Annotated in this window: 51 protein-coding genes; 17 read left to right on the top strand and 34 right to left on the bottom strand. The window is 48.0% G+C overall.

What is annotated here, in order from left to right; all coding sequences use genetic code 11:
* Nucleotides 1–279: 279 nt before the first annotated feature.
* From yidA to dnaA, 5 genes are all read right to left on the bottom strand, one after another.
* Nucleotides 280–1,095 (bottom strand): sugar-phosphatase, encoded by an 816-nt coding sequence (gene yidA, locus HMPREF3091_RS08500; RefSeq protein WP_070715346.1) that lies wholly within the window; start codon nucleotides 1,093–1,095, stop codon nucleotides 280–282.
* Nucleotides 1,096–1,238: 143 nt separating this feature from the next.
* Nucleotides 1,239–3,653 (bottom strand): DNA topoisomerase (ATP-hydrolyzing) subunit B, encoded by a 2,415-nt coding sequence (gene gyrB, locus HMPREF3091_RS08495; protein WP_070715345.1) that lies wholly within the window; start codon nucleotides 3,651–3,653, stop codon nucleotides 1,239–1,241.
* 30 nt (nucleotides 3,654–3,683) lie between these two features.
* A complete protein-coding gene (gene recF / locus HMPREF3091_RS08490) occupies nucleotides 3,684–4,760 on the bottom strand; it encodes a DNA replication/repair protein RecF (protein WP_004093995.1) in 1,077 nt (358 codons plus the stop codon).
* Between the two features lie 124 nt (nucleotides 4,761–4,884).
* Entirely contained in the window at nucleotides 4,885–5,985 is a 1,101-nt protein-coding gene (gene dnaN / locus HMPREF3091_RS08485) for a DNA polymerase III subunit beta (protein ID WP_004093991.1), read from the bottom strand.
* Between the two features lie 24 nt (nucleotides 5,986–6,009).
* On the bottom strand, nucleotides 6,010–7,410 hold the full coding sequence (gene dnaA, locus HMPREF3091_RS08480) for a chromosomal replication initiator protein DnaA (protein WP_087944329.1): 1,401 nt from the start codon (nucleotides 7,408–7,410) through the stop codon (nucleotides 6,010–6,012).
* Between the two features lie 775 nt (nucleotides 7,411–8,185).
* Here dnaA and rpmH point away from each other — a divergent pair.
* From rpmH to mnmE, 5 genes are all read left to right on the top strand, one after another.
* Complete coding sequence (rpmH, locus tag HMPREF3091_RS08475) at nucleotides 8,186–8,326, top strand: 50S ribosomal protein L34 (protein ID WP_004093983.1); 141 nt, start codon at nucleotides 8,186–8,188, stop codon at nucleotides 8,324–8,326.
* 15 nt (nucleotides 8,327–8,341) lie between these two features.
* Entirely contained in the window at nucleotides 8,342–8,701 is a 360-nt protein-coding gene (rnpA, locus tag HMPREF3091_RS08470; RefSeq protein ID WP_004093963.1) for a ribonuclease P protein component, read from the top strand.
* Nucleotides 8,665–8,922, top strand: a complete 258-nt coding sequence (yidD, locus tag HMPREF3091_RS22150; RefSeq protein ID WP_008815724.1) for a membrane protein insertion efficiency factor YidD — start codon at nucleotides 8,665–8,667, stop codon at nucleotides 8,920–8,922. Before rnpA ends, yidD begins: the two co-directional genes overlap by 37 nt.
* A 1-nt stretch (nucleotide 8,923) precedes the next feature.
* Nucleotides 8,924–10,558, top strand: coding sequence for a membrane protein insertase YidC (gene yidC, locus HMPREF3091_RS08465; protein WP_008815723.1), 1,635 nt, complete (start codon nucleotides 8,924–8,926; stop codon nucleotides 10,556–10,558).
* 89 nt (nucleotides 10,559–10,647) lie between these two features.
* On the top strand, nucleotides 10,648–12,012 hold the full coding sequence (gene mnmE / locus HMPREF3091_RS08460; RefSeq protein ID WP_070715343.1) for a tRNA uridine-5-carboxymethylaminomethyl(34) synthesis GTPase MnmE: 1,365 nt from the start codon (nucleotides 10,648–10,650) through the stop codon (nucleotides 12,010–12,012).
* 37 nt (nucleotides 12,013–12,049) lie between these two features.
* Here the strand turns inward: mnmE and HMPREF3091_RS08455 are convergent, their stop codons facing one another.
* Nucleotides 12,050–12,556: a TVP38/TMEM64 family protein gene (locus HMPREF3091_RS08455; RefSeq protein ID WP_371328680.1), complete on the bottom strand. Its 507-nt coding sequence runs from the start codon at nucleotides 12,554–12,556 to the stop codon at nucleotides 12,050–12,052.
* 384 nt (nucleotides 12,557–12,940) lie between these two features.
* Between HMPREF3091_RS08455 and HMPREF3091_RS08450 the strand changes: the two genes are divergently transcribed.
* Nucleotides 12,941–13,672 (top strand): 4'-phosphopantetheinyl transferase family protein, encoded by a 732-nt coding sequence (locus HMPREF3091_RS08450; RefSeq protein ID WP_004093957.1) that lies wholly within the window; start codon nucleotides 12,941–12,943, stop codon nucleotides 13,670–13,672.
* Nucleotides 13,673–13,772: 100 nt separating this feature from the next.
* Nucleotides 13,773–14,339, top strand: coding sequence for an NADPH-dependent FMN reductase (locus HMPREF3091_RS08445; protein ID WP_070715339.1), 567 nt, complete (start codon nucleotides 13,773–13,775; stop codon nucleotides 14,337–14,339).
* 45 nt (nucleotides 14,340–14,384) lie between these two features.
* On the opposite strand, the gene HMPREF3091_RS08440 is transcribed toward HMPREF3091_RS08445, so the two are convergent.
* A complete protein-coding gene (locus HMPREF3091_RS08440; protein ID WP_070715337.1) occupies nucleotides 14,385–15,722 on the bottom strand; it encodes an NCS2 family permease in 1,338 nt (445 codons plus the stop codon).
* 219 nt (nucleotides 15,723–15,941) lie between these two features.
* Here HMPREF3091_RS08440 and adeD point away from each other — a divergent pair, with 219 nt between their 5' ends.
* Both adeD and yieH read left to right on the top strand, forming a co-directional pair.
* Nucleotides 15,942–17,717: an adenine deaminase gene (gene adeD, locus HMPREF3091_RS08435; protein WP_070715334.1), complete on the top strand. Its 1,776-nt coding sequence runs from the start codon at nucleotides 15,942–15,944 to the stop codon at nucleotides 17,715–17,717.
* A gap of 70 nt (nucleotides 17,718–17,787) precedes the next feature.
* Nucleotides 17,788–18,453, top strand: a complete 666-nt coding sequence (gene yieH / locus HMPREF3091_RS08430; protein ID WP_070715332.1) for a 6-phosphogluconate phosphatase — start codon at nucleotides 17,788–17,790, stop codon at nucleotides 18,451–18,453.
* Nucleotides 18,454–18,473: 20 nt separating this feature from the next.
* On the opposite strand, the gene HMPREF3091_RS08425 is transcribed toward yieH, so the two are convergent.
* From HMPREF3091_RS08425 to asnC, 23 genes are all read right to left on the bottom strand, one after another.
* Entirely contained in the window at nucleotides 18,474–19,208 is a 735-nt protein-coding gene (locus HMPREF3091_RS08425; RefSeq protein WP_070715330.1) for an amino acid ABC transporter permease, read from the bottom strand.
* A 1-nt stretch (nucleotide 19,209) separates the two neighbouring features.
* Nucleotides 19,210–19,950, bottom strand: coding sequence for an amino acid ABC transporter permease (locus HMPREF3091_RS08420; protein WP_070715328.1), 741 nt, complete (start codon nucleotides 19,948–19,950; stop codon nucleotides 19,210–19,212).
* Nucleotides 19,951–20,021: 71 nt separating this feature from the next.
* Nucleotides 20,022–20,855 (bottom strand): ABC transporter substrate-binding protein, encoded by an 834-nt coding sequence (locus HMPREF3091_RS08415; protein ID WP_070715326.1) that lies wholly within the window; start codon nucleotides 20,853–20,855, stop codon nucleotides 20,022–20,024.
* A gap of 421 nt (nucleotides 20,856–21,276) precedes the next feature.
* Entirely contained in the window at nucleotides 21,277–22,005 is a 729-nt protein-coding gene (gene phoU / locus HMPREF3091_RS08410) for a phosphate signaling complex protein PhoU (RefSeq protein ID WP_004093937.1), read from the bottom strand.
* A 14-nt stretch (nucleotides 22,006–22,019) separates the two neighbouring features.
* The gene (gene pstB / locus HMPREF3091_RS08405; protein WP_004093921.1) at nucleotides 22,020–22,796 is read right to left on the bottom strand and encodes a phosphate ABC transporter ATP-binding protein PstB; all 777 of its coding nucleotides are present in this window, start codon (nucleotides 22,794–22,796) and stop codon (nucleotides 22,020–22,022) included.
* Between the two features lie 73 nt (nucleotides 22,797–22,869).
* Nucleotides 22,870–23,757: a phosphate ABC transporter permease PstA gene (pstA, locus tag HMPREF3091_RS08400; RefSeq protein ID WP_070715325.1), complete on the bottom strand. Its 888-nt coding sequence runs from the start codon at nucleotides 23,755–23,757 to the stop codon at nucleotides 22,870–22,872.
* 1 nt (nucleotide 23,758) lies between these two features.
* Nucleotides 23,759–24,745, bottom strand: a complete 987-nt coding sequence (gene pstC, locus HMPREF3091_RS08395; protein ID WP_004093917.1) for a phosphate ABC transporter permease PstC — start codon at nucleotides 24,743–24,745, stop codon at nucleotides 23,759–23,761.
* A gap of 63 nt (nucleotides 24,746–24,808) precedes the next feature.
* On the bottom strand, nucleotides 24,809–25,846 hold the full coding sequence (gene pstS, locus HMPREF3091_RS08390; protein ID WP_008815710.1) for a phosphate ABC transporter substrate-binding protein PstS: 1,038 nt from the start codon (nucleotides 25,844–25,846) through the stop codon (nucleotides 24,809–24,811).
* Nucleotides 25,847–26,069: 223 nt separating this feature from the next.
* Nucleotides 26,070–27,902 carry a glutamine--fructose-6-phosphate transaminase (isomerizing) gene (gene glmS / locus HMPREF3091_RS08385; protein WP_070715323.1) on the bottom strand — a complete coding sequence of 611 codons (1,833 nt, stop codon included), beginning with the start codon at nucleotides 27,900–27,902 and terminating at the stop codon, nucleotides 26,070–26,072.
* 231 nt (nucleotides 27,903–28,133) lie between these two features.
* On the bottom strand, nucleotides 28,134–29,501 hold the full coding sequence (gene glmU, locus HMPREF3091_RS08380; protein WP_004093914.1) for a bifunctional UDP-N-acetylglucosamine diphosphorylase/glucosamine-1-phosphate N-acetyltransferase GlmU: 1,368 nt from the start codon (nucleotides 29,499–29,501) through the stop codon (nucleotides 28,134–28,136).
* Nucleotides 29,502–29,774: 273 nt separating this feature from the next.
* Nucleotides 29,775–30,194, bottom strand: coding sequence for a F0F1 ATP synthase subunit epsilon (locus tag HMPREF3091_RS08375; protein WP_004093913.1), 420 nt, complete (start codon nucleotides 30,192–30,194; stop codon nucleotides 29,775–29,777).
* A 20-nt stretch (nucleotides 30,195–30,214) separates the two neighbouring features.
* Entirely contained in the window at nucleotides 30,215–31,594 is a 1,380-nt protein-coding gene (gene atpD / locus HMPREF3091_RS08370; protein WP_004093912.1) for a F0F1 ATP synthase subunit beta, read from the bottom strand.
* A gap of 33 nt (nucleotides 31,595–31,627) precedes the next feature.
* Nucleotides 31,628–32,491, bottom strand: coding sequence for a F0F1 ATP synthase subunit gamma (gene atpG / locus HMPREF3091_RS08365; RefSeq protein WP_004093911.1), 864 nt, complete (start codon nucleotides 32,489–32,491; stop codon nucleotides 31,628–31,630).
* A 59-nt stretch (nucleotides 32,492–32,550) separates the two neighbouring features.
* Complete coding sequence (atpA, locus tag HMPREF3091_RS08360) at nucleotides 32,551–34,092, bottom strand: F0F1 ATP synthase subunit alpha (protein ID WP_004093908.1); 1,542 nt, start codon at nucleotides 34,090–34,092, stop codon at nucleotides 32,551–32,553.
* 12 nt (nucleotides 34,093–34,104) lie between these two features.
* Complete coding sequence (atpH, locus tag HMPREF3091_RS08355; RefSeq protein WP_004093906.1) at nucleotides 34,105–34,638, bottom strand: F0F1 ATP synthase subunit delta; 534 nt, start codon at nucleotides 34,636–34,638, stop codon at nucleotides 34,105–34,107.
* A 14-nt stretch (nucleotides 34,639–34,652) separates the two neighbouring features.
* On the bottom strand, nucleotides 34,653–35,123 hold the full coding sequence (gene atpF / locus HMPREF3091_RS08350) for a F0F1 ATP synthase subunit B (RefSeq protein ID WP_004093905.1): 471 nt from the start codon (nucleotides 35,121–35,123) through the stop codon (nucleotides 34,653–34,655).
* A 65-nt stretch (nucleotides 35,124–35,188) separates the two neighbouring features.
* Complete coding sequence (atpE, locus tag HMPREF3091_RS08345; RefSeq protein WP_004093904.1) at nucleotides 35,189–35,428, bottom strand: F0F1 ATP synthase subunit C; 240 nt, start codon at nucleotides 35,426–35,428, stop codon at nucleotides 35,189–35,191.
* 50 nt (nucleotides 35,429–35,478) lie between these two features.
* Nucleotides 35,479–36,258 (bottom strand): F0F1 ATP synthase subunit A, encoded by a 780-nt coding sequence (gene atpB, locus HMPREF3091_RS08340; RefSeq protein WP_004093894.1) that lies wholly within the window; start codon nucleotides 36,256–36,258, stop codon nucleotides 35,479–35,481.
* Nucleotides 36,259–36,323: 65 nt separating this feature from the next.
* A complete protein-coding gene (gene atpI / locus HMPREF3091_RS08335) occupies nucleotides 36,324–36,704 on the bottom strand; it encodes a F0F1 ATP synthase subunit I (protein ID WP_004093893.1) in 381 nt (126 codons plus the stop codon).
* 641 nt (nucleotides 36,705–37,345) lie between these two features.
* Entirely contained in the window at nucleotides 37,346–37,966 is a 621-nt protein-coding gene (gene rsmG / locus HMPREF3091_RS08330) for a 16S rRNA (guanine(527)-N(7))-methyltransferase RsmG (RefSeq protein WP_070715321.1), read from the bottom strand.
* A 130-nt stretch (nucleotides 37,967–38,096) separates the two neighbouring features.
* Nucleotides 38,097–39,986, bottom strand: a complete 1,890-nt coding sequence (gene mnmG / locus HMPREF3091_RS08325) for a tRNA uridine-5-carboxymethylaminomethyl(34) synthesis enzyme MnmG (protein WP_070715319.1) — start codon at nucleotides 39,984–39,986, stop codon at nucleotides 38,097–38,099.
* A 386-nt stretch (nucleotides 39,987–40,372) separates the two neighbouring features.
* The gene (gene mioC / locus HMPREF3091_RS08320) at nucleotides 40,373–40,816 is read right to left on the bottom strand and encodes an FMN-binding protein MioC (RefSeq protein ID WP_004093886.1); all 444 of its coding nucleotides are present in this window, start codon (nucleotides 40,814–40,816) and stop codon (nucleotides 40,373–40,375) included.
* Nucleotides 40,817–40,906: 90 nt separating this feature from the next.
* Nucleotides 40,907–41,368: a transcriptional regulator AsnC gene (gene asnC, locus HMPREF3091_RS08315; RefSeq protein WP_004093884.1), complete on the bottom strand. Its 462-nt coding sequence runs from the start codon at nucleotides 41,366–41,368 to the stop codon at nucleotides 40,907–40,909.
* A gap of 154 nt (nucleotides 41,369–41,522) precedes the next feature.
* Between asnC and asnA the strand changes: the two genes are divergently transcribed.
* Complete coding sequence (asnA, locus tag HMPREF3091_RS08310; RefSeq protein WP_004093882.1) at nucleotides 41,523–42,515, top strand: aspartate--ammonia ligase; 993 nt, start codon at nucleotides 41,523–41,525, stop codon at nucleotides 42,513–42,515.
* Between the two features lie 3 nt (nucleotides 42,516–42,518).
* Here asnA and viaA read toward each other — a convergent pair whose 3' ends face one another.
* Both viaA and ravA read right to left on the bottom strand, forming a co-directional pair.
* Nucleotides 42,519–43,973 carry an ATPase RavA stimulator ViaA gene (gene viaA, locus HMPREF3091_RS08305; protein ID WP_070715317.1) on the bottom strand — a complete coding sequence of 485 codons (1,455 nt, stop codon included), beginning with the start codon at nucleotides 43,971–43,973 and terminating at the stop codon, nucleotides 42,519–42,521.
* Between the two features lies 1 nt (nucleotide 43,974).
* Nucleotides 43,975–45,483, bottom strand: a complete 1,509-nt coding sequence (ravA, locus tag HMPREF3091_RS08300) for an ATPase RavA (RefSeq protein WP_070715314.1) — start codon at nucleotides 45,481–45,483, stop codon at nucleotides 43,975–43,977.
* Between the two features lie 261 nt (nucleotides 45,484–45,744).
* Here ravA and kup point away from each other — a divergent pair, with 261 nt between their 5' ends.
* The 7 genes from kup to rbsR all read left to right on the top strand — a co-directional run bounded on the left by kup (nucleotide 45,745) and on the right by rbsR (nucleotide 53,741).
* A complete protein-coding gene (kup, locus tag HMPREF3091_RS08295; RefSeq protein ID WP_035503629.1) occupies nucleotides 45,745–47,613 on the top strand; it encodes a low affinity potassium transporter Kup in 1,869 nt (622 codons plus the stop codon).
* 287 nt (nucleotides 47,614–47,900) lie between these two features.
* A complete protein-coding gene (rbsD, locus tag HMPREF3091_RS08290) occupies nucleotides 47,901–48,320 on the top strand; it encodes a D-ribose pyranase (protein WP_070715311.1) in 420 nt (139 codons plus the stop codon).
* A gap of 7 nt (nucleotides 48,321–48,327) precedes the next feature.
* On the top strand, nucleotides 48,328–49,833 hold the full coding sequence (gene rbsA, locus HMPREF3091_RS08285; protein WP_070715310.1) for a ribose ABC transporter ATP-binding protein RbsA: 1,506 nt from the start codon (nucleotides 48,328–48,330) through the stop codon (nucleotides 49,831–49,833).
* Between the two features lie 6 nt (nucleotides 49,834–49,839).
* Nucleotides 49,840–50,820, top strand: a complete 981-nt coding sequence (gene rbsC / locus HMPREF3091_RS08280; protein WP_004093868.1) for a ribose ABC transporter permease — start codon at nucleotides 49,840–49,842, stop codon at nucleotides 50,818–50,820.
* Nucleotides 50,821–50,844: 24 nt separating this feature from the next.
* Nucleotides 50,845–51,732: a ribose ABC transporter substrate-binding protein RbsB gene (gene rbsB / locus HMPREF3091_RS08275; protein ID WP_004093866.1), complete on the top strand. Its 888-nt coding sequence runs from the start codon at nucleotides 50,845–50,847 to the stop codon at nucleotides 51,730–51,732.
* Nucleotides 51,733–51,788: 56 nt separating this feature from the next.
* Nucleotides 51,789–52,712, top strand: coding sequence for a ribokinase (gene rbsK, locus HMPREF3091_RS08270; protein ID WP_070715309.1), 924 nt, complete (start codon nucleotides 51,789–51,791; stop codon nucleotides 52,710–52,712).
* A 27-nt stretch (nucleotides 52,713–52,739) separates the two neighbouring features.
* Nucleotides 52,740–53,741: a ribose operon transcriptional repressor RbsR gene (rbsR, locus tag HMPREF3091_RS08265; protein ID WP_035503627.1), complete on the top strand. Its 1,002-nt coding sequence runs from the start codon at nucleotides 52,740–52,742 to the stop codon at nucleotides 53,739–53,741.
* Here rbsR and mdtD read toward each other — a convergent pair.
* Nucleotides 53,716–55,155 carry a multidrug transporter subunit MdtD gene (gene mdtD, locus HMPREF3091_RS08260; RefSeq protein WP_004093859.1) on the bottom strand — a complete coding sequence of 480 codons (1,440 nt, stop codon included), beginning with the start codon at nucleotides 55,153–55,155 and terminating at the stop codon, nucleotides 53,716–53,718. The two genes, rbsR and mdtD, sit on opposite strands and share 26 nt — an antisense overlap.
* 11 nt (nucleotides 55,156–55,166) lie before the next feature.
* On the bottom strand, nucleotides 55,167–55,859 hold the full coding sequence (locus HMPREF3091_RS08255; protein WP_070715306.1) for a FadR/GntR family transcriptional regulator: 693 nt from the start codon (nucleotides 55,857–55,859) through the stop codon (nucleotides 55,167–55,169).
* Nucleotides 55,860–56,240 lie beyond the last annotated feature (381 nt).

Here is a 56,240-nt window from a genome sequence, read left to right as displayed (position 1 = left end):
AGGGATGTAGGCGAAAGAACGGAGGAGCCAGGATGGCAATTGCCGTTCGTTCCGTTAAGACCGAAATGATGAAACGAGGGCACCCGCGCAGCGGGCTGGTAGGGGGTGCCAAGCCGGGATGCAAGGCGGCGGCGATTGAGCCGCCTTGCTCGGACGCAGACACGATGCTAAGGAGATACTCGGTGTTATGGGCGTACGAAACCTTTCACAGAACTGACGGTAACTGAAAGGTCAAAACTAGCACCCTGTTGCGAAATTATAAAAAAACTCAATGACCTTCTACTTCTCAAATACAAATTTGTTGATTGCTACAGCCACGCCATCTTCCTGATTGGTCGTGGTAACAAACTGAGCGGCTTCTTTAATGGAGGGCTCGGCATTTCCCATCGCCACACCAACGCCAGCATATTTCACCATTGCCAAATCGTTGCCGTGATCGCCAATACACATCACATTTTCACGTGGAATATTTAGGTATTCCGCCATTTGAGCAACCCCTTTTCCTTTATCGGCATCTTTGTTTAAGATTTCGAGGAAGTTTGGGCTGCTTCTCACTATGGTATAGCGTTCATATGCTTCTGGAGGAATTCGTGCGATGGCTTTCTCCAACACCTCAGGATCATCGATCATCATCACTTTAGGGAAGCGCGTATTTTTATCCATTTCATCAACAGGACAGAAATAAAGAGGTATTCCAGTGATGAATGATTCCTGCACCGTGTGCTTACTAATGTCGCGGTTTGCGGTATACAGCTTGTGATGATCGAGTGCGTGAAAATGTGAGCCAATTTGGTACGACAACGATTCGAGGTATAAATAGTCGTTAAAATCGAGCAACGTTTCGAACAGCGGTTCCCCATTTTCGGCATGAACAATTAGACCGCCGTTATTGCAGAGGCAGTAGCATCCCGCTTTATCCAACCCCAACTCTCGTAAATATTGCTGTGCGCCGATAAACGGACGTCCTGTCGCCAGCAATACGTGCACACCCTGAGCTTTAGCCGCCAAAATAGCCTGTTTCACCGCAGGGGCAACCGCCCGATCGTTATTAAGTAAGGTTCCATCCAGATCTATAGCAATCAGTTTAATCGACATCACATTTTCCCTTCGGGTCAGAATAATAGTGTAACGGTAATCAATCTAGGCCAGGTTGTCATTGCTTATGCGAGGGAAAAATGAGGATCAAATACATAAAAAAAGGGACGATAAATCGTCCCTTCTCGCTAGCTTCTTTAGGATTAGAAATCTAGGTTTGCTGCACGCAGCGCATTCTCTTCAATAAACGCGCGACGAGGTTCAACCGCATCGCCCATCAATGTGGTGAATAGCTGGTCAGCGGCTACAGCATCTTTCACCGTAACGCGCAGCATACGACGGCTTTGCGGATCCATGGTGGTTTCCCACAGCTGCTCTGGGTTCATTTCACCCAGACCTTTGTAGCGCTGGATAGCCAGACCGCGGCGAGACTCTTTCACTAACCACTCCAATGCCTGCTCGAAGCTGGTAATCGGCTGGCGGCGTTCACCACGCATCACAAACGCGCCGTCTTCGATCATATCACGCAGCGTACCGCCCAAGTTGCAGATGCGACGGTATTCCGCGCCATGAATAAAATCGAAGTCCAGTGGGTAATCAGTGTCAACCCCATGAGTACGAATACGCAGCGACGGTTCAAACATCTGACGCTCACGGTTTTCGGTCACAATCGCAGAGTAGGTACTACCGTGAACTTCTTTCTCGTTCAGAGTATTCACTAGAGACTCAATCCACTGCTGAACTTTAGCCTGATCGCCAAGATCGGCTTCCACCAACGTTGGATGGTAGATCAACTGGTTCAACAGCGCCTTAGGATAACGACGCTCCATACGACCAATCAGTTTTTGAACCTGATAGTGCTCGGTCACCAACTTCTCTAAATGCTCGTTGGACATCGCTGGCGCATCCGCATTAATGTGCAACTCAGCGCCATCCAAGGCGATAGAAAGCTGGTACTGATCCATCGCATCGTCATCTTTAATGTACTGTTCTTGCTTGCCTTTTTTCACTTTATAAAGTGGAGGCTGAGCAATAAACACATGACCACGTTCGATGATTTCAGGCATCTGGCGATAGAAGAAGGTCAACAGCAGCGTACGAATGTGCGAACCGTCGACGTCGGCATCGGTCATGATGATGATGCTGTGATAACGCAGCTTGTCAGGGTTATATTCGTCTCGCCCGATACCACAGCCCAGTGCGGTAATCAGCGTGGCAACTTCCTGAGAAGAAAGCATTTTATCAAAACGCGCTTTCTCAACGTTCAGGATTTTACCTTTCAGCGGCAGGATCGCCTGATTCTTACGGTTACGCCCCTGTTTTGCAGAGCCGCCCGCAGAGTCCCCTTCCACTAAGTACAGTTCAGAGTGGGCTGGGTCGCGTTCCTGACAGTCTGCCAGTTTGCCCGGCAGACCGGCTAAATCCAACGCGCCTTTACGACGTGTCATTTCACGCGCTTTACGCGCCGCTTCACGAGCACGAGCCGCATCAATGATTTTACCTACGACGATTTTTGCATCGCCCGGATTTTCTTGCAGATATTCGGCCAGCAGTTCGTTCATCTGGGTTTCAACCGCAGTTTTCACCTCAGAAGAAACCAGCTTATCTTTAGTCTGAGAAGAGAACTTAGGATCTGGAACCTTAACAGAAACGACCGCAATCAAACCTTCACGCGCATCGTCACCGGTGGCGCTAACTTTGGCTTTTTTGCTGTAGCCTTCTTTTTCCATGTAGCTATTCAGGGTACGTGTCATCGCGGCACGGAAACCGGCCAAGTGAGTACCACCGTCGCGCTGTGGAATGTTGTTGGTAAAGCAGTAGATGTTTTCCTGGAAACCATCGTTCCACTGCAACGCAACTTCAACGCCGATATCATCTTTCACGGTAGAGAAATAGAACACGTTTGGATGGATCGGCGTTTTATTCTTGTTCAGATACTCTACGAACGCTTTGATACCGCCTTCATAGTGGAAATGATCTTCACGGTTGTCGCGTTTATCACGCAGACGGATAGACACGCCGGAGTTCAAGAAAGAGAGCTCACGCAAGCGCTTAGCCAAAATGTCATACTGGAATTCAGTATGATTGGAGAACGTCTCCATACTTGGCCAGAAACGCACGGTTGTACCGGTCGTTTCGGTGTCACCAACCACTTTCAGAGGGAATTGAGGTACGCCATGCGCGTAGGTCTGCTCGTGAACTTTACCTTCACGGCGGATAACCAATTCCAGTTTCTCAGACAAGGCGTTAACCACGGAAACACCCACGCCGTGCAAACCACCGGAAACTTTGTAGGAGTTATCATCAAACTTACCACCGGCATGCAGCACGGTCATGATAACTTCAGCGGCAGAAACACCTTCTTCTTCATGCAGGCCTGTAGGAATACCACGGCCATCATCCTGCACCGACACAGAGTTGTCGCTATGGATGGTAACGATAATGTCTTTACAGTAGCCAGCGAGCGCCTCGTCAATCGCGTTGTCCACCACCTCGAATACCATATGGTGCAGACCGGTTCCGTCATCGGTATCACCGATGTACATGCCCGGGCGTTTACGCACGGCGTCCAGCCCTTTTAATACCTTGATACTTGAGGAGTCATAAGTATTTGACATCAGCCTTTCTCGCTCATTAAAAAACTGTGATTAAACCGCTATTTTACCTTGTTCCACGCGGAACATCTTGCCCTTTTCATCAACCATATCGGAGACCTGTTCTGCACTCACTGCGCTCACAAAAACCTGCGCGCCAGTTGCCTTCAAACGGTCGGCCAATAAACGTCGGCGACCGGTATCCAGCTCAGAAGCAAAATCATCGATAAGGTACAGGCAACGGCGACCGCTGTGGCGGGTAAGATATTCACCCTGTGCCAAACGCAGCGCGCACATCAGTAACTTCAGTTGTCCACGGGAAAGTAAATCCTCAACCGGCGTACCTTCTGCCCGGATGCGGAAATCAGCCTTGTGTGGACCAACCGCGGTATAGGTCAGAGCTCTGTCGCGTTCAAATTGACGCTCCAGCAACTCTCCGTAGTCGCTTTCTTTATCCCAACCACGCTGGAATGAAAACGTTAGCGCAAATTCAGGCAGAAACTGCGCGCAGGTCGCGCTAATATCTTCCGCTATCGCTGCACTGTATTGCGCGCGTAATGCACTAATACGTTCAGCCAGTGGAATCAATTCCTGATCCCAAGGACGTAGTTGAGAGTAACGCGTAACCTGTCGAAGCGCCGCGTTACGCTGCTTGAGTAACCGCTTAAGATTGCTCCAAGCAACAAAAAAACCGGGGTCGCTATGAAAACATCCCCAGTCGAGAAAAGCGCGCCGAAACTTTGGCCCGCCATTCAATAAAGTAAAACCTTCCGGCGTGATAAGCTGCATCGGCAACATCTGCGCGAGCTCTGCCACCTTATGCCCGTCACTACCGTCAATACGCACTTTACTATCGCCCGCCCGGCTTTTGCTCAGTCCGACCGAAAGCTCACGCTCTGCTCCGGTATCAATGCGACCGTGCAGCACAAATTCATTCTGATCGTGACGAATTACTCGCCCTGCCTGCAAGCTACGAAAAGCCCGCCCGTGCCCCAGCGTATAAATAGCTTCGAGCACGCTGGTTTTTCCGCTGCCGTTAGCACCGACCAGAAAGTTGAATCCCTCTGCGGGAGCGAGATCCGCAGACTCAATATTGCGAAAATCGCGGATCGTCAGACGCGTTAAAGCCATCAAAAGCTATTCCGAGCAAAGCCAACATTCATATACCCTAAATAATTAGGGCTGCAAAAAGGTGGTGGCTGAGGGTGAACGAAAGCAGCCAACACACGTGCAGCTCAAAGTATGACGGGTATGGCTACAAGCGCATTGGCATGACGACATAGGCCGCCGACTGGCTGGCCGCGTCTTCAATCTGTACGCTGGATACTGAGTCAGTCAGCAACATATGCACGTCTTCACATTTGAGGGCGTTGAGCACATCCAAAACGTAGCTCACGTTAAAACCGATTTCTAAATCGGTTCCTTCGTAGTTGACGTCTAGAATTTCTTCCGCTTCTTCCTGCTCAGGGTTATTCGCCGTAATTTTCAGCTGGTTATGGCTGACATACAGACGCACACCACGGAATTTTTCATTGGATAAAATGGCAGCACGTGCAAATGCTTGCTTGAGTTCATCACAACCTGCTTTTAACGTTTTGTCCGGATTCTTCGGCAATACGCGGCGATAATCAGGGAAACGACCATCGACCAGCTTGGAAGTAAAGATGAAACCACCTACATGAGCACGAATATTGTTGCTACCAATTTGCAGGCGCAGCGGCGTTTCACCACCATCCAGCAAACGAGACAACTCCATAACACCTTTACGCGGCACAATGACGGAATGGCTCGGCACACTCTGACCAATAGGCATTGAACATACCGCAAGGCGGTGACCATCGGTCGCCACGGTGCGCAACTCTTCACCTTCGGTTTCAAACAGCATACCGTTCAGGTAATAGCGCACATCCTGATGAGCCATGGAAAACTGAGTTGCTTCAATCAGCTTTTTCAGCGTCGCCTGTGGCAGCGTGAATTCCACTTCGCTCTGCCAGTCATCCAAATTAGGGAAATCAGCAGCAGGCAGCGTAGACAGAGAAAAACGGCTACGCCCAGAACGAACCAGCATGCGATCGCCGTCTAAAACAACGGTGATTTCCGCACCGTCTGGCAGACCACGGCAGATATCGAAAAACTTACGCGCAGGTACCGTTGTTGCCCCAGTCTCATGCTCTTGAGCAAGAGGAACTCGGGCGATCATTTCCATTTCAAGGTCGGTGCCTGTCAGCAATAGATGGCCGTCTTCAACCTGCAACAGCAGATTACCAAGAATAGGCAACGTTGGTCGGCCACCCAGCGGGCTGCTCACCTGTTGCAACGGCTTTAGCAGATGTTCACGTTCAACAATAAATTTCATATCGCTACGATGACTGTTATTTGATTAGGATGACAACGTTCTGATTAAATTAGAAAAATCTTCTTTGATGTCGTGGCTTTCTTCACGCAGCTGTTCAATCTTACGACAGGCATGCAAGACCGTTGTATGGTCACGACCACCAAAAGCATCACCGATTTCTGGCAAGCTGTGGTTAGTCAGCTCCTTTGCTAACGCCATCGCCATTTGACGCGGACGGGCAACGGAGCGGGAACGGCGTTTAGACAGTAAGTCTGCCACCTTGATTTTATAATACTCAGCCACCGTCTTCTGGATATTATCGATGGTGACGAGTTTTTCCTGCAAGGCGAGCAGATCACGTAGCGCTTCACGCACAAAATCGATGGTAATGGCGCGGCCGGTAAAATTGGCATTCGCAATCACTCGGTTCAATGCGCCCTCAAGCTCACGTACATTAGAGCGTAGACGTTTAGCGATGAAAAAGGCGACTTCGCCCGGCAGGCGAATATCATTTTCATCAGCTTTTTTCATCAGAATCGCAACGCGCGTCTCTAACTCTGGTGGCTCAATGGCTACGGTCAGCCCCCAGCCAAAACGTGATTTCAGGCGATCTTCTACGCCATTAATCTCTTTTGGATAGCGGTCTGAGGTCAGAATAATTTGCTGATTACCTTCAAGCAAAGCGTTAAAGGTATGGAAGAACTCTTCCTGCGAACGCTCTTTGTTGGCAAAGAACTGAATATCATCGATAAGCAGAGCATCAACGGAACGATAGTAACGTTTGAACTCTTCGATCGCGTTATTTTGCAGGGCTTTAACCATATCCTGAACAAAACGCTCAGAGTGCATGTAAACCACTTTAGCATTGGCTTTGCGAGCCATAATGCCATTACCGACTGCATGCAGAAGGTGAGTTTTACCTAAGCCCGTACCACCATATAAAAACAGCGGGTTATAAGCACCACCAGGATTATCAGCCACCTGACGCGCCGCCGCGCGGGCCAGTTGGTTAGACTTACCCTCAACAAAGTTATCAAACGTATGCTTAGGATTCACATTTGAGCGGTAAGACAATTCAGGCTGCGCGGGTGAGTTATCCCAACTCGGGCGCATAGGCGCAACGTTGCGAGCCGCAGTCTGAATGACCGGCGCTGAAACACTGGCCATCACCGGACTTTGAGCGGGTATCGCAGCCGTCGCAGGTTTGGTACCAACTTCAAAACGAAGAACAGGTGCGTCGCTACCACAAAAATCATTCAACAATCCGTTGATGTTGTTGAGATATTTGTCACGAACCCAATCCAATACGAAACGGTTAGGAGCATACAGCGCCAGGGTATTGTCACTCAGTTCCGCCTGTAAAGGACGGATCCACATACTAAATTCTGTGGCAGGTAACTCATCCTGCAATCGGGCAAGACACTGCTGCCAAAGCGAAAGTGACACGGCGGACTCCACTCGAACAAGATCAAAAAGAAATGAATAGGATACTTAGACTGACTTTTTTTGACGCATATGATCGTTTGAACCTCATCAAGGCTCTGTTTCGCACAAAAGATGCTGGGATCTTAATAAATGGAAAGATCATAAACAGGTTACCCACAAGTAAACCATCACATACGAATCGCTTTTTAAACGCGATGTATAAAATTTCGTTATCTCCAATGCACCAAAGATCTGGATCGCAATCGGAATGGCGGATCATAGCGTAAATCACACAGAAGATCCTCCCCTTCTGCACAGATTAGATCGATTTTATCCACAGGCAAGATTCAAACGACGAGTTTATACTTTTATGTCGTTTGTCCAGCGTTAAACCGTCCACAGATCCCATATTTTCAGATTTCGCTGGTGAATAATGCATCACGGATCGCCACATTATCTAGAAGGATCTTGGTTAGATCCTTGCGCTTTGATAGGGAGTCCGTATAATTTCCCACCCACGCGTTGCGCCTGAGTTCTGTTTGGTGGTTTTTTTTCATCACTTTTACAGGCCTCAAACCTATGTATCTCTTAGGGACTATTTAGGGATGCGACGGTGATTGAGGCTCACGTTAGTGAAATTCGGTTGAGCTATCTTGCGATGAGAATTGACTCAGGACTGTACAATTATTACAATCCCGCCTCTTTATATATGCGATTGAGGCGTCGGTCGTTCTCACGCCGAGTAGCCAAACGCGTTTACTGATCAGTAATTATTTAAGTTTAGGTAGAAATCGCTATGAAACGCACTTTCCAACCGTCCGTATTGAAACGTAACCGTTCACACGGTTTCCGTGCTCGTATGGCAACCAAGAATGGTCGTCAGGTTCTGGCCCGCCGTCGTGCGAAAGGCCGTACTCGTCTGACCGTTTCTAAGTAATAAAGCTAACCCTCTGTGGTTAAGCTAGCATTTCCTAGGGAGTTACGTTTGTTAACTCCCAATCATTTCAATTTCGTCTTCCAGCAACCGCAACGAGCCGGCACTCCTCAAATTACCATACTCGGCCGTATGAACACGCTGGGGCATCCCCGCATCGGTCTTACAGTCGCTAAAAAATATGTCAAGCGTGCGCATGAGCGTAACCGGATTAAGCGCTTAACGCGCGAAAGCTTCCGTTTAAGCCAACATTCGCTGCCTGCCATGGATTTTGTGGTAATTGCTAAAAAAGGGGTTCAGGAGCTCGATAATCGGGCGCTGACAGAGATTTTGGAAAAGTTATGGCGTCGTCATTGTCGGCAAGCTCGCGTATCCTAATAAAGCTGATACGCGGGTATCAGCTTTTCATTAGTCCGCTGCTCGGACCACATTGTCGTTTCAGACCAACCTGCTCACAGTACGGAATTGAGGCATTGAGCAGGTTTGGAATGATAAAAGGCAGTTGGTTGACACTGAAACGCGTATTAAAATGCCACCCTTTGAACCCAGGTGGTGATGATCCCGTGCCGCCGAAAACTGACGATAACAGAGAACATTAAGATGGATTCGCAACGCAATCTACTCCTCATCGCTCTGCTGTTCGTGTCTTTCATGATCTGGCAAGCATGGCAAACGGATAACAATCCGCAGCCTACCGCTCAGACCGCAGGACAGACCGCGAACACCACGACAGCCGATGCATCTAGTCAGGCTGTGCCAGAAAGTGGCCAGGGTAAACTGATTACGGTTAAGACTGATGTTCTGTCTTTAACCATTAACACCCGTGGTGGTGATATCGAACAGGCTAACCTGTTAGCGTATCCAGCTACTTTAGGTTCTGATAAGCCATTTGAGCTGTTAGAAACCACCCCAGATTTCATCTATCAGGCTCAAAGCGGTCTGACAGGTAAAAATGGTCCAGATAATCCAGCTAACGGTGACCGTCCACTGTACACCGCTGATCAAACCAATTTTGAATTGGTTAACGGTCAGGACGAGCTGCGCATTCCTTTGACATACACGGCGAAAGACGGTGTGGTCTATACCAAGACCTTCGTTCTCAAACGCGGTGACTATGCTATCGGCGTGGACTATAAAGTTAAGAACAGCAGCGCACAGCCGCTGGATCTGACTCTGTTCGGTCAGTTGAAGCAATCTATTGATTTGCCTAAACACCGTGACACAGGCAGCAGCAACTTTGCACTGCACACCTTCCGTGGTGCGGCGTACTCTTCAAGCGATGATAAGTATCAGAAGTATGCGTTTGATAAAGACCCGCTGAATATCACGACGAAAGGTGGCTGGGTTGCGATGCTGCAACAGTACTTTGCTACTGCGTGGATCCCGCAAACCAACAGCACTAACCAGTTCTATACCGCTAATCTGGGTAATGGACTGTCAGCGATTGGCTTTAAAGGAGAGCCGGTTGTTGTTGCACCAGGCACTGAGAAAAACCTGAACGCAACGCTGTGGGTCGGTCCTGAAATCCAGAGTGATATGGCTGCCGTGGCGCCGCATTTGGATCTGACCGTAGACTACGGCTGGTTATGGTTCATCTCTCAGCCACTGTTTAAGCTGCTAAAATTCATTCACAGCTTTATCGGTAACTGGGGCTTCTCGATTATCGTTATTACCTTCATCGTTCGTGGCATCATGTACCCGCTGACTAAAGCGCAGTACACCTCCATGGCGAAAATGCGTATGTTGCAGCCAAAACTGGCGGCAATGCGTGAACGCATTGGTGATGACAAACAGCGCATGAGCCAAGAAATGATGGCGCTGTACAAGTCAGAGAAAGTTAACCCACTGGGTGGGTGTCTACCGCTCGTCATCCAGATGCCAATCTTCTTGGCACTGTATTACATGCTGATGGGCTCAGTAGAACTGCGTCAGGCTCCATTTGCGCTGTGGATCCATGACTTGGCTGCACAAGACCCGTACTACATCTTGCCAATTCTGATGGGTATCACGATGTTCTTCATTCAGAAGATGTCGCCAACCACAGTCACTGACCCGATGCAGCAGAAGATTATGACGTTTATGCCTGTCATCTTCACGGTGTTCTTCCTGTGGTTCCCATCAGGTCTGGTGCTGTACTATATCGTCAGCAACCTGGTGACCATCCTCCAGCAACAGCTGATCTACCGTGGTCTTGAGAAACGTGGCCTACACAGCCGCGACAAGAAAAAATCATAATCCACGCGATGATTTGAGTTGAGTAAGGCGGTCAATTGACCGCCTTTTTTTATGGTACGCATTTAATTTTGTAACAAGAGAGTATGACTATGAGCCAATCCGACACCATCGTTGCTCAGGCAACCCCCCCTGGACGCGGCGGCGTAGGCATTCTGCGTGTATCTGGACGTCAGGCGAAAGAAGTCGCTATGGCATTGCTCGGCAAGTTACCTAAGCCACGCTACGCAGATTACCTGCCGTTTAAAGACGCTGACGGCAGCGTATTGGATCAAGGAATTGCCTTGTATTTCCCTGGCCCAAACTCATTTACCGGTGAAGACGTGCTGGAGTTGCAAGGGCATGGCGGGCCTGTCATTCTCGATCTGCTACTGAAACGCATTCTTCTGATGCCAAATGTACGAATCGCTCGCCCCGGAGAGTTCTCTGAGCGCGCATTCCTCAACGACAAACTGGATTTAGCACAAGCCGAAGCGATTGCCGATCTGATCGATGCCAGCTCTGAGCAAGCAGCCCGCTCTGCGGTAAATTCGCTGCAAGGCGCCTTCTCTAATCGTGTTAATCAGCTGGTTGAAGCATTAACGCATCTGCGTATCTTCGTTGAAGCCGCTATCGACTTTCCTGATGAAGAAATCGATTTTCTCTCCGATGGAAAAATTGAAGCTCAGCTTAACGATGTTATGGGGGAGCTTCAGGCGGTACGCGCCGAAGCACGCCAAGGCAGTTTATTACGCGAAGGGATGAAGGTGGTGATTGCTGGTCGTCCTAACGCCGGTAAATCCAGTCTGTTGAACGCACTCGCAGGCCGCGAAGCGGCTATCGTGACCGATATTGCCGGAACGACCCGCGACGTCTTACGTGAACATATCCATATCGACGGCATGCCATTGCATATTATTGATACCGCAGGACTACGCGAAGCAAGCGACGAAGTTGAACGTATTGGTATCGAACGTGCTTGGAACGAGATCGAACAGGCTGATCGCGTATTGTTTATGGTGGATGGTACCACCACCGATGCGATTGAACCTGCGACTATCTGGCCAGAATTTATGGCTCGACTTCCTAAAACGCTGCCGATTACCGTCGTGCGCAACAAAGCAGATGTGACGGGAGAAACGCTGGGACTCAACGAAGTGAATGGTTACTCACTAATCAGATTATCCGCTCGTACCGGCGAAGGTATCGATGTATTACGCGATCATCTAAAACAAAGCATGGGATTCACCAGCAATATGGAGGGAGGGTTCTTGGCCCGCCGTCGTCACTTACAGGCACTGGAAACCGCTGCTCAGCACCTTGAACAAGGCAAGGAGCAGCTATTGAGCGCCTATGCAGGTGAATTACTGGCTGAAGAGCTACGGCTCGCCCAGCAGGCTCTGAGTGAGATTACCGGTGAATTCACGTCTGATGATTTGCTAGGAAGGATTTTCTCTAGCTTCTGTATTGGTAAGTGATCACTTCTGCTTAAAAACCCGCCATCGGCGGGTTTTACTATTTAGCGAATCGTTTGCTGAAAACCCTGCGCGTTATTTGTGTTAAAACAAACAGAACCACTCCGCAAAGAACCAACTTCATCGTTACTTCTAACGTCACGCCATTTTCAGCTAACTCGCTCGCCATCAAAGTAAAAATAAACGTTCCTGGCAGAATGGTCAGACACGAAATCATACAGTAACGCCAAAAAGGAATTCCCGTTAAACCGTAAGCATAGTTTTGAATATTGTATGGAAATAGCGGAATTAAGCGGGTAAAAATCAAGAAATCGACACCATAACGCTGAATACCTTGCTCTATCTGCTCAAATTTTTCATTTCCACTAAAACGCTGTAACAACCATGAGCGGCCAAGATATCTAGCCAGCAAAAAAGAGAGCGAAGAGGATAACGTTGCCGCAAACAATGAGATGATCGTTCCATAAAACGTACCAAAAACAATGCCCCCAGCGATCACTAACACACTACCGGGGAACAAAAACAGTGAGGCAATAACAAACAACAATACATAAGCGATAATTCCTATCCACCCATGTACACTTATCCATCGCTGTAATATCTCAAGATGTGAGAACCACTCACCTAGAGGGCTGTTGTGTAGAAGAATGGCGAGTACTAATAAAATTAGCCAAGCGACTCCCCGCTTAATCCTTCTTTTGCATCATAACTCCTCATTCCCATTTCATTTTCCGCTGACCAATATGCCATTGGGCTTACGTAGCGCTAACGATGAATTTGTTAGTTTAATCAGTGCGCTGCCGCACAGTTCACATAAAATCGAGTGACTAAATACTCTGCTTAGATAAATAATCCAGAGACCAGAAACGCTTACGCTATAGTTATTAGGTAGCATTCTTACACCAATTCATCCGTAAATCAGGGAGCGACTATGGAGAATCATTTTGCTTGGTGGTATCTATCCAACCGCCCCTTAGACGTTTATCGTCTTACCGAAGATCTGATTGCCACATCACTACACTATTCACCCAAACGTCGTGAACGATTTCTGCATGGCCGCGCGCTACTTGCAGAACTCATGTTTCAACTATACGGTTACGAAAAGCTACCGCGCTTAGCCATTGCCCCGAGCGGTAGACCCTGTTTTGTTGATCCTACGCTGCCAGATTTTAGCCTCGGGTATGCCGGTGGCGTCGTTGCAGTCATGCTAGGCTCCAATGGAAAAGTCGGCATGGACGTTGAAGTTATTCGCGCACGTCAGGGCGGATTTATTCACCTTCAACAGCAACATCTTACCAGCAGCGAAAAGATTTGGATCGATGGACAGGCCGATCGTTTAGAGGCCACAACGCAGCTTTGGGCCATTCGCGAATCAGTGCTTAAGATATCGGGGCTAGGAACCAGCGGCTTACAAACTCTACGTCTTCAGCCTAGCGCGGGAAAATTACGTTCAACAGCAACACCCCAGGTCGAGACCATTAGTGCGATACAGGGTGAAATTGCTTGGGCATGCAGTAAATCACCTACGCTTGGACAGCTTAGTTACTGGTTAATGGATAAAAATAATCAGCTAATAAATATCACAGCAGAGAAAAATACAGAGCTAAAAGAATCCACCACCTACTTACGCTTTACCAGTCATTCACCAATACAAACCCTGTGAATGATAAGTCTGATATCAACTTATCTACTCTATGATTGATTATTGATCTAAGATGACTTCAGTGAAGTTCGATTATATTACATCAAGAAATGGAGAACTTATGTCAGATAAGCCACTGAAAATTGTTACTTTATTGGGTAGCCTACGTAAAGGTTCCTATAATGCGATTGTCGCAAACGCGCTCCCCGGCCTTGCACCTAAAGACGTAACTATCGAAGCGCTGCCTTCCATTCGCGATATTCCTCTCTACGATGCTGATCTTCAGCAAGATGAAGGTTTCCCTGCTCAAATTGAAGCTATCGCCGAAGAAATCCGTCAGGCAGACGGCGTGATTATCGTGACGCCAGAATATAACTACTCCGTTCCTGGCGGACTTAAAAACGCGATCGATTGGATTTCTCGCTTACCCAATCAGCCACTAGCAGGTAAACCTGTCGCCATCCAGACCAGCTCTATGGGCCCCATTGGCGGTGCGCGGTGTCAGTATCACCTACGTCAGATTTTGGTGTTCTTGGACTGCCAAGTCATGAATAAACCAGAGTTTATGGGGGGAGTGATTCAGAATAAAGTGGATGAACAGAAGGGTACACTAACAGATACTTCAACCATCGAATTCTTAGGCAAACAGCTCTCAGCATTTGCAGATTATGTGCGTCGCGTGGGCTGATGCATTAAACCTCCCCTTATAGGGGAGGTTAAGGCTAGCGAGTCATTAATGCGCGTCAACAAAAACAATTTTCAGCACAAACAACAGCGCAACAATCACCACGCATGGGCTGATTTCACGCCAGCGGCCTGTGCCTAATTTCATAATGCAGTAAGAAATAAAGCCAAGCGCGATACCTTCGGTGATCGAGAAGCTAAACGGCATCATCACCGCAGTGATAAATGCAGGTACCGCTTCGGTCAGGTCATCCCACTTCACGCGAGCCAAGCTCGACGTCATCAATACGCCAACATAAATCAGCGCACCAGCAGCGGCATACGCAGGAACCATACCAGCCAGTGGCGAAAGGAATATCACCAGCAGGAATAGAATCCCCACAACTACGGCCGTTAAGCCAGTACGACCACCGACAGAAACACCAGAGGTGCTTTCGATATAGGCGGTAACGGATGAGGTTCCGAAGAAAGAGCCGACGACGGAGCTGATACTATCCACGTATAACGCTTGTTTCATGCGCGGAAACTTGCCGTTTTTATCCGTCAAACCAGCTTTATCGGTCACGCCAATCAATGTGCCCGATGAGTCAAACAGGTTTACCAGCATGAAGGAGAAAATCACCCCAGCTAGACCAACATTCAGCGCTCCCGCCAAATCGACCTGACCCACCACGCTAGTTACGTTCGGCGGCATCGAGAACAGCCCCGTATAATGCACATCGCCCAAAGCCCAGCCGATAAGCGTAGTGACGACAATGGATACTAATACTGCGGCGTGAAAGTTGCGGGATGACAGGATGGCGATAATAAAGAAGCCCAATGCACCAAGTAAAACACTGTGAGACGTTAAATTTCCAACGGCAACCAAAGTGTCAGTATTCGATACGATGATGCCAGCATTTTTCAGCCCCATCATGGCGATAAACAGGCCGATACCGCTGGTGATCCCTACACGCAGGCTCATTGGAATATTAGCAATCATCCAATAACGAATACGGAAAATCGTTAGCAACAATAAGCCCACGGCGCCCCAGAAAATAGCGCCCATACCCACTTGCCACGTCAATCCCATGGCACCGACGACGACAAAAGCAAAGAAGGCATTCAGCCCCATAGCAGGAGCCAAGGCCACCGGCAAATTAGCCAGTAACCCCATAAAAATACTACCGAAAGCGGCAATCAGACAGGTCGTAACAAACACGGCCTGAGTATCCATACCTGCAGCACCGAGAATCTGCGGGTTAACGAAAACGATATATACCATCGTCAAAAACGTCGTGATACCGGCGATCATTTCAGTTTTTGCAGTGGTACCATGCTCCTGCAACTTGAAGACACGCTCAAAAAGCCCCTGCCCTTGGGCAGAGTTTGAAGTTGAATTATTCATTCTATTAAATCCGGATGGATATTGGCTTTGGGAGAGTATCCTATACCAAAAGTGCCAAATAATGATCCCCATCACACATATTTCGAGATGTTTTTTTACTCACCAATTTAGTGAGCCATATCACGTAGACCTATTTACGGCGTCATATAATCAGTCACAATCAATAAAAACACTTTAATATCAAAATGATAAAACCATTTTCAATAAAGGTAAATTCGCATGGAAAGCATTAATAATAAACATACGCAATCGCTTTCGCGCGAAGAAATGATCCGCCTTCTGGCGGTTTCACGCGGTGATGAGGCTGCCGACTGCATTATTGACAATGTTCGCATCCTCGACCTGATAAATGGAGGGGAAATATCCGGCCCAATCGTCATTTGTAATAACAGCATTGCTGGTGTTGGCCCAGCCTACGCAAGTGCCGTTGCCCATAAGCGAATTGATGCAAACAATGCGGTTGCAGTTCCCGGTTTTATTGATTCCCACCTGCACATCGAATCCAGCATGATGACGCCGGTGACGTTTGAGAGCGCCACTCTACCTCTTGGAGTAACCAGCATCGTCTGCGATCCCCATGAAATTGTGAATGTCATGGGTGAACAAGGATTGGAATGGTTTTTACGCTGTGCGGAACAGGCGCAACAAAACCAGTTTGTTCAGATCAGTTCATGCGTACCGGCGCTGTCGGGTAGCGACATCAATGGTGCTGAGTTCCCATTAAGTGAGATGCTTAAATATCGCGATCATTCTCATGTGCTAGGTTTGGCAGAAATGATGAATTTTCCCGGCGTGATTGCCGGTGATGCCGACATTATGGATAAGCTCGACGCTTTCCGCCATTTGACGTTAGATGGGCATAGCCCAATGCTAAGCGGCAAAAATCTCAATGGCTATCTCGCTGCGGGTATCGAAAACTGCCATGAAACCTTGGCGTTACAAGAAGGTCGCGAAAAACTGTCACTCGGTATGGCGTTAATGATCCGTGAAGGTTCAGCGGCACGAAATCTGGATTCGCTAGCACCGTTAATTTCTGAATTCAGTAGCCCACAATGCATGCTGTGTACCGATGACCGTAACCCTTGGGAAATCGCCCATGAAGGACATATCAATGCACTGATTCATCGTCTGATTAATCAGCATAATATTCCTGCTCACGTGGCTTACCGCGTCGCAAGCTGGTCAGCGGCTCGTCATTTTGGTTTAAAACGTCTAGGCCTGATAGCACCAGGGAAAAGAGCCGATATCGTATTACTTTCCAATGTACAACAGGTTGCAATCCAGCAGGTCATTGTGGGTGGCAAGGTCGTGGACGCACAGCGATTGAAAGAAACCTGTGAACAGAAACACCAGCAAACCCAACCGCCAGTGCAAAATACGATTCGCCGAAACCCTGTTAACGCAGCGGAACTTGCACTACCGCTGGAGGTCGGCGCTAGCTACCGCGCGATTCAGATTATCCCGAACGAACTCATCACCTGCACACTGCCGGTTATCTGGCTCGGAGAAAAATTTGATCACGACGACGTATGTCATATCGCCGTAATGGAACGTTACGGTCATCAAAAAGCACCAGCGCTGGGACTGCTGCAAAACTTCGGATTACAACGCGGAGCTATGGCGGCAACGGTAAGCCACGACAGTCATAATATCGTGGTGATCGGTCATCATCCGCGTGATATGGCAGTGGCCGTAAATCAGCTAATCGCAAACGGCGGCGGACTCTGCGTAGCCGACGAGGGGGAAGTAAAAAGCCATCTGGCTTTGCCTATCGCAGGATTAATGAGCGATAAATCAGCCGCAGACATCGCCGATGATATTACCCATTTGAAAGCCGCCTGCCGCGCCTGCGGCGTCACGCTCAACGAACCCTTTATTCAGATGGCATTTTTATCGTTGCCTGTCATTCCATCACTGAAGCTAACAAGCTTAGGGTTATTTGACGTAGACCGCTTTGCATTTACAGAAACTCGCTTTTCTTCCCCAAGCGATTAAACTGGGCGCTGGTTTATCTCTGACGACGGCAACACAAGCTTGCCGTCTGCCATGAAAACAAGGAAGCCCAATGACACCCATCAGCTGTATTTTCTTCGACTGCGACGGCACGCTGGTAGATAGCGAATACCTGTGCAGCAAAGCCTACGTTCATATGTTCGCTCATTACGGTGTACATCTGTCATTGGATCGCGTTTTTAAAGAGTTTAAAGGCGTTAAGCTGTATGAGATCATCGAGCGAATCAAGCAGGAACATGAGTTCGAATCAGATCGTGACGAGATGGAACAGATTTACCGCGATGAAGTTGCGCGCCTGTTTAAAACCGAGCTAAAACCGATTCCCCATGCAGAATCGCTATTGGCGCAAATTACAGTACCCATGTGCACCACCTCCAACGGCCCCGTCAGCAAAATGCAGAACTCATTGGGCTCAACCGGCATGTTGGACTATTTTGGTGACCGATTGTATAGCGGCTACGATATTCAGAGTTGGAAACCAGACCCAGACCTTATGTTCCACGCGGCCAACGAAATGGGCGTAGATATTAAAGCGTGTATTCTGGTTGATGATTCCCCATCAGGCGTCCAATCAGGTATCGCAGCGGGTATTCCCGTGTTTTATTATTGTGGTGATGCTCATAACCCAGTCATTGAGCACCCGCTCGTTACCTCTTTTGACGATCTTCGCCAATTACCTGAGTTATGGCGCGCAAGAGGCTGGTCACTGACCAAGTAGCTAATGATGCATTAACGGCCTTAACTTGCAGGCAGCGCGGGTTTTAACTGCCACCAGCGGCGTTTTACCACCACGTTTTGTGACGTAAAACGCCGGCTCAAGTGATTAGCGGCGAGATCCAAAGCCAGACACATCACAAAGTAAACGCCAGCCACAAACATAAAGACTTCCATTGGGTATACCATGCTGCGGTTGTTTACCTGTGTCGCCAAAAATGTCAGCTCACCCACGCCAACGATATAGGCCAGAGAAGTATCTTTAATTAGTGAAATCCATTGATTAATAAACGACGGCACCATCATTCTCAGCGCCTGAGGTAACACGACATTACCTAAAACCTGCCAGCGATTGAGCCCCAGAGAAAGGCCAGCTTGCCACTGCCCGCGCCCCACAGCATGGATACCCGCCGCTACCGCATGAGCTAAATACGAAGAAGCAATCAGCGCCAGCGCACAGACAACGGTAGTGATTTCCGGAATATCGACACCAAATACGATTGGCAGCAAAAAATAAGTCCAAAATATCAACATGATGACTGGGATTGCGCGGAAAAAGCCCAGCACAGTAGCCAATACCGCACCTAGCCAACCACGCGACATCGCTAAGGACACCCCAAGCAAAGTGCCTAATATCGCAGAAGCTAGACCAGCAATAAGGCTCATCAACAGCGTTAATGCCGCGCCCCCTAAAGGGCCATCGGGAAATTGTCCCCACAGCAAATAGCTGAGGTTGTCATGAATAATGGTGAAATCCATTTTAATAACGCTCCTGCATCCGACGACGCTGCTGATGCCACATTCCCCAACCTTCCATCAGAGCAATAATCAGTACGTATAACAACGTTGCGACACCAAAGGCCTGAAACGTTTTTAGCGTTTCGGTTTCAACCTGCCTCGAAGCATATGAAAGCTCAGCCACACCAATAGCCATCGTAAGGGATGAGTTTTTGATAATATTCATGTACTGCCCTAGTAAGGGCGGTAGTGCAATTTTCACCGCCTGTGGCAGCACCACATATCGCATACTTTGCCAAAGGCTAAGCCCTAAAGCCTGAGACGCCTGTTTTTGTCCACTTGCCACACCGCGAATCCCTGCGCGGATCTCTTCAGAAATAAACGCTGCGGAATACAGCGTTAGGCCAACTAAACCGGCCAAAAACTCAAACGATGGCCACGCGAGCGTCCATCCATCAAACATCCACTCATGAGGCGTATTTAGCCACTGCATCACAACGGCAGGTAGGAGTTGACCTGCACCGAAGTACCAGAAAAAAAGCTGAACAAGCAGAGGAGTATTACGAAAAACAGAGCTGTAGGCGATGACAGGCAAACTAAGCCAGCGTGATGAGCTATCGCGCAGGGCCGCTAAAATCAGTCCTAAAATTGTAGATAGCACAATGGTACAGGCTGAAATAACCAACGTGATGAGAAAACCTGACCATAGCCAGTGTAGATATTGCGGCGCGAGAATAAAATCGTAAAAAGATTGCCCGTTCATAATACTCACCAACCAAAAATAGAAATGCGACCACGCCTAGACACAGCAGCGCAGCCGCACTTATTCTTTAATTATGATTTACTGGTTTCTACCGGGCCGATTTTAAAATCGCCACGCGGCTGAGCAGATTTAGTTTCTGGTCCAAACCAGCGATCGTAAATCTTCTCGGCTTGCCCATCTTTTTCCAAATCTTCCAGTGCAGTATTCACTTTATCCGTCAGACGATCTTCGCCCTTCGGCAAGCCAATACCTTGATATTCTTTGGTTATGCTAAATGGTGATATTTCAAAATCAGCTTTAGCCGCATCGGGAACATTTGCCAGCAGCCCAACTAATTTAGCGTCATCCTGAGTAATTGCCTGTACGTTACCGTTACGCAGGGCTGCGAAAGCCAGCGGGGTATCGTCGTATGAAATCACTTTTGCCGTAGGATATTTATCGCGCAGTGTAATTTCCTGCACGGTGCCTTTATCTGCGCCAATGCGCAGCTTAGCGATATCATCAGGCTGTTTCAGTACACCTTTGCGAGCAATAAATTTTTGCCCAGTACGGAAATAAGGCACGCTGAAATTCACTTCTTTGGCACGTTCTGGCGTGATAGTGAAGTTTGCAGCAATCAAATCGACTTTCTTGGACGCTAACAATGGAATTCGGTTGGCGGGATTCGTGGCGCGTAGTTCAACTTTCACCCCTAACGCTTTCCCAATAGCATCAGCAACATCGACGTCATAGCCCACCAGCTTCTTCGTTTGCGGGTCAACATAGCCAAACGGTGGATTGCTATCAAACACCGCGACACGAACCACACCTGCTTTTTGAATATCATCGAGTTTATCAGCATGAGCAAAACCAGAAACAGCGGAGAGGCTGGCCAGCAGGGAAAGTACGAGAACGCGTTGTTTCATGAAGAAGCTCCTAAAATATTTTGCCCAGAAGTATGTTTTTGCTGCTTTATTTTTTAGCGACAGGGTTAAATTACGCCCAATCAACATAGAACTGGAAATAATATTAGAGGATATGGATAGATGATTTTGTTGTAAGAGAATGAACTGTGTTGAGAAAGAACGGAGGAGCCAGGATGGAGATTGCCGTTCGTTCCGTTAAGACCAGAATGATGAAATGAGGGCACCCGCGCAGCGGGCTGTAGAGGTGGTGCCAAGCCGAGGCGTCGGAGGGCGGCAATTGAGCCCTCCGACACGGACGCGGTCATTACATAGAAAAACAATGCTTAAAAGTGGACGTAACCTGCCACGACAATTCGGCATAGACAGGCAAACGAAACCACACACAGGGGTTATATGTACGATTGGTACACTATCCCTTACATCAACTCGGCTTATTTCCATCCTTCGCCAACAGCTGATCCAATTCATCACCACCTAGGTGACGGAAATCCTGCCCTTTAACGAAGTAAAAAATGAACTCACAGATATTCTGGCAACGGTCACCAATACGCTCAATCGAACGGGCGCAGAACAGTGCGGTCAGCACGCTTGGGATGGTGCGCGTATCTTCCATCATGTACGTCATCAACTGGCGCACAATGCCTTCATATTCCTGATCGACTTTTTTATCTTCACGATAGATACGAACGGCTTCGTCCAAATCCATGCGCGCAAAGGCATCCAGCACATCATGAAGCATTTGTACGGTGTGCCGCCCTAATGACTCAAGGCTTACCAGCAGCGGTTGATGCTGGTGGGAAAATTTCTCCAACGCGGTACGACAGATTTTATCCGCAACGTCACCGATTCGTTCCAGCTCAGAGATAGTTTTGATGATAGCCATCACCAAGCGCAAATCACTGGCTGTGGGCTGGCGCTTCGCGATGATCTTCACACAGGCTTCGTCGATCGCCACTTCCATCATGTTAACTTTTTTATCACCTTCAATAACGCGCTTAGCTAGCTCACCATCTTGGTTATGCATCGCAGTAATCGCGTCTGAAAGCTGCTGTTCAACCATCCCTCCCATCGTCATAACCTGAGTACGGATGTGCTCGAGCTCGGCGTTAAACTGACCGGAGATATGTTTATTTAAGTTTAAATTATCCATGATAAGTCCCGTAATCAGCCGTAGCGGCCAGTAATATAATCTTCGGTCTGCTTTTGCGCCGGAGCGGTAAATAGGGTGTCAGTATCACTAAATTCCACCAGCTCGCCCAGATACATAAAAGCGGTATGATCCGAGCAGCGTGCTGCCTGCTGCATGTTGTGTGTCACGATCACCACGGTGTAGTCTTCTTTCAACTCAGTGATCAGTTCTTCAATTTTGCTGGTGGAGATTGGATCCAACGCCGAGCAGGGTTCATCGAGCAGCAAAACTTCTGGCCGAATGGCAATACCACGCGCGATACAGAGACGCTGTTGCTGCCCACCGGACAGGCTATAGCCGCTCTGGTGCAGTTTATCTTTTGACTCATTCCACAATGCCGCTTTTGTCAGCGCCCACTGCACTCGCTCATCCATTTCAGCGCGAGACAGCTTTTCAAACAAACGCACGCCAAAGGCAATGTTGTCGTAGATAGACATCGGGAACGGCGTAGGCTTCTGAAACACCATACCGACTTTGGCACGTAGCAGCGCAATATCCGAGTTATCGGTCAAAATATTTTGCCCATCCAGCAAGATTTCGCCTTCTGCGCGTTGCTCTGGATACAGCTGGAACATTTTGTTAAAGGTACGCAGCAGGGTAGATTTGCCACAGCCTGATGGACCGATAAACGCGGTTACCTTGTTCTTTTCGATATCCAGCGAGATATTTTTCAGCGCGTGGAACTTACCGTAGTAGAAGTTAAGATCGCGAACCTGAATTTTGCTGTTGGTCGTGTCTGTAACAATACTCATCTCTTATCTCTCTTTTTCACGGCGCCGCATTTCCCTTTGGAGCAGCCACGCCTGCAATTATTAGTGCTGTTGCTTAGCGCTTCTTCTGAGCAAAAACGACGCGCGCCAAAATATTCAGTAAAAGAACACAGAGGGTTATCAGTAATACCCCAGCCCAAGCCAGCTGTTGCCATTCGGCAAACGGGCTCATGGCAAACTTAAATATGGTGACCGGGAGGTTCGCAATCGGCTGTGACATATCGGTGCTCCAAAACTGGTTGGAGAGCGATGTAAACAGCAGCGGCGCAGTCTCACCGGCAATACGCGCAATCGCCAGTAGAACTCCCGTGATAATGCCGGAAACCGATGCTTTCAGCGTAATCGCTGAGATCATCTTCCACTTAGGTGTTCCTAGCGCATAAGCCGCTTCACGCAGGCTATCCGGCACCAGTTTAAGCATGTTCTCGGTGGTACGGATCACAATGGGGATCTGCAATAGAGCCAACGCAATCACGCCGGCCCAGCCGGAGAAGTGCTGCATTTTGGCCACCACAATGGTGTAAACGAACAACCCAACCACGATGGAAGGTGCAGACAGCAAGATGTCGTTAATAAAGCGAATAAAGTTAGCCAGCCAGCCTTTGCGTCCATACTCAGCCAGATAGATACCCGCCATAATCCCCAGCGGAGTACCAATCACCGTTGCCCATAGGATCAGCAAACCGGATCCCGCGATAGCATTAGCCAAACCACCGCCTTCGCTATTGGGTGGCGGCGTCATTTCGGTGAAGAGCGCAATGGACATGCCATCTACGCCTTTGGTTATGGTTGAGAAGAGGATCCACACCAGCCAGAATAAGCCAAATGCCATGGTTGCCATCGATAAAAACAGCGCGATGCGGTTTTTCTGGCGACGCCATGCCTGCATTTTGCGGCGTGAATTAGCCAGAGACTGTGCGTCATGCATATCAATCGTCGCCATATTAACGTCCCTCATTCTTATCAAGACGTAAAATCATCAGTTTAGACAGTGCCAGCACGATGAACGTAATGACAAACAGAATCAGCCCCAGCTCCATAAGCGCAGCGGTATGCAAGCCAGATTCAGCCTCGGCAAATTCATTTGCCAGCGCCGAAGTAATACTGTTACCAGGCATGAACAATGAAGCACTGTCTAACTGGTAGGTATTACCAATCACAAAAGTAACCGCCATGGTTTCACCCAGCGCACGACCGAGCCCTAGCATGATGCCGCCAATCACTCCATTTTTGGTGAACGGAAGCACTATGCGACTCATCACTTCCCATGTCGTACAGCCAATACCATAAGCAGACTCTTTCATCATCACCGGTGTCTGCTCAAACACATCGCGCATAACTGCAGCGATATAAGGAATGATCATAATGGCGAGGATCACACCCGCAGCCAGAATACCGATACCAAACGCAGGACCAGCAAACAGCTCACCGACAATGGGAATACCCGATAAAACGTCGCCTACTGGCGTTTGAAAATATTCGGCAAACAGAGGAGCAAATACGAACAGCCCCCACATGCCATATACAATACTTGGAATGGCTGCCAACAGCTCAATCGCCACGCCTAAAGGACGGCGCAACCAATTAGGAGCCAATTCCGTCAGAAACAGGGCGATACCAAAACTCACAGGAACCGCAATCACTAGAGCAATAATCGAGGTGACGATAGTGCCGTAAATCGGAACCAGCGCACCAAATTGTTCGGCCGGAGCGTCCCACTCTTTGGACCACAGGAAGGAAAAACCAAACTTCTGAATACTCGGCAGCGACGCGATAAACAACGAAACAATGATGCCGCCCAGCAGCAATAGGGTAATCAGTGCAGCTAGTTTAACTAGCGCACCAAAGATAACGTCACCGTTCTTGCTCGGTGGTTTTATTTTTGATTCTTTCTTGGGCAACGAAGGCTTAGATAACGGATGATCAGCCATGCGATTCTCTTCTTAAACTAGAGTTCCGCTTCCAGAACATCAGCTCTGGAAGCGGATGAAACATTAGTACAATGCTTTACCAGAACTGTCTTTTACATTGGTTTTCCAAGCAGCACGGATCTGCTCAACAACGGAGCTCGGCAGCGGAGCGTAGTCGAGAGCGCTGGCTTCTTTGCCACCGTTTTTGTATGCCCAATCAAAGAACTTCAGTACTGCTTCGCCCTGCTCTGGCTTCTGTTGCTCTTTATGCACCAGAATGAACGTCGTTGAGCTGATCGGCCATGCATTAGCACCTTTCTGGTTGGTTAGGTCTTGAGCAAAGGATTTACTCCAGTCAGCACCTTTAGCCGCATTGCTAAAGCTCTCTTCCGTTGGCAGTACTGCGTCGCCATCAGCCGAGATCAACTTGGTGTAAGCCAGTTTGCTTTGCTTAACGTAGGCATATTCCACATAACCAATAGAACCAGGCAGACGCTGAATAAACGCGGCCACGCCGTCGTTACCCTTACCGCCTAAACCGGTTGGCCAGTTAACCGTAGAACCCGCGCCAACTTTAGATTTCCAATCTGGATTTACTTTTGCCAGATAGTTGGTGAATACGTAAGAAGTACCGGAACCATCGGCACGGCGAACGACGGCAATATTGGTATCAGGCAGTTTCAGCCCCGGATTTAATTTCGTGATAGCTGGGTCATTCCACTTTTTGATGTTACCCAGATAGATATCGCCCAGCGTCTTACCGTCCAGAGTCAGTTCACCTGATTTCAAACCAGGAATATTCACTGCCAGAACCACACCACCGATCACGGTAGGGAATTGGAATAGCCCATCAGCGGCTAATTTGTCATCGGTCAGAGGCGCATCGGAAGCACCAAAATCAACGGTTTTAGCAATGATTTGCTTAACGCCGCCGGAAGAACCAATACCTTGATAGTTAACTTTATTACCAGTTTCTTTCTGGTAGGTATCAGCCCACTTGGCATAAACAGGTGCAGGGAAGGTGGCACCGGCACCGGTCAAGCTGGTAGCGGCAAATGCAGACATCGTAGTCAGAGAGCAGGTTGCAGCAACAATGGCAGCAACAGTCTTATTGGTAACCATCTTTTTAGTTACAACCAAGGAACGCATCGGCTTCATATTCCCTCCACAGGGAGTGTTATTCATCAGCTACTGTGTGAACAATCAAGTTTAAGTATGGTGCAGGAGGGAAAATAAGGCAGTTTGATGACACTAAAATGTATGGAATATGACAGTTTTGTGACAGGTGAAATATTTGTATCTGAACACGAAAGAAAAAGCCCCGCGTACGGGGCTTGTGGAATGGTTACTCTACGGTCACAGACTTCGCCAAATTTCGAGGCTGATCGACGTCAGTCCCTTTAATCAGCGCAACATGGTAGGAAAGCAACTGTAGCGGCACGGTATAGAAGATTGGCGCTATCACCTCTTCCACATGCGGTAATGAAATGATTCGCATACCTTCGCTATCGGTGAAACCGGCATCTTTATCAGCAAAGACATACAGCAAGCCACCGCGTGCGCGAACCTCTTCAATGTTGGATTTTAATTTTTCCAACAGTTCATTGTTCGGTGCAATCACTACCACTGGCATATCAGCATCAATTAACGCTAACGGCCCATGTTTCAACTCACCTGCAGCATAAGCTTCCGCGTGAATGTAAGAGATCTCTTTTAGCTTCAGAGCCCCTTCCATAGCGATGGGATACTGATCGCCACGCCCCAAGAACAGTGCATGTTGCTTGTCCATAAAATCTTCGGCGAGATCTTCAATACCTTGATCCATCGACAGCATCTGCTCAATACGTGCAGGCAGTGCTTGCAGCGCATGAACGATATCCTGTTCAACCTTTTCAGGCATCGTGTGCAAACGGCCAATACGCGCCACCAGCATCAACAGTACGGTTAGCTGAGTGGTAAAAGCTTTGGTAGAGGCAACGCCAATTTCAGTACCCGCTTTGGTCATGAGCGCTAAATCTGACTCACGAACCAGAGATGAGCTCGCCACGTTGCAGATAGCCAAAGATCCTAAATAACCAATTTCTTTCGATAAGCGCAACGCCGCCAGTGTATCTGCGGTTTCACCAGACTGGGACAGCGTAATAATGAGGCTATTTTTACGTACCGCAGATTTGCGATAGCGGAATTCAGAAGCGATCTCAACATCACAAGGCACACCGGCCAAAGATTCAAACCAGTAACGCGCGACCATTCCTGAATGGTATGAAGTACCACATGCGATAATCTGGATGTGCTCTACTTGCGCCAACAGCGTGTCTGCTTTTTCGCCTAGCTCACTCAGATCGACTTTGCCATGGCTGAAACGACCTTCCAGCGTATTTTTAATTGCTAGTGGCTGTTCATAAATCTCTTTTTGCATGTAGTGGCGATATGCGCCTTTATCACCAGCGTCGTACTGTACGTTGGATTCAATTTCGGCACGCTCGACAGCATTACCGTCTTTATCGAAAACTTTCACCGTACGGCGAGTCACTTCAGCAATATCACCCTCTTCGAGGAAGATAAAGCGGCGAGTCACTGGCAGCAACGCCAACTGATCGGAAGCAATAAAGTTTTCGCCCATACCGCAGCCGATGACCAGTGGGCTACCGGAACGTGCAGTTACGAGAACATCGGGATGACGACCATCCATTACCACAGTGCCATATGCACCGCGCAGTTGAGGGATAACGCGCTGAACCACTTCTAACAACGAACCACCTGACTGCTGTTGTTCCCAGTGCGTCAGATGAGCAATAACTTCGGTGTCAGTTTCAGAGGTGAAGTGATAGCCACGCTCAATCAATAAGGTACGCAGTGATTCGTAGTTTTCGATAATACCGTTATGCACCACGCCAATATGCTCAGAAACATGCGGGTGAGCATTTTGTTCCGTTGGTTCACCATGAGTTGCCCAACGAGTATGCGCAATGCCGGTGCCTCCGGTCATTGGACTATCAACGACGGCATCACTTAATGCCTGAACCTTTCCGACGCGGCGGATACGTTGCATATGTCCCTGATTATCTACCACCGCCAAACCCGCAGAGTCGTAACCCCGGTATTCTAAACGGCGCAGACCTTCTAACAGGATTTCTGCAATATCACGCTGCGCAACTGCGCCAACAATTCCACACATAGTGTTTGATTCCTATAACAAGAACAGCAGTTCGTTTGCTGTTCTGTCGATGTCCGTACGATCTGATTTTTTGCTCCGAGCCTGTAGAGATTGGAGCGATTCCCCTTTGGGGATATTATTTTTTACTGCTGGTTTTGTTCTGTGCCCTGAGTGATCAAGGCACAGTGCAAAACAGATTACTGAGGTAATCATCAACCGTGTCTAACGGGGATAACCTATCTTATTTGGCGATTATTTCTTTACTGGACGCTTCCAGCCTTGGATATGTGTTTGCTTCACGCGGCTTAAGACCAGCTCTTTTTCCGCTACGTCTTTAGTCACTGTGGTACCCGCAGCAATCGTGACACCGTTACCGATAGTGACAGGAGCCACCAGTTGAGTATCCGATCCAACGAACACATCGTCACCAATAATGGTCTTAAACTTATTGGCGCCATCGTAATTACAGGTAATGGTGCCAGCACCGATATTCACGTTATCGCCGATTTCAGCATCACCCAGATAGGAAAGGTGCCCTGCTTTTGAGCCTTTGCCCAAGCGTGCTTTTTTCATTTCTACGAAGTTACCAACATGCGCTTTTTCAGCCAAATCAGCGCCTGGACGCAGACGAGCAAAGGGTCCAACGGTACATTCAGCGGCTAGCGTGGCATTTTCGATGACGGTGTAAGGACTGATTTCGCAGTCATCACCAATAACGCAGTCTTTCAATACGCAACCCGTCGCAATACGTACGCGATCGCCAAGCTTAACGGTACCTTCGATAATCACGTTGGTATCAATAGAAATATCACGCCCATGGATAAGCTCGCCGCGCAGGTCAAAACGAGATGGGTCAAGCAGCATAACACCCGCTAATAGCAGTTTCTGAGCTTGTTCGGACTGATATTCGCGCTCAAGTGCTGACAGTTGTAGACGGTTATTAACCCCCTCAACTTCGCTTAAACGATCGGGATGGACAGCCTCGATTTTGTTTCCTTCCTGATGCGCTAGGGCAATGATATCTGTGATGTAGTATTCACCCTGCGCATTATTGTTATCCAGTTTGCCCAGCCAACGTTTCAGATCGCGTCCGCTGGCCACCAAAATTCCGGTGTTGATTTCATTGATTTTGTGCTGCTCAGCCGTGGCATCTTTATGCTCCACAATGCCAACAACATTGTCATTCTCACGCACGATACGACCATAGCCAGTAGGATCAACGAGCTTAACGGTAAGAAGACCAATTCCACCTTGCGGTTTAGCGGCTAACAAACGTTGCAGTGTTTCCCCTGAAATCAGAGGCACATCGCCATACAGCATCAAAACATCTTCGTCGTCAGAGAAGTGAGGAGCGGCCTGCTGCATCGCATGACCAGTACCCAACTGTTCTGCCTGTAACACCCAATTTAGCGGCTGGTCTGACAGTTTTTCTTTGAGCAGATCTCCACCGTGACCGTAAACCAGATGCACGTTCTGTGCACCCAACTTAAGGGCCGTATCGATAACATGCTGAACCATTGGCTTTCCAGCCAGCGGATGAAGCACTTTAGGAAGATCGGAATACATTCGAGTCCCCTTGCCAGCAGCAAGGATGACGACGCTTAAAGAACTGTTAGACATAAGCAACCTGATTCATTCAAATTGATGGGCAAAGTAAACCTGTTTGATAACAGAATTACTACATATTTCTCAGCACAAAACTTTCGCAAGCCGCGCCGGCTGCGGAATAGACACATAATAAATAACAGAGCGCAGAATGGGAAAATATGTCTGCGAACAGAGACAAATAATAGGTTAATTGCACAACGTTTAGGCGGGTTTTGCTCTGGGGAAAGTCTTATTTTCAGAATAAAAAAAAGCGGCCTTTCAGCCGCTTTTCTATTTGGAGTCTGCTTACATCGCTTTCTTGGTCAATTCGATAACGCGAAGTTTCGCGATCGCTTTGGACAATTCCGCTGATGCCTGAGCATAGTCAACATCGCCGTGCGAGTTATTGATGTGTTCTTCCGCTTTACGCTTAGATTCCATCGCTCGCGCCTCGTCGAGGTCTTGACCACGAATGGCGGTATCAGCCAACACAGTTACCGAGCTCGGTTGTACCTCAAGGATACCGCCGGACAGGTAGATGAACTCTTCTTCACCGTGCTGTTTAACAATACGCACCATGCCAGGCTTAATGGCAGTAAGCAGCGGGGCGTGACCAGGGAATACCCCTAGCTCACCTTCACTACCTGTCACCTGGATTTTTTGCACCAGCCCAGAGAACATTTTTTGCTCTGCGCTGACAACGTCCAGATGGTAAGTCATAGCCATATCAACCTCCTCTCAAGGCGTTACAGTTTCTTGGCTTTTTCCACTGCTTCTTCAATGGTGCCAACCATGTAGAACGCCTGTTCTGGCAGATGATCGTAATCACCATCCAGAATGCCTTTGAAACCACGGATGGTATCTTTCAGCGAGACGAACTTGCCCGGAGAACCGGTAAAGACTTCAGCAACGAAGAATGGCTGAGACAGGAAACGTTGGATTTTACGCGCACGAGCAACGACCAGTTTGTCGTCTTCGGACAGTTCGTCCATACCCAAAATCGCGATGATATCTTTCAGTTCCTGGTAGCGCTGCAGAATAGACTGCACGCCACGAGCCACGTCGTAGTGTTCCTGACCCACAACCAGTGGATCCAGCTGACGGCTGGTGGAATCCAGCGGGTCAACGGCTGGGTAGATACCCAGAGAAGCGATCTGACGGCTCAGTACCACGGTTGCGTCCAAGTGAGCAAAGGTGGTTGCTGGTGATGGGTCAGTCAAGTCATCCGCAGGTACGTAAACGGCCTGAACAGAAGTGATTGAACCGGTTTTCGTAGAGGTGATACGTTCTTGCAGAACGCCCATCTCTTCCGCCAGCGTTGGCTGATAACCTACCGCTGAAGGCATACGACCCAGCAGTGCTGATACTTCAGTACCGGCCAAGGTATAACGGTAAATGTTATCGATGAACAGCAGTACGTCGCGACCTTCGTCACGGAACTTCTCAGCCATAGTCAGGCCGGTCAGCGCAACGCGCAGACGGTTTCCTGGTGGCTCGTTCATCTGGCCATAAACCAGTGATACTTTATCCAATACGTTGGAGTCGGTCATTTCGTGGTAGAAGTCGTTACCCTCACGAGTACGCTCACCCACACCGGCAAATACAGAGTAACCTGAGTGCTCGATTGCGATGTTACGAATCAGCTCCATCATGTTTACTGTTTTACCAACACCCGCACCACCGAACAGACCGACTTTACCGCCCTTAGCGAACGGGCAAATCAGGTCCATTACTTTGATACCGGTTTCCAGCAGTTCTTGCGAGTTAGACAGTTCTTCGTAGCTTGGAGCTTCACGGTGAATAGCCCAGCGATCTTCTTCGCCGATATCACCCTTCATATCAATTGGCTCACCCAGTACGTTCATAATACGACCCAAGGTCGCCTTACCTACTGGGACTTCAATCGGGTGCTCCAGGTCAACAACGTCCAGTCCGCGACGCAGACCGTCAGAAGTACCCATAGCGATACAGCGTACAACGCCGCCGCCTAGCTGCTGCTGAACTTCCAGTACCAATTTGGCACCGCCTTTCACCTCAAGTGCGTTATACACTTTAGGCACGGCATCTTGCGGGAACTCGACGTCCACCACAGCGCCGATAACCTGGATAATCTTTCCAGTAGCCATCTTGAATCCTCTACGTAATTCGTAAAACCTAGCTTAAACCGCGGAGGCTCCACCGACGATCTCGGTGAGCTCTTGGGTAATGCTGGCCTGACGAGCTTTGTTGTATACCAACTGCAGCTCTTTGATCAGGCTACCGCCGTTATCAGTTGCGGCTTTCATCGCAACCATTCGAGCGGCCTGCTCACTGGCCAGGTTTTCCACGACGCCCTGATAAACCTGAGATTCCACATAACGACGCAGCAAGGTATCCAGCAGCGCCTTAGGATCGGGTTCGTACAGGTAATCCCATGATTTCTTCTTCAACTCGCCATCATCAGACGGTGGCAGAGGCAACAACTGAAGGATTTGAGGTTCCTGAGACATGGTATTGATGAACTTGTTGCTCACCACATACAATTTGTCCAGACGCCCTTCATCATAAGCCTGCAACATCACTTTTACCGGCCCAATCAATTCAGACAGGGAAGGGTGATCACCCATACCGGTTACCTGTGCAACGATATTGCCGCCCACAGAACCAAAGAAAGATGCCGCTTTAGAACCAATCAGCGCGAGATCAACTTCAACGCCTTTTTCGCTCCAGCTTTTCATATCCGTCAGCAGTTTTTTGAACAGGTTAATGTTCAAGCCACCACACAGACCACGGTCGGTAGAAACCACCAGATACCCAACGCGCTTAATGTCGCGCTCTTCCAGGTACGGGTGTTTATATTCCAGATTCCCAAGAGCAAGGTGACCAATCACTTTGCGCATGGTTTCTGCATAAGGACGGCTGGCCGCCATGCGATCCTGCGTTTTACGCATTTTGGAGGCGGCGACCATTTCCATCGCTTTAGTGATCTTTTGCGTATTTTGGACGCTTGCGATCTTACTACGTATCTCTTTTGCGCCGGCCATCTCTGCTTCTCCTCAAGACCTTACGGCCTGACAGCGTTTACCATCAGGCCGTAACGGTATTACCAGGACTGGGTTGCCTTGAAGGTATCGAGGATGCCTTTCAGCTTGCCCTCGATCTCATCGTTGTAAGCACCAGTTTGGTTGATTTGTTGCATCAGGTCAGCGTGCTCGCGTTCAACATAAGCCATCAGGGCAGCTTCAAAGCTACCAATCTTAGCCAGTTCAACGTCTTCCAGATAACCACGTTCAGCTGCAAACAGAACCAGAGACTGTTCTGCAACCGACATCGGTGCATACTGTTTCTGCTTCAGTAACTCGGTCACTTTCTGACCGTGGTTCAGCTGTTTACGGGTTGCATCATCCAAATCGGAAGCGAACTGAGAGAACGCAGCCAGTTCACGATACTGTGCCAGAGCAGTACGAATACCACCGGACAGTTTTTTCATGATCTTGGTCTGAGCAGCACCACCAACACGGGATACAGAGATACCCGGGTTAACCGCAGGACGAATACCGGCGTTAAACAGGTTGGATTCCAGGAAGATCTGACCATCGGTAATGGAAATTACGTTGGTCGGAACGAACGCGGAAACGTCACCCGCCTGAGTTTCAATGATCGGCAGAGCCGTCAATGAACCGGTAGCGCCTTTCACTTCACCCTTGGTGTAAGCTTCTACGTACTCGGCGTTAACACGCGCAGCACGTTCCAGCAGACGGGAGTGGAGATAGAAGACGTCGCCTGGGAATGCTTCACGTCCTGGTGGACGACGGAGCAGCAGGGAAATCTGACGGTAAGCAACCGCTTGTTTAGACAGGTCATCATAAATGATGAGAGCGTCTTCACCACGGTCACGGAAGTATTCACCCATCGCACAACCAGCATATGGAGCCAGATATTGCAGCGCCGCAGACTCAGAAGCAGATGCAACAACAACAATGGTGTTTGCCAGTGCGCCGTGCTCTTCCAGTTTACGAACTACGTTTGCGATAGTAGAAGCTTTCTGACCGATAGCGACATAAATACATTTGATGCCGGAATCACGCTGGTTAATGATGGCGTCAACAGCCAGAGCGGTTTTACCGGTCTGACGGTCACCGATCACCAGTTCACGCTGACCACGACCGATTGGAATCATGGCATCAACGGACTTATAACCAGTCTGTACAGGCTGATCAACGGATTGACGTTCGATAACGCCAGGTGCGATAGCTTCAACGGCAGAGAAGCCGTCGTTGTCTACAGGACCTTTACCATCGATAGGTTCACCCAAGGTGTTAACCACGCGACCCAACAGGCCACGACCAACCGGAACTTCCAGAATACGGCCAGTACACTTAACTTTCATGCCTTCGGCTAAGTCAGCGTATGGACCCATAACTACCGCACCTACGGAGTCGCGCTCCAAGTTCAGTGCGATAGCGTAGCGGTTGCCTGGCAGCGCGATCATCTCACCCTGCATAACATCCGCTAGCCCATGAACACGGATAATACCGTCGCTCACGGACACAATAGTACCTTCATTGTGAGCTTCGCTCACCACATTGAACTGAGCAATGCGCTGCTTGATCAGTTCGCTGATTTCGGTGGAATTCAGTTGCATGCTCCAGTCCCCTTAAGACTGCAAGACGTCTGCCAAGCGTTCCAGACGACTGCGAATACTGCCGTCGATCACTAGGTCGCCAGCGCGAATAACCACGCCAGCCATGACAGACTTATCAATTTTGCAATTCAGCTTCACTTTACGTGACAGACGTTTTTCCATCGCGGCACTGATTTTATTCAGTTGTTCTTCGCTTAAAGTTGATGCTGAAGTGACTTCCACGTCAACCGTGGCCTCCAAGGCATCGCGCAGCGTATTAAATTGCTGCAGTACTTCAGGAAGAACTAATAAACGTCCGTTCTCAGCCATCACTTTAATAAAGTTCTGGCCGGATTCGTCGAGCTGATCACCACACAATTCAATGAACAAGTTTGATAACGTTTCTGGCGCTAAAGCTCCAGAAAGCATTTCAGCCACGTTCTCGTTGCGGGTCACCTCAGCGCAGAACGCCAGCATTTGCTGCCAACGATCAACGTTCTGGTGCTCAACGGCAAAGTCAAAAGCTGCTTTGGCGTAGGGGCGAGCTACCGTGATAAATTCAGACATCAGCCCCTCCCTCCTTACAGTTCAGCGACCAGTTTATCAACGATGTCGCTGTTAGCAGCTTCATCCACGGAACGTTCGATAATTTTCTCGGCACCAGCAATAGCCAACGTAGCGACTTGCTTACGCAGCTCTTCACGAGCGCGTTTACGTTCTGCGTCGATTTCAGCCTGCGCCTGCGCCACAATTTTATTACGTTCCTGCTCAGCTTCTACTTTAGCTTCGTCGATGATTTGAGCTTTGCGTTTGTTCGCTTGTTCAATAATCACCTGAGCGTCGGCTTTAGCTTTTTTCAGCTGGTCGGTCGCATTGGCTTGAGCTAAGTCCAAATCTTTCTTCGCACGTTCTGCACTAGAGAGACCGTCAGCAATTTCTTTTTGACGTTTCTCGATGGCATCCATAATTGGAGGCCATACATACTTCATGCAGAACCATACGAACAAAATGAACGCGATGGCCTGGCCGAGGATTGTTGCGTTAAGATTCACAGCACAATGCCTCTTAAATAGTTAATTGGTATGTGTTTCTTTACGGTAGAAGAGCCGAGGCTCTTTTACGCGACAGCAAACATGACGTACAGACCCAGACCAACAGCGATCATTGGGATAGCATCCACCAGACCCATAACGATAAAGAACTGTGTACGCAGCAGAGGAATCAGGTCAGGTTGGCGTGCAGCGCCTTCCAGGAATTTACCACCCAGGATGCCGATACCGATCGCAGCACCGATTGCCGCTAAACCCATCATCACAGCGGCAGCCATGTACAGCAGATCCATACTCAGGTTTTCCATGACAGTCTCCAGTTTGTTTCAGTTTAAACGCAGTAGTGTTATTAAAAATATCAGTGCTCTTCAGACGCCATCGAGAGATAAACGATCGTCAGAACCATGAAGATAAAGGCTTGCAGCGTAATAATCAGGATGTGGAAGATAGCCCATGGAACATTGAGCACCCACTGTGACCACCACGGCAACAGACCGGCAATCAGGATGAAAATCAGCTCGCCGGCATACATGTTACCGAACAGTCGCAAACCCAGTGAAACTGGCTTAGACAACAGGCTGACGCCTTCCAGAATAAGGTTGATAGGAATAAATACAGGATGATTAAACGGCTGCATGGTCAGTTCTTTTACGAAACCGCCCACACCTTTCATCTTGATGCTGTAGAACAGAATCAGAATGAATACGCCCAGAGCCATAGACAAAGTGATGTTTACGTCAGCAGTAGGAACAACGCGCAGCGCTGGTAAACCAAGAACATGCTCACCGATATAAGGTAAGAAGTCGATTGGCAGCAGATCCATCAGGTTCATCAGGAAAACCCAGACAAACACAGTCAGAGCCAGAGGGGCAATAACCTTGCTTTTACCATGATACATGTCGCGCACGCTGCTATCGACAAAGCCGACAACCAGCTCAACCGCACACTGTAATTTACCCGGAACACCGCTAGTCGCGTTTTTAGCCACTTTGCGGAAGATAACCAAGAAGAGTAGGCCGAGGACAACGGAGAAAAACATTGAGTCAATGTTAATCGACCAAAATCCCGTCCCAATCTGAAGCTGTGTCAGATGGTGACCGATATACTCTTGTGGCGTAGAGATTTCTCCTGCAGACATGATGCCTCTTACCCTTTAAGTAGTTAAGTACGGTAACTGTTTTAATTAAGGCCGTTTATAACAGGTCAGTTGCTACGACCTATCATTGCTGGTGCCACGATTTGAACAACCAACACAGCGATATAAGTCAGGCCAAGCGGGAATAACGCCGCCTTAAACCACCCCAGTGACACGATCATGAGTACAATCGTGCTGACGACCTTTAACGCCTCACCAATAGCAAAAGACCATGCTACTCGGCCTCCTGCTGGAGTATGAGCTTGATGACGCAAAGCAAACAGCATAAAAACGACGCTTGGCAACCACGCTGACAATCCACCGAGAACGGCTGAATAACCCCAGCTTATCTCTTTAGTTGCAAAGCCGATGCCGAACAGAACAAAAGTCAGTAACTGCAGAGCCAGTAATTTTCGCGCTGCCTTGCCGTTAAAAAGCGTTACAGACATGACGTTTGCTCTCTCCGTACCCCTTTAGGGTATGCTGATTGAGTGACGTAATAAAACTGCCTTTACGAGGCCGAGTCAAGCTAGAAAAACGTGCAAATTATACGGTTCACACCAGCAAATTCAATGGATAAGTAGCGAAAAAGTGAATAATAAATTAAATATTTTCACCTTTTAACTACGATCACTAAGAATCATCAGAATATCATATCTCATTCCTTTGTCCGACAATTCCACCATTACAATCCACGGGTGATCACAGATCACAAAAATAAAAACAGAGAAGTCTTATATACCATGTGGTCTCTCACCCCGTTTTAGCTAAATGAGCGCTTTAAATTATTTAAAATCATAACGTTAAATTTTGAATATTTGAGCTTCATTTATCAAACCGGAACGAAACATATTATTGACAAATCAGACAACTTTAATTGTTTATTCCTACCTCTAATCCACGGTGAATTAGTCGATGAAATTAATTAAATCACGTTAATCGAGAACCTGAATACCCATAATTTAATCGTTTAAAACGCTTATATGTGAAATAAAAGTAAAAAATAAAAAGCTACCACGCTAATGATTTAGTGTATTAATGGTTAGTTTTCATCGGTAACTTTCTTAACTTTTTTTGACAAAAGACAAAATTAGTTTGTTTTGAGAATGACCAAATGTCTTTCACCATCAAGCGTAGGCACATGCAAACGCTCAACGGAAACTAGCTCAACGCCATTTGGAAGCTGGGATAGCTCTTCATCAGGGCGCACACCTTTCAACGCGTAAAAGCGGCCAGACTCAGCCTTTGGCAGATGGTGACACCAAGAAAGCATGTCTTGGAGTGAAGCAAATGCACGACTGATAACACCGTCAAACGGGGGTTCCGGTAAGAACGCTTCCACACGACTTTGCACAGGCTCAATGTTGGTTAGCTTCAATTCATGCTGTACTTGGCGCAGAAAACGCACGCGTTTACCCAAACTATCAAGAAGGGTGAAATGGGATTCAGGACGAACAATCGCCAACGGGATCCCCGGTAGACCAGGGCCTGTTCCGACATCAATAAAGCGCTCGCCTTGCAGGAAAGGGTTAACCACGATGCTGTCGAGGATATGACGCACTAACATCTCTTTAGGATCGCGCACAGAAGTCAGGTTATAAGCCTTATTCCATTTGTCCAACAAGCCTACATAGCCTAAAAGCTGTTGTTTTTGCTGATCGGTTAGCGAAATCCCAGCCTGAGCCAGCAGCGTATCGAGTTGTTTTTGCACAGAAGAATCCTCAGTCAGACATCGACATCAGCCAATAAAAAGGCCTAATGCGGTATGATGCAGCGAAAAGGTGACATAGTGAAGCTTAGCTATAAAAAAACCGCACCGTTTGGTGCGGTTTTATGCAGATTTATGCACTACGGCGCAATAAGCCCTGCTTTTTTAGCCAAATAAGCAAAATAGAAATAGCCGCAGGAGTGATCCCTGAAATTCGCGATGCTTGGCCAATAGAACTTGGCTTGTGATCGTTAAGTTTCGCGATAACTTCGTTAGAAAGACCTGAAACCAGAGAGTAATCCAAATCTGCTGGCAGCAAGGTATTTTCATTGCGCAGATGTTTTTCAATCTCTTCCTGCTGACGCGCAATGTAGCCTTCGTATTTCACCTGAATTTCAACTTGTTCGGCTGCTTTCTCATCATCTAGTGCGGGAGCAAACGGAGCTAACTGGGTTAACTTGGTATAATCAATTTCAGGGCGGCGTAGAAGATCTTCGCCGTTGGCCTCACGTGATAATGGGGCTTTCAACAACGTGTTCAGCTCAGCAACTTGTTCAGAATTAGGGTGCACCCAGATTTCACGCAGTCGTTGACGCTCACGTTCGATATTTTCCAGCTTCTGATTAAAGTGCGCCCAGCGAACATCATCAACCAGACCCAGATCTCGGCCAATAGCCGTTAAGCGCAAATCGGCGTTATCTTCACGTAGCATCAAGCGATACTCCGCACGCGAAGTGAACATGCGATAGGGTTCCTTGGTACCCAAGGTACACAGATCGTCCACCAATACGCCTAAATAGGCCTGATCGCGACGTGGCGACCAACCTTCATCGTCATTAGCAAAGCGACCCGCATTAAGACCCGCTAATAATCCTTGGGCAGCTGCTTCTTCATATCCAGTAGTGCCGTTGATCTGTCCAGCAAAGAACAAACCCTGAATAAATTTGCTTTCAAGTGTCGGTTTCAAATCACGCGGATCGAAGAAATCATATTCAATGGCATATCCAGGACGAACGATGCGCGCATTTTCCATACCTTCCATCGAACGTACGATTTGCATCTGAACATCAAACGGCAGGCTAGTCGAAATACCGTTTGGATAGATTTCGTTGCTGGTCAGTCCCTCTGGCTCAAGGAAGATCTGATGCGCATTGCGATCGGCAAAACGCATCACTTTATCTTCGATAGAAGGACAATAACGAGGCCCGATCCCTTCGATGATCCCAGCATACATTGGGCTACGATCCAAATTATTTCGGATCACCTCATGAGTGCGCTCATTGGTATGAGTGATGTAACACGGCATTTGTTCAGGGTGCTGGGATGCATTTCCCATAAACGAGAATACTGGAGAGGGATTATCACCGTATTGCGGTGCTAAGACCGAGAAATCAATCGTTCTTGCATCAATACGTGGCGGCGTACCGGTTTTCAAGCGGTTGACTCGTAGTGGCAATTCCCGCAGACGGCGAGAAAGTGCAATTGCAGGAGGATCCCCAGCACGGCCACCGCTGTAATTTTCCAAACCAATATGGATCTTGCCGTCAAGGAAAGTCCCTACGGTCAAAACAACCGCTTTAGCACGGAACTTTAGCCCCATCTGGGTTACAGCGCCGACGACACGATCGTTTTCAACAATCAGATCTTCAACTGCTTGCTGGAAGATCATTAAATTAGGTTGGTTTTCCAATGCAGTACGAACGGCCTGTCGGTATAGCACTCGGTCAGCCTGAGCACGGGTAGCTCTTACAGCGGGCCCCTTGCTGCTGTTTAGTATCCTAAACTGAATACCACCGTGGTCAATTGCGGTTGCCATTAGGCCACCTAGCGCATCAACCTCTTTAACCAGATGTCCCTTTCCGATACCACCGATCGCAGGGTTACAGGACATTTGTCCAAGCGTATCAATGTTATGCGTTAATAATAGAGTTTGACGACCCATGCGGGCTGATGCCATTGCAGCTTCTGTACCTGCATGGCCACCACCGATGATGATGACGTCAAAAATATCTGGATAGAACATGGTACTGCACCTCGCGAAAACCGGAAGGCTATGAACGATCGTTTTTGCCTTGGGGTGGGGATTCTACTCAAGTTTAGAGGAAGGTCAAACGGGTAGGAGAATCACTAAGTATTAAAAAGATCTTTTTATTTAAGGATCTTTTTATTAGATCTTACTACTAGGATCATGATCCTCTGTGGATAAGCCAAATTTCAATATGAAGATCAATCATCTAGTGTGGATCATTTACTGTGGATGATCGGTGATCCCAAACCGTATAAGCTGGGATCTAAATGGCACTTTATACACAGCCTGAAAAACGTACAAGGGTTGTTCTTGGGATAACTACCGGTTGTTAGACCTATTTAAGCCTAGTTATCCACATACCGATCGCACAATTTGTACGCTTAATTGATAACTTTGACCCAATTCGTGAGCCAAATCTCAGCGGGATCTTCAGGAATCTCGTGTTTAGTCACATCGATCTCAAGTACTTCACCGATCCGTTGAGCCCCTGATGCGATCAAAACGCGATCCACAATTTTGATCCCACCACAGAAAGTATCGTACTCGCTGCTTCCAATTCCGACTGCGCCAAAACGAACCTGAGTCAGATCGGGTTGTTGGGTTTCAATTTGTTCAAATAAAGGTTGAAGGTTATCTGGAAGTTCACCAGCACCATGAGTTGAAGTGACCACCAGCCAAATACCTTGCAATGGAACTTCATCAAGTTCGGGTCCGTGCAGAATTTCAGTTGAATAACCCTGCTCTTCTAGCTTTTCAGCCAGATGTTCAGCTACGTATTCGGCACTACCTAAAGTACTGCCACTGATCAGAGTAATGTCAGCCATAACGATCCCAACCTTTATAAAGGCGGCTATTGTACGCCGGGAAAGGTCTGGGATCTACCTGTGGATAATGTGGGTATGAAAGAAAATAACTTAGGGGGTAATATCGCGCATGATCGGATTCTGTAAGGAGATCAGCGTTTCTGTCGACTGGATTTCGTCAATGGTTTGGATCTTGTTGATAAGTACATGCTGTAGTGCGTCAATTGATCGTGTCATGACCTTAATAAAGATGCTGTAGTGCCCTGTGGTGTAGTAGGCCTCGACCACTTCTTCTAAACTTTCTAGCCGTGCTAACGCTGAAGGGTAGTCTTTAGCACTTTTTAAAATGATGCCGATAAAGCAGCAAACGTCGTAACCCAATTTTTTTGGACTCACCTGTATGCAAGCGCCGGTAATTATCCCGGCCTGTTTCATTTTCTCTACGCGAACGTGGATAGTTCCAGGGCTTACGTTGAATACCTTGGCTAATTCAGCGTAAGGCGTGCGGGCATTTTCCATTAATGCGTTCAGGATGCCGCGATCGAGATTATCGATCTGGTAAATTTCTGCCAATTTATCACCTCTTTTTTAGCGATCTGTTATTTTTACCCTTTAGAAAATGATGGAATAAAACCTAAAAGGCAATATTTATTGTTGGATATTGAATCTTGGTACCATTCTGTTGCTTAATCTGTTTTAACAAAGACAGGTTAATGTGAGAACGGCAATGAAAAAACAATTTATACAAAAACAACAACAAATCAGCTTCGTAAAATCTTCCTTCTCTCGTCAGTTGGAAAAACAGCTAGGTCTAATTGAAGTTCAAGCGCCAATACTGAGCCGTTTGGGCGATGGCACACAGGACAACCTGTCTGGGTGTGAAAAGGCGGTGCAGGTAAAAGTGAAAACGCTACCGCAAGATACGTTTGAAGTCGTGCATTCATTGGCTAAATGGAAACGTAAGACACTCGGTATGCATGATTTTGGCCCAGGTGAAGGCTTATATACCCATATGAAAGCCTTGCGTCCGGATGAAGATCGCTTGACGCCTATTCACTCGGTTTTCGTTGATCAGTGGGACTGGGAGCGAGTGATGGGCGACGGTCAACGTACGCCTGAGTTCTTGAAAGAAACCGTGCGTAAAATCTATGCTGCGATGAAGGCGACCGAAGCGGAAGTTGCCGCAGAGTTTGGTATCGAACCTTCCTTACCGGAAGAGATCCACTTTATTCACAGCGAAACGCTGCTACGTCGTTTTCCTGATCTGGATGCTAAAGGACGCGAGCGTGCCATTGCCAAAGAATTTGGCGCGGTATTCCTAATTGGGATCGGCGGCAAGCTGTCTCATGGTCAGCCACACGATGTTCGTGCTCCGGACTATGATGACTGGACCTCGGTTGGTGAAGAAGGTTTTGCGGGTTTAAACGGTGATATTGTGGTGTGGAACCCAGTATTAGAAGATGCGTTTGAGCTTTCTTCCATGGGGATCCGTGTTGATGCCGATACTCTGAAGCGCCAGCTGGCACTGACTGATGATGAAGAGCGTATGAAGCTTGAGTGGCACCAATCGCTGGTCCGTGGCGAGATGCCACAGACTATTGGCGGCGGCATCGGCCAGTCTCGTCTGGTTATGCTGATGCTGAAACAGAAGCATATTGGTCAGGTTCAGTGCGGTGTTTGGGCGCCAGAAGTTCGTGACCAAGTGGATGCGCTGCTGTAATCGCTAGCGTTTCCAACGGCGCAAAAGGCGCCCTTTGATCCCTGTGTTAAAACGCCAGATGTGATCAAAGATCTTCATAATGCCGGGTTTGCCGTGCTCAGACATAGCCACTGCGTGAAAACAGTGGCTATTATTTTGTTGTAGCTGGCGGATCTGCTTCATCATCTCTTCAGGTAATCGCTGGGCGATAAAGTCAGAGATAACGACTGCGTCAGCCTGTTTCCATGCCGATTGTTTCATCATGGCTACGGTATATGACAAACATTGGGCCAAATCCGTCCCTCCTCTAAATCGCTGAGAGAGAAAACGAATTGCCTGATCGATACCTGAATCTGCTGTTAGCTCATACTGCACGACGCTGCTGGAAAATAGCATGATGTAGCAGCGGCGGTTATCTGCAAGAGCTACGCGCAGTAGCGCCAAGCAAAATGCTTTTGCACATTGCTCGTTGAACCCTCCCATGGAGCCGGAGGTATCCACGCAAACAATAAAAGGACCGCGTGGCTGTTGGTGTGTTTTCTGATAGGTGATCGGACGCTGGAATTCCTGTTCACGCCATACGTCTCCCTGTAGACGATAGCTCAGCAGGCGTTTTTCGAGTAATCGGCGATAGAATTCAAACTCCAGTTCATCCATCCCAAGCATAGAAAGCTCTGTGGGTAAAAGACGTAAAATATCGTCACTTTGATGAATACCGCTGACTTCTTCCGGCATGATAGCCGGTTCTCGCACCATGACTCGAGCGGTTTCCTGCTCGGTACTCTGTTTATCTTCTGCGGTAGACGCTCTGCTACGTCCCAGCTGTTCGGCCAGCTTTTTTAATTCTGGTTGCTGAGCAAGAAAATCGCCATATTGCACCATCAGTTGATAGTCGCCGTGGTGCAGTTCTCCGCGGCTTAAGTCCCACAGCTTACCTGCCGCGTTTTCGTTATCCACCAGCACGGGCTCAAGCGCACCGCTGATTTGCATACGCTGCTGTAATTCGGCCTGCAATAGCTCGCGTTCTTCGTCCAAAACCTGATGATGTAATGTCAGCGTTCTTGCTATCAAACTTAAGCGCCAGCGCTGTAAAAATAAGGTTTGGAAACTAATGCTACGGGGAGTGCTACCTTCGGGACATAATGAGTCTGCCTCATAGATAAAAGGCGATTCTTGCTCGCGCAAGGCAGCCAACGTGTTCGGGAGCTGTTGGAAGAAGTCCGAACTTTGTAAGCCGAGCTGGTGCTGGTAGAGCGTGAATTCGCGCGCTAGATCGTCCGGCACAGACGTGTCTTTGATCCTTTGCTCTAAGCGTCGTCGCCAACTAGGAAGATCGCCTTCAAGGATCGTACGCAGACGCGGAAATTTTTCGAAAAAGAGAGCCAGCTGCGGAGCCGCCATCAATCCGATTAAAAAATCCTGCATTAGCTCGTTTTCATTGACGACCAAAAAGGCTTCGACGGCTTCAAGACTCGGCATTTCACGCGCCCTTTAGGGTTGTTTTTAAAGTACGCAACTTTTCATCGATACCGGCCAGGCTAGCTTCAATTTGCGCTAACCAATCACTACTCACAAATAAGCAAGGCTGGTGTGAAGCGAACAATCGGCGTTGTTCAGCTAGCGTATTTTCTATCTGTTGGATTTTTTCTTGAACGTCTGCGGGAACGTCGCCATTTCTTTTTCCCGGCAAGGAAAGCATGGTGGTTTGATAGCTTACATCACGCACCTGTAATTGGTGCTTGTCGTCTAACGTGATATCTACAGGCAGGGCAAAGCCAATACCGTTGAGTTTGGCACGGAACTCTCCCCCTTTTTGTAACCAGCGGGATAGGTCGCCTGAATCCGTCACGATATGGGTCACTTGCATATCGTGAATTTTTAACGGCTTAAATAGCATTAGCGTGACTTTGCCTACAGGAAAATCGTCTGGCAAAGAATGCACCTGCTTACGGTTAAATAAACCTGACTTTACTGGCAGAGTCATTGCTTGTTGTTGGCTTTGGTCACGTTGTGACTGTAACCAATTGGCCTCGGCCTGCTGTAGCTGTAATAACAGGTTTTGTTGCTGATAAGCCTGATCGGTCAGCATTTGTTGAATTTGCTGATTTAGCATCTGTCGTGATGCAAAGTCATGCCATAGGCAATCTTTGAGCAAAATAAGATCGAGTGGAGCCAACTCCGAGCGGCCACTGAAGAACGCACAGGCTTGTAGCAACCGAAGCGCTTTTTTCCAGCGACGGTCAGAGATATATGGCGCATCATCTAGCGTATTGATTCTTTGACGAAGTTGGTAAATGAGCTCGAAGCAGTGAGTCGGCAATGTGACTTTGCCTATTTGCGGCTGCCAAGCATAAAACTCTTCATCTGAGATACTTAATGCTTCAGGAACTGGATTCGCATTTTCATCCTGACTGCTGGTGAGCAGCGCGCGGAAGTTTTGCTTTTCTTGTACCTTATCCAGCCAGAGTCGAATAAGCATACGGTCGTATAATGCTTCTAGGCTACTGTCTGCTTCAGGAAGTTCGTTAGAAGCGGTCACCAACAAACGCATAGGAATGGGTTCTTCACTGTCTCCATTACGAAAGCGGCGTTCGTTAATCGCGGTGAGCAAGGTATTTAAAATGGCAGGCCCTGCTTTCCAAATTTCGTCCAAGAATACGATTTCGGCTTCTGGCAAATATCCGTGGGTTAAACGTAAGTAGCGACCTTCATCTTTGAGAGCCTGAATAGACAGTGGGCCGAAAACTTCTTCCGGAGTTGAAAAGCGAGTCATGAGATATTCAAATGCGCGTGCATGGCGAAACGCAAATTTTAAGCGACGGGCGATCAGGCTTTTTGCAATTCCCGGCGGCCCCAGTAAAAACACGCTTTCACCGCATAGAGCGGCGAGTAGACACAGGCGAATGGACTCTTGTCGTTCGTAAAGTCCGTTTTCCAAAGCATGGCTGAGCCGCGAAATACGTTCGGCCAATTGGCTAGATTGCGTCATAATGGTCCCATTCATAACAAGGATTGTTTTGTTTTATCGACTTCTTGGCGCGTTGACCAGCTTTATTTTACTGCTTAGCTTGTTGATTTTTTTAAACCTTTCTAAGCTTGTTATAGGCTGGTTACCCTAGGCTCAGTCATATTTCCTTTATCCTAAATAGTAGGAAATTGTGCTGATTTATGCATACTGTGCGTTTCTTATAAGCGCTCGGTCTGTCAGTACACGCATCGCTTATAGATGTTACAGCAAAAGAAACAAGTTATGAGTTCAGAGCATAAACGTTCATTAACGACAGTCACACTGGCCGCAATCGGTGTAGTGTATGGCGATATAGGTACGAGTCCTTTATATACCTTACGCGAGTGTTTTTCTGGTCACTACGGTTTTAGTGTTGAGCCGGAAATAGTCTTTGGTTTTCTTTCACTGATTTTCTGGATGCAGATCCTTATTGTATCCCTTAAATACCTAACTTTCGTCATGCGCGCAGATAACGCCGGCGAAGGGGGGATATTAACCCTAATGTCATTAGCGGGGCGGAATACTGCACCTAAAGTGACGGCGATATTAGTGATCTTGGGGTTAATTGGTGGCAGCTTCTTCTATGGGGAAGTTGTGATTACGCCAGCAATTTCGGTGATGTCAGCAATAGAAGGCCTTGAGATTGCAGCACCGTCTCTTGATCCCTATATTGTTCCTCTCTCCATTCTGGTTCTGACCATTCTGTTTTTCATTCAAAAACATGGAACGGGGAGTATTGGTAAACTCTTTGCGCCGGTCATGGTGCTGTGGTTTCTCACGTTGGCCGTCCTCGGGGCTCGCAGCATTATAGATAACCCGCAAGTACTCACTGCGCTAAACCCGAAATGGGCTATTGGGTTCTTCGTTGAACATCGTTCAATGGCATTCTTTGCATTGGGCGCAGTGGTGCTTTCTATCACGGGTGTTGAAGCTCTGTATGCCGATATGGGACATTTTGGTAAGAAGCCAATTCGTTTAGCGTGGTTCTTCTTTGTCATACCGTCTCTTATCCTGAACTACTTTGGCCAAGGGGCGTTGCTACTGAAAAATCCAGAGGCGATTAAAAACCCATTCTTCTTGCTAGCACCTGATTGGGCATTGATTCCACTTCTTATTCTGGCGACTTTTGCGACGGTTATCGCTTCACAGGCGGTTATTTCTGGCGTCTTCTCATTAACGCGACAGGCTGTTCGTCTCGGCTATCTGCCTCCGATGCGCATCATTCATACCTCTGATATGGAAGCGGGACAAATATATATTCCTGCAATCAACTGGGCGTTGTATATCTCGGTGGTTATTGTTATCGCGAGCTTCGAACATTCCAGTAATCTGGCTGCGGCTTACGGTATTGCCGTGACAGGAACCATGGTATTAACCAGTATTCTCTGCTGTACCGTTGCCGTGAAAAATTGGCACTGGAATCGCTTTGTGGTCATGATTTTGATCGCGGGTCTGTTATGTATGGATATCCCTCTCTTCACTGCCAACGCGCTGAAATTCTTCTCTGGTGGTTGGTTGCCGCTTGCATTGGGGCTTGTGATGTTCATCATTATGACCACATGGAAAAGCGAGCGTTTCCGCCTGCTGCGTCGTTTACATGAACATGGTAACTCTTTGGAAGCAATGATTGCCTCATTAGAGAAATCCCCACCGGTTCGCGTGCAAGGGACTGCTGTTTATATGTCGCGAGCGATGAACGTCATTCCTTTTGCTCTGCTACATAACCTCAAACATAACAAAGTGCTGCATGAACGGGTGATCTTGCTTACGCTTCGCACGGAAGATGCTCCTTATGTACACAATGTTCGCCGTGTGACCATTGAGCAACTGTCGCCGACTTTCTGGCGAGTCGTTGCGAGCTACGGCTTTAAAGAAACGCCAAACGTAGAAGAAATCTTCCATCGCTGTGGCTTGGAAGGATTGCCGTGTCGGATGATGGAAACCTCGTTCTTCATGTCTCACGAATCGCTGATCTTGGGCAATCGCCCGTGGTACTTAAAAGCTCGTGGCAAACTGTTTATGGCCTTAAGTCGAAATGCACTGCAGGCTGCCGATCAATTCGAGATCCCGCCAAACAGGGTGATCGAGCTCGGTACGCAGGTGGAAATTTAGGTATTAGACTTAATGCATATACCTAGATAGTCTTTCCGCAAGGTTTGGGATGCGCATCCCGTGCACCCAAACCTTGTGAGACATCCTTCCCTCGTTGGTTTTCCCTACTCATACCTAAACGCTGAAAATGATAAGCCGTTTCAGCTTAATGTCCCATATCAGCTGAAACGCTTCTGCCAGCGAAACGTTTCGATAGAGATCACATTTCTTCATATTATTTATTGTCTCTGTGTTATTAGCTCCTAAACTCTCTCTTAAGCGAAACGTTTCGCTGACGGAGCAAATAAATGAAAAAAGGCACTTTACTCAACTCTGAGATTTCCTATCTCATTTCACGTTTAGGTCATACCGACGCCATTGTTGTCGGTGATGCGGGACTTCCAATTCCTGATTCGACTCAGCGTATTGATTTAGCGCTGACTCATGGAGTTCCCAGCTTTTTGCAGGTCGTTGATGTGATTACGCAGGAAATGCAGGTTGAGAAAGCGGTTATTGCGCAAGAGATGCCTAGTAATAACTCCGAGGTTCATGAACAGTTACTTGATCACTTGAAACAACTCGAACAACACCAGGGAAATACCATCACGGTGGAGTATGTCAGCCATGAGCAATTTAAAGCGCTGAGCTCTACCAGTAAGGCCGTCATTCGCAGCGGAGAGTGTTCTCCCTATGCCAATGTTCTGCTTTATTCTGGCGTAACCTTCTGAGGCCGCTATGCAACCGTTATTAGCCTTAAAAGGCATTGATAAAGGCTTTCCTGGGGTTAAAGCCCTGTCTGGTGCCGCGCTTAATGTTTATCCGGGACGCGTAATGGCGTTGGTCGGTGAAAATGGTGCGGGTAAGTCCACGATGATGAAAGTGCTAACCGGTATCTATCAAAAAGATGCGGGAACTCAGCACTTTTTGGGCAAAGAGGTCGTTTTTAATGGCCCTAAGTCTTCTCAGGAAGCGGGTATCGGTATTATTCACCAAGAATTAAATCTCATTCCACAACTCACCATTGCCGAGAACATTTTCTTGGGGCGTGAGTTTGTTAACCGTTTGGGCTGCATTGATTGGAAAAAGATGTATGCCGAAGCGGATAAACTTCTGGCTCGTTTAAATATTCGCTACAGCAGCCATCGGCTGGTGGGCGATTTATCCATCGGCGATCAGCAAATGGTGGAGATCGCCAAGGTGCTGAGCTTTGAATCCAAAGTCATCATCATGGATGAGCCAACAGATGCTTTAACGGATACTGAAACAGAGTCTCTGTTCAAAGTGATTAATGAGCTGAAGGCTGAAGGGCGCGGCATAGTTTACATTTCACACCGTTTAAAAGAGATCTTCGAGATCTGCGATGACGTCACTATTTTCCGTGACGGGCAGTTTATCGCTGAACGTCCTGTCAGTGAGTTACAGGAAGACTCTCTCATTGAAATGATGGTTGGTCGAAAGCTGGAAGAGCAATACCCACGCTTAAACCAGCCGCGTGGTGAGCTCCGATTGCAGGTGAAAGGCTTGTATGGGCCTGGGGTTGAAAACGTTAGCTTTGATCTTTATCGCGGAGAGATTTTAGGCGTATCTGGATTGATGGGAGCAGGGCGCACTGAACTGATGAAGATTCTGTATGGCGCGTTACCGCGTAAGCAGGGATTTGTCATGCTCGACGGCCGAGAGGTCGTGACTCATTCACCCCAGGATGGTTTAGCGAACGGCATTGTTTACATCTCTGAAGACCGTAAGCGTGACGGTTTGGTTCTGGGGATGTCCGTTAAAGAAAATATGTCGCTTACCGCATTGCGCTACTTCAGCCGTGCCAATGGCTCACTCAAACACACCGAAGAGCAAGAGGCCGTTAGCGATTTTATGCGCTTATTCAACGTGAAAACACCGTCAATGGATCAGCCTATCGGACTACTTTCTGGGGGGAATCAGCAAAAAGTAGCCATTGCGCGTGGTCTCATGACGCGCCCAAAAGTTCTGATCCTTGATGAACCCACTCGCGGTGTAGACGTTGGCGCCAAAAAAGAGATCTACCAACTTATTAACCAGTTCAAACAAGAAGGTCTGAGCATCATTTTGGTGTCTTCAGAAATGCCCGAGGTGCTTGGCATGAGTGACCGCATTTTGGTTATGCATGATGGTCATCTGAGTGGAGAATTCCCTATTGAACAGGCAACCCAAGAAGTGCTGATGGCAGCCGCCGTTGGCAAGCAATACGGCGTGAAGCAGGAGTAATCGCAGATGAACACCCAGACAACCCAGAAACAAGGTGGGTTTAGTAAAGATCAGTTAAAAACGTTGTTGCTGGAACAAAAATCGCTGATCGCCCTGCTGGTGCTGATTGCGGTCGTGTCCTCAATGAGCCCTAACTTCTTTACACTCAATAACCTATTCAACATTTTGCAGCAGACGTCGGTCAACGCCATTATGGCGGTGGGGATGACGCTGGTGATTTTAACTTCGGGCATTGATTTATCCGTTGGCTCATTACTGGCCGTAACTGGCGCTGTCGCAGCCTCCATTGTTGGATTAGAAGTTAACGCATTTATTGCTGTATTTGCTGCTCTCGCTTTGGGCGCCGCCATTGGTGGTTGTACTGGTGTTATTGTTGCAAAAGGCAAAGTTCAGGCATTTATCGCGACGTTGGTCATGATGCTGCTGTTGCGCGGTGTCACGATGGTGTACACCAATGGGAGCCCGATTAATACCGGCTTCTCTGATGCGGCGGATCTCTTTGGTTGGTTTGGTATTGGCCGTCCTCTTGGCATTCCGACACCCATCTGGCTGATGGTTATTGTGTTTGCGTTGGCATGGTACATGCTGCACCACACTCGTCTTGGTCGTTATATCTATGCACTAGGCGGTAATGAGTCAGCAACTCGCCTGTCTGGTATCAGCGTCGACCGCGTCAAAATTATTGTTTATTCGCTGTGTGGTTTGCTCTCTGCCTTGGCGGGTGTGATTGAGGTTGCTCGTCTTTCCTCAGCGCAGCCAACGGCGGGTACAGGCTACGAGTTGGATGCTATCGCCGCCGTTGTACTGGGAGGAACCAGTTTGGCGGGAGGTAAAGGCCGCATTATGGGGACTTTGATCGGGGCATTGATTTTAGGCTTCCTCAATAATGGGCTGAACTTACTGGGTGTTTCGTCTTACTACCAAATGATCGTTAAAGCAGTGGTTATTTTGCTGGCGGTTCTGGTAGACAACAAGAGCAACAAATAATCTTCCCTACAGGAAACGACGATAATGAATATGAAAAAACTGGCAACGTTAATCTCCGCAGCAGCTTTAAGTGCAACCCTTAGCGCGAACGCAATGGCGCAAGATACCATTGCGCTGGTGGTATCAACGCTGAACAACCCGTTCTTTGTCTCCATGAAAGATGGTGCGCAGAAAGAAGCGGATAAATTAGGCTATAAGCTGGTTATTCTGGATTCTCAGAACAACCCGGCAAAAGAGTTGGCTAACGTACAGGATCTAACGGTACGTGGCACCAAGCTGATGCTAATTAACCCAACTGATTCCGATGCTGTTGGTAATGCGATTCTGATGGCTAATCAGGCAAAAATTCCGGTAATCACCTTAGACCGTGCAGCGAACAAAGGTGAAGTTGTAAGCCATATCGCTTCTGATAACGTTGCGGGTGGTAAAGAAGCTGGAGAATTTATTGCGAAGAAGTTGGGTGACAATGCCAAAGTGATTCAGCTAGAAGGTATTGCCGGAACGTCAGCGGCTCGTGAGCGCGGCGATGGTTTCAAAAAAGCGCAGGAAGAACACAAGTTTAATATGTTAGCTAGTCAGCCTGCAGATTTCGACCGTACCAAGGGTCTGAACGTGATGCAGAACCTGTTGACCGCGCATCCTCAGGTACAAGCCGTATTTGCACAGAATGATGAAATGGCGCTGGGTGCTCTGCGTGCGTTGCAAACCGCTGGCAAAAGCGATGTATTGGTCGTTGGCTTTGACGGTACCGCTGATGGTGTAAAAGCGGTTCAGCGTGGCAAATTGGGTGCAACCGTTGCTCAACAGCCTGAGCAAATTGGCGTAATTGGCGTAGAAACAGCGGATAAAGTATTGAAAGGTGAGAAAGTGCCGGCCAATATCCCTGTTGAGCTGAAACTGGTTACCGAGTAATAAAAACGCCGCCGCAGACAATTCTGCGGCGGTGTCCATTTAAGGGATTAGGTAAGATGCAAAAAGGCAAATTGGTGGTGTTGGGCAGTATTAATGCTGATCATATCTTAAATATTGAGCACTTCCCTCGCCCGGGAGAAACCGTTCTAGGTCAGCAATATAAAGTGGCGTTTGGTGGTAAAGGCGCTAATCAAGCGGTCGCTGCTGGCCGTAGCGGTGCCGATATTTCCTTTATTGCATGCGTTGGACAGGACGATATTGGCGAACGCATTTGTCAGCAACTTTCTAGTGATAACATTGATACTCAAGCAATAGGTGTTATTGAGGGACAAACCACTGGTGTTGCTCTGATTTTTGTTAATCAAGACGGCGAAAATGTCATCGGTATCAGCGCTGGCGCTAATGCTGCGGTAACACCTGATTATTTATCGCGTCATCAGAAACTGATAGAAAATGCCGATGCACTGTTGATGCAACTTGAGTCACCGCTAGAAACCGTCATTGCCGCTGCTAAATTAGCTCGTCAGCACAATACGCAGGTGATTTTAAATCCGGCCCCGGCTCGCGAACTGCCCGATGAACTGCTTTCTAATATTGATGTCATCACGCCAAATGAAACAGAAGCAGAAAAGCTGACGGGTATTGCTGTAAAAGATGATATCAGCGCTCAGCGTGCGGCTGAGATTCTGCATCAAAAAGGAATTCAAACTGTGCTGATAACCTTGGGAAGCCGTGGTGTATGGCTCAGCCAAAATCAGCAGGGAAAAACCATTCCAGGATTTAAAGTGAAAGCCGTCGATACTATCGCTGCAGGCGATACGTTCAACGGTGCTTTAGTGACCGCCTTGTTGGAAGGCGTGGAAATTCATGCTGCAGTACGTTTTGCACATGCGGCTGCCGCGATCGCTGTTACGCGTGAAGGCGCACAGCCGTCCGTTCCTTGGCGCAAAGAGATTGATTCTTTTCTCCAGTCACATTAAGAGTAGCGGTATTAGGAGTAGCTCTGCGTGACCACCATGAAAGACGTCGCCCGCTTAGCGGGCGTATCAACGTCCACCGTTTCCCATGTCATCAATAACAACCGCTTTGTGAGCGATTCTGTGCGCGACAAAGTGTTATCTGCGGTCAAAGAGCTTAACTATGCGCCTTCCGCATTAGCGCGTAGTCTAAAGCTCAATCAAACTCGAACCATCGGTATGCTCGTCACGACCAGTAACAATCCTTTTTTTGCTGAAGTGGTTCGTGGCGTTGAGCGCAGCTGCTATGAGCGCGGCTATAGCCTTATTCTGTGTAATACCGAAGGGGATGCGTCTCGTATGAACCAGAGTCTAGAGACGTTGCTGCAAAAGCGCGTTGATGGCTTATTGATGATGTGCACCGAGAGCTATCGACCGGCGCGTGAAATGCTGAGCCGCTATCCATCATTACCCACCGTGATGATGGACTGGGCCGTATTTGATGGTCCAAATGATGTAATCCAAGATAATTCATTTTTCGGTGGCCAAATTGCTACTCGGCATCTGTTAGAGCGTGGCTATACCAAAATTGCCTGTATCGCTGGGCCAAAAGATAAAACGCCAGCATGGGAGCGCTTGGAGGGTTTCCGTCATGAAATGCAGATGGCGGGGATTCCCATTCCTGATGAGTATGTCATTTTCAGTGATTTTGAGTTTTCAGGCGGCGTTAACGCGATGAATCAGTTACTCGCACTGCCTGAACCACCCCATGCAGTATTCACAGGCAATGATGCGATGGCGGTTGGCGTCTATCAGGCTTTGTATCGTGCAGGATTAAAAGTTGGCGAGGATGTCGCAGTTATCGGCTACGACGATATAGAGATGTCTCAGTATCTTTCCCCACCGTTAACCACCATTCACCAGCCCAAAGATGAGCTGGGGGAGTTAGCTGTGGATACGCTCTTACATCGACTCATGAATCTTAGCCTAGAACCCCAAACTCTGGTTTTAACGCCAGAGCTCATGGTTAGGGATTCTGTTGGGCAGATTTAGTCTCTCGGCTTTTTCTACGTAGCTGCGCTTTACGCCCTTTAATTAAGGCATCGCCATCGGTAGGGCGCAGCATTAAGAAGATCAGCGCTGACAGAATGGTCACCATACCCATAGTAATAAAGGTGTAGTGGAAGTGATCGACTAATGAGCCAAACGACAGTGAATCGTAGAATCGCAATACCGCTGCACTGACAGCAACCCCAAAACTAATTGATAGCTGCTGAGTTACTGCTAAAACACTATTCCCTGCGCTGGCATTTTTATCGGTTAAATCACCTAATGAAATGGTGTTCATCGACGTAAATTGAGTCGACATCACCATGCCCAGTAAGAATAGCGGCAAAACCAACATCCATAGCGGCATATCAGGTGTTTGCAGAGAGAACTGGGCAATCATCACGCCAATAATCATCGTCACACACACCAGCGTCTTACGATAACCAAATCGACGCAAAACGCCGGTTACGGTCGATTTCGCGATTATTGAGCCAATGGCTGTTGGCGCCATCATACAACCCGCAATGATGGCTGAATAACCGAAGCCGACTTGCAGCATTAAAGGCATCAAGAAAGGGATACAGCCAGTTCCAAGGCGTGATGCTACGTTGCCAATGATACCAATAGAGAAAGTACGCGTTTTAAAGAGTGGTAAGTCGATGAGCGGCTGCGGGTGAGCGCGAGCATGAAGAACATAGATAAATAGGAGTGCTATCCCAGCGAACAATATTAGCCATGCATATACCATTGGTAGAACATTCTCGCCAAACAGCTCCATGCCGGTAGAAAGGCAAACTAAACTTAAACCAAAAACTAAAAAGCCCACATAGTCGAAGCGTCTGGTCGGTGCCGTGAAATCAGGCATGTAACGGCGAGCGTAGAAAATACCGGCAACACCAATCGGAATATTGATTAGAAATATCCAGTGCCAGGTTGCAACGGTGACTAACCACCCACCCAGCATTGGCCCAACAACTGGACCAATCAAACCCGGCATGGTGACGAAGTTCAATACAGGTAATAGTTCGCTACGAGGATAGGCTCGTAGCAATGCTAGACGAGCCACTGGCATCATCATCGCGCCGCCAATTCCCTGCAGCACGCGTGAACATACTAGCATCGCCAATGAGCCAGAAAGAGCACAAGATAACGAACCTAGTGAAAACAAAGATACGGCGAAGATAAATACTTTACGCGTACCGAATTTATCAGCAACCCATCCACTGACAGGAATGAGCATCGCGACCGTTAACGTATAGCTAATGATGGCTGATTGCATGGCGAGTGGGGAGCGATCCAAACTACGCGCAATGGACGGAATAGCTGTATTTAAGATGGTTGCGTCCAAAGCTTGCATGAAAAAAGCCATGGCTGCGATCCAAGGCAAGCCAGCCATACTACGGGCAGTTTTCGTCATATATGTACCGTTTATTCGTCTTTTTGTCCTAACAAAGCCTGACAGGATATAAATGCAGTCATACTGTCTCCTGTCAAAATAGCGTCAACAATATCTTGATGAAGACTTAGTTTAATGACTTCATCTCCAGTAATAGCCCTGAAGTAGCTCTGGTAAACAGAACTAAATAGGTTCGCGAAAGAGGTAAGGAACGGATTTGCACTAGCTTTATAGATAAGCTGGTGGAATTGAACGTCAACCTTGATCCAACGCTCTCGGTCAAATCGCGAGTTCAATTCACGCATTTCATCCATTAATGCACTGAGTTCCTCTTTTTGCTCATCAGAAGCATGAAGTGCCGCTAATAAACATGCCTGAGGCTCTAGAGCTGTTCGTAGAACCAAAAAATGTTCTTTTACATGTTCGAAGTTTTCGCGAGTTAACCACCAAGTTAACAGTTCCTGATCCAGAAAGTTCCAGTTGCTGCTTGGCATGACTCGAGTACCAATACGCGGGCGTGGTAATACCATACCTTTAGCTGCCAACATTTTTACAGCCTCACGAACGGCAGTTCGGCTGACACCATAAATGTCACCAAGCTCAAGTTCCCCAGGCAGGATACTACCGGCTTGATATTCTCCGGAGAGAATGCGCTGCCCAATCTTTTCCGCTAATAAATAGGAAAGATTACGCTGTGCGGCTTGTTGTTGTGCGTTGAGTTGCATGTCTTCAGATCCTATTTGGCATAATTACCAATGTTTCCTTCTTATTTTATCCTACAAAAGAGAAGAGCAATTGCTTTATTCGGTTAAAAGAGGCTCATATATTATGTTTTTTAAGCTTAATGCCGAAATATTATACGTTCAAAAAGTTTTATGAAATAAACACTTGTCACCAGCTCAGAAGTCCCTATAATGCGCCACCACTGACTGAGAACAACGATGTAAACATCGCTTGGCCAGTAGATGATTTATCGAGTTATGTAGTTTGTTGAAAAATAAATGCTTGACTCTGCGGGCTAAAAGCGTAATATACGCAGCCCACGCCAATGAGAACTTACGTTCGATTGGCGCTGCTCTTTAACAATTTATCAGACAATCTGTGTG

The organism is Hafnia sp. HMSC23F03 (assembly GCF_001816025.1).
Taxonomy (GTDB): Bacteria; Pseudomonadota; Gammaproteobacteria; order Enterobacterales; family Enterobacteriaceae; genus Hafnia; species Hafnia paralvei.
The sequence above is the reverse complement of the archived record's forward strand: the minus strand, read 5'-3'. Positions and strand labels throughout refer to the sequence as shown.

Excerpts from the sequence above, each read along its gene's own strand:
- yidA (WP_070715346.1), bottom strand. The coding sequence starts at position 1,095 with ATGTCGATTAAACTGATTGCTATAGATCTGGATGGAACCTTACTTAAT.
- gyrB (WP_070715345.1), bottom strand. The coding sequence starts at position 3,653 with ATGTCAAATACTTATGACTCCTCAAGTATCAAGGTATTAAAAGGGCTG.
- recF (WP_004093995.1), bottom strand. The coding sequence starts at position 4,760 with ATGGCTTTAACGCGTCTGACGATCCGCGATTTTCGCAATATTGAGTCT.
- dnaN (WP_004093991.1), bottom strand. The coding sequence starts at position 5,985 with ATGAAATTTATTGTTGAACGTGAACATCTGCTAAAGCCGTTGCAACAG.
- rpmH (WP_004093983.1), top strand. The coding sequence starts at position 8,186 with ATGAAACGCACTTTCCAACCGTCCGTATTGAAACGTAACCGTTCACAC.
- yidD (WP_008815724.1), top strand. The coding sequence starts at position 8,665 with ATGGCGTCGTCATTGTCGGCAAGCTCGCGTATCCTAATAAAGCTGATA.
- yidC (WP_008815723.1), top strand. The coding sequence starts at position 8,924 with ATGGATTCGCAACGCAATCTACTCCTCATCGCTCTGCTGTTCGTGTCT.
- mnmE (WP_070715343.1), top strand. The coding sequence starts at position 10,648 with ATGAGCCAATCCGACACCATCGTTGCTCAGGCAACCCCCCCTGGACGC.
- HMPREF3091_RS08450 (WP_004093957.1), top strand. The coding sequence starts at position 12,941 with ATGGAGAATCATTTTGCTTGGTGGTATCTATCCAACCGCCCCTTAGAC.
- HMPREF3091_RS08445 (WP_070715339.1), top strand. The coding sequence starts at position 13,773 with ATGTCAGATAAGCCACTGAAAATTGTTACTTTATTGGGTAGCCTACGT.
- HMPREF3091_RS08440 (WP_070715337.1), bottom strand. The coding sequence starts at position 15,722 with ATGAATAATTCAACTTCAAACTCTGCCCAAGGGCAGGGGCTTTTTGAG.
- adeD (WP_070715334.1), top strand. The coding sequence starts at position 15,942 with ATGGAAAGCATTAATAATAAACATACGCAATCGCTTTCGCGCGAAGAA.
- yieH (WP_070715332.1), top strand. The coding sequence starts at position 17,788 with ATGACACCCATCAGCTGTATTTTCTTCGACTGCGACGGCACGCTGGTA.
- HMPREF3091_RS08425 (WP_070715330.1), bottom strand. The coding sequence starts at position 19,208 with ATGGATTTCACCATTATTCATGACAACCTCAGCTATTTGCTGTGGGGA.
- HMPREF3091_RS08420 (WP_070715328.1), bottom strand. The coding sequence starts at position 19,950 with ATGAACGGGCAATCTTTTTACGATTTTATTCTCGCGCCGCAATATCTA.
- HMPREF3091_RS08415 (WP_070715326.1), bottom strand. The coding sequence starts at position 20,855 with ATGAAACAACGCGTTCTCGTACTTTCCCTGCTGGCCAGCCTCTCCGCT.
- phoU (WP_004093937.1), bottom strand. The coding sequence starts at position 22,005 with ATGGATAATTTAAACTTAAATAAACATATCTCCGGTCAGTTTAACGCC.
- pstB (WP_004093921.1), bottom strand. The coding sequence starts at position 22,796 with ATGAGTATTGTTACAGACACGACCAACAGCAAAATTCAGGTTCGCGAT.
- pstA (WP_070715325.1), bottom strand. The coding sequence starts at position 23,757 with ATGGCGACGATTGATATGCATGACGCACAGTCTCTGGCTAATTCACGC.
- pstC (WP_004093917.1), bottom strand. The coding sequence starts at position 24,745 with ATGGCTGATCATCCGTTATCTAAGCCTTCGTTGCCCAAGAAAGAATCA.
- pstS (WP_008815710.1), bottom strand. The coding sequence starts at position 25,846 with ATGGTTACCAATAAGACTGTTGCTGCCATTGTTGCTGCAACCTGCTCT.
- glmS (WP_070715323.1), bottom strand. The coding sequence starts at position 27,902 with ATGTGTGGAATTGTTGGCGCAGTTGCGCAGCGTGATATTGCAGAAATC.
- glmU (WP_004093914.1), bottom strand. The coding sequence starts at position 29,501 with ATGTCTAACAGTTCTTTAAGCGTCGTCATCCTTGCTGCTGGCAAGGGG.
- HMPREF3091_RS08375 (WP_004093913.1), bottom strand. The coding sequence starts at position 30,194 with ATGGCTATGACTTACCATCTGGACGTTGTCAGCGCAGAGCAAAAAATG.
- atpD (WP_004093912.1), bottom strand. The coding sequence starts at position 31,594 with ATGGCTACTGGAAAGATTATCCAGGTTATCGGCGCTGTGGTGGACGTC.
- atpG (WP_004093911.1), bottom strand. The coding sequence starts at position 32,491 with ATGGCCGGCGCAAAAGAGATACGTAGTAAGATCGCAAGCGTCCAAAAT.
- atpA (WP_004093908.1), bottom strand. The coding sequence starts at position 34,092 with ATGCAACTGAATTCCACCGAAATCAGCGAACTGATCAAGCAGCGCATT.
- atpH (WP_004093906.1), bottom strand. The coding sequence starts at position 34,638 with ATGTCTGAATTTATCACGGTAGCTCGCCCCTACGCCAAAGCAGCTTTT.
- atpE (WP_004093904.1), bottom strand. The coding sequence starts at position 35,428 with ATGGAAAACCTGAGTATGGATCTGCTGTACATGGCTGCCGCTGTGATG.
- atpB (WP_004093894.1), bottom strand. The coding sequence starts at position 36,258 with ATGTCTGCAGGAGAAATCTCTACGCCACAAGAGTATATCGGTCACCAT.
- atpI (WP_004093893.1), bottom strand. The coding sequence starts at position 36,704 with ATGTCTGTAACGCTTTTTAACGGCAAGGCAGCGCGAAAATTACTGGCT.
- mnmG (WP_070715319.1), bottom strand. The coding sequence starts at position 39,986 with ATGTTCTATCCAGATATTTTTGACGTCATCATCATCGGTGGTGGCCAT.
- mioC (WP_004093886.1), bottom strand. The coding sequence starts at position 40,816 with ATGGCTGACATTACTCTGATCAGTGGCAGTACTTTAGGTAGTGCCGAA.
- asnA (WP_004093882.1), top strand. The coding sequence starts at position 41,523 with ATGAAAAAACAATTTATACAAAAACAACAACAAATCAGCTTCGTAAAA.
- viaA (WP_070715317.1), bottom strand. The coding sequence starts at position 43,973 with ATGCCGAGTCTTGAAGCCGTCGAAGCCTTTTTGGTCGTCAATGAAAAC.
- ravA (WP_070715314.1), bottom strand. The coding sequence starts at position 45,483 with ATGACGCAATCTAGCCAATTGGCCGAACGTATTTCGCGGCTCAGCCAT.
- kup (WP_035503629.1), top strand. The coding sequence starts at position 45,745 with ATGAGTTCAGAGCATAAACGTTCATTAACGACAGTCACACTGGCCGCA.
- rbsD (WP_070715311.1), top strand. The coding sequence starts at position 47,901 with ATGAAAAAAGGCACTTTACTCAACTCTGAGATTTCCTATCTCATTTCA.
- rbsA (WP_070715310.1), top strand. The coding sequence starts at position 48,328 with ATGCAACCGTTATTAGCCTTAAAAGGCATTGATAAAGGCTTTCCTGGG.
- rbsC (WP_004093868.1), top strand. The coding sequence starts at position 49,840 with ATGAACACCCAGACAACCCAGAAACAAGGTGGGTTTAGTAAAGATCAG.
- rbsB (WP_004093866.1), top strand. The coding sequence starts at position 50,845 with ATGAATATGAAAAAACTGGCAACGTTAATCTCCGCAGCAGCTTTAAGT.
- rbsK (WP_070715309.1), top strand. The coding sequence starts at position 51,789 with ATGCAAAAAGGCAAATTGGTGGTGTTGGGCAGTATTAATGCTGATCAT.
- mdtD (WP_004093859.1), bottom strand. The coding sequence starts at position 55,155 with ATGACGAAAACTGCCCGTAGTATGGCTGGCTTGCCTTGGATCGCAGCC.
- HMPREF3091_RS08255 (WP_070715306.1), bottom strand. The coding sequence starts at position 55,859 with ATGCAACTCAACGCACAACAACAAGCCGCACAGCGTAATCTTTCCTAT.